The organism is Falsibacillus pallidus (assembly GCF_003350505.1).
Classification (GTDB): Bacteria; Bacillota; Bacilli; order Bacillales; family DSM-25281; genus Falsibacillus; species Falsibacillus pallidus.
Genome location: NZ_QQAY01000003.1, coordinates 1 through 57,671 on the forward strand (window position 1 = coordinate 1; position 57,671 = coordinate 57,671).

The window sequence follows — 57,671 nt, forward strand, 5'->3', positions numbered from 1 at the left end:
CAGACAATGCACTACCTGTCAGCTAGACACTTCCGCCACTGCGGTGTGTCAGGGACTTTCACCCATTAGTCCGATGCGCTGCCAAGCGCACAAAAGCGGAAGCAGCCACTTGGCAGCTTCCACTTTTTTCAACTTGTCTTTTGGAGTAGTTTCTTCTTGGTAGAGAGGCTTTTCAATCCTTCCGGCTGATAGCCAACGATCAATTTCTTCCCATCTGTCAGGATCGGCCTTCTTAAAAGCTTGGGGTCATTTGTAAGCAACTGCAGAATTTCTGAGAGGTGTAAATCATCAACATCCACATCGAGATCCTTGTAAGATTGGCTTCTCGTTGCGAGAAGCTCATCAAGCCCTTCCGTTGTCATCATGAGGAGCTGTTTCAATTCTTCCTCTGTCGGGGGCTCTCTAAAAATATGGCGCTCTGTGAATGGAATCGAATTTGCCTTCAGCCATTTTTTGGCCTTTCGGCAAGAAGTACAGCTTGGATAGGTAAAAAATACGAGTTCATCCATTATCGATTTTCTCCCTTCTGTTTAAATCCTTTAACTTAAACCTATTGTATACCATTTGTATAACTTTTGTACAGATATTTAATTTTGTATTTTTTTGTCACCACATATTTATCCTTACTTTTCCTGAAATACCAATGTATAATAAGATTAACCCTCAGATGAAACCGCTTAAATGAATGCTGAAATGAAAGAAAAATTCATTTTTCATGTTTTTTTCTCACTTAAATGTCACAAACTATTAATGATGAAATATTTACAAATTATTCATTTTTCATTTATAATATTGAATTGATGGATAGAGGGTAAAAAGGAGGGATACATAAATGGATCGCATGTACAGAGTGTTAGGTTTCTGGACTGGAATTTTCACAGTCTTCTTTTACCTTGGAGATATGGATAAAACCGCTCTTATCTTCTTAGGTCAAACAGGATTCTTTATTTTACTTGGCTATTTGAAATTATCCGAACGCATGTATATTTATATTTTTGGTGCATACTTAACTGTTTTCTTTGCGGGGTTTACATACTGGACAACCTTTATGATGACTCCAGGCGGCGGCCACTAAAAATAACGCAAAAAGCGGCTCTCCTTTCTGGAAGGCCGTTTTTATTTTGCTAAATATTACTCATTTCTGTTGTGCAAGAACATGAAACATCCGGGACATCCCGCTGCCTTCCATAAGCTGCATGATCTTTCGATTCCACTTCTTTTCAGCACTGAATGGATCCGGGCTTGTACAACTTTTCAACTCCCCATAGACCCCCTGCTCCATTAAAAATTCATCCTGTCTCTGAAATAGCAACTCCTTAGCTCCTGCATTTAACCCTATCTTCCTCAACACGTGAAATGGCACATTGTATGTAATATCCATTTCCCCCGGGTATTTATAATAGTCGTCTACCAAGTGATGTGACTTGAATCCTCTTAGACTGCCTCTTTTTCCGCAATTCCCATCTAAATCTCCATAGTCAATGGTAAGTAAAATGCCTTTTTCTAATTTCCTCATCAGATCTTTGAATTCCCTCTCCATTGCAATAGAGACTTCGATCCTTTCTCCTTGCTGCGGTTCCAAAGAGTATTCCTGTAGATATTCAGTAATGGGCTCATCCACTCGATTTATTTTGACTTCTTTTATTTCATCCCCATCAAGCCTTAGCATGATTTCCTGCATTTCTTCCCCGCAATTTTCTATTATTCGGACAGGAAAGGCATCGAGCCATTCATTTGAGAAGATGATCCCCTTAAAGGAAGGGATATCTGCAATGCTTGGATACAACTCGATTGAATGAAATTCTACCGTTTCTCGGAACAGTTTTTGGTGAAAATGGCTTTTTTCAATGCCTATATATTTTAAATTTCTGCTGATTTCCTCATCCATTTCACGAAGGAAGTATAAAAATTGACTGGCAAATGCTCCATCACCGCAAGCAATTTCCATGAATCTTAATTCTGCCTCTCCATTTTTCCAATGATCAAGGCAATACCTCGCAATCAGTTTAGCAAAAACGGGCGAAACTTTTGGGCTTGTCAAAAAGTCTCCGCTTCTCCCAATCTTTTTATGCTGATTCATATAGTAGCCATTCACTGGATGATACAAGGCGTACTCCATGAAATCAGCGACAGACAGCATTTTTTTATCTGTAAAAATTTCTTTCAATTTCTTTTTCATTCTAGACACTCCCGCCTGTTAGAATAAAAAAACTGGCGTTCAATTCATTCATGCCAAGCAGAATTTCATTGCACGCCAGTTGTAGTCATTTTATGACTTGTCCCAGAGAGATATTCTTTTTAAAAGCCATTTAAAAAAGGATTTGAATCCATCTCATCCTCAATCAATGTTTCGGGTCCATGTCCAGAAAGAACCAGGGTATTCTCCGGGAGTACCAGAAGCTTATCATGGATGGTCTTAAGCAGAATCTTCTGATCGCCACCAGGAAGGTCCGTTCTTCCAATACTTTGCTGGAAAAGCACATCTCCTGAAAAAATTATGCCGTCCTCCCTTAAATAATAGGAGACGCTTCCAGGCGAATGGCCCGGGGTTTCCAGAACTTCCAAAGAAAACTTGCCAATCGACAGCTCTCCTTCTTTTGCAATGAACTGATCAGCAGGCTTTACCCTCACAGGATCGATCAAATTAAAGAACTGTGATCCGTTCAGTGCTGGATCCATCAGCCATTTCGCTTCTTTTTCGTGGACATACACAGGTATTTTATAATGTTCCCTGATTACATCAACAGCCCCGATATGGTCAAAATGGGCATGCGTCAAAAGAATGGCTTCTGGTTCAAGCCCTCTTTTTCGAAGCCAGCTTATCAATACTTCACCTTCATCACCGGGATCAAAAATCAGGCATTTCTTATCATCATCGGCCAATATGTAGCAATTTGTCTGTATCGGGCCCAATGGTAGTCTACTCCATTTCAATATAAACACCTCCATTTTCATTTTATCAAAAAAGATTCCGTTGATAAAAACAAACTATTGATGTATCCCTTTTCATAAAGTCGAGCAAAATAATAGTGGCAGCAAGCTACGCAGTCTTTAATCTCACATCTATTTTCTAATCCGCTGCAAGAAGTGTCAATTTTAACCGGTAATATATCTCGACAAACCAGGAAAAAAAATATAAAATATGAAGTAATGCAATAATCTTACATATTTGTGCTGATACTAATTCAGAAAGGAGTTTATATAATGGGTCTTGTCATCATTTTTGCTTTGGTAGCCCTTCTTGCTATTTTCGCAAGTGTAAACGCTTTTAGAACTAAGAATATCCTTGGAATCATTTTTGGTTTAGGTGCATTGGGAGTATTCGGCTGGTTCTCTATCATGACCATCCTTAACAATGGATTCCCTGCAATGACGCATTAATCAAAAAAATCGCCCTTTTATGGGCGATTTTTTTGTTCTGAATCACATTTTGCTTTTTACGCTTTCTACTTTATCTTCCATTCTTCTCTTTTTATCCCTTCGGTCATCTATACGGATATTTGTAGCGACCCGTTTCAAGCCTTTGTTAAAGGGAGCTTCATGAATTTTTTGGATGACTTCGAAAAGGACTGGCAGCTCACCTTCTATCAATGTATTCATAGGTGTAAGCTGAAATCTGATTTTCCCTTCTTCTTCATACCGTTTTAAAATATTTTGCAGATCGGCTACATATTCGCTGATACTGGGAGTTTCCGTTCCGATTGGAATGACGGTTACGTCGGCAATAGCCATGATGATTACTTCCTTTCCGGCTCAAGGAGCTCCGTTATTTCTTTTGTTTTTACGTTGATTAATTTTTCCAATTGATAGCCGTATAAACACATCGCGCCATCTGGTGAACATTTTAAAGGTTCATTATCCAATTGGTCAAATAATACGTCAGAAGACTTTTTTTGGAGGTTATAGTCCACGAGTTTATATCCGCCCGCATACTCATCAATCGCACCGCTTTCATGAGGGACAAAGGATAGGAAATCTTCTGTCTCTTCATTAAAATCATAATATGGCACAAGCCAATCTGAATATTGAGTGATGCTGGGAACGGAAAAAGAGAACAGGACATTTCCTTCCGCATCCGTAAATTCGTATAATGCTTCATCTTTCTTTATTTCAGATATCGTCATTAATGAATGGCCTAAGACATTGAACTGAAAGACATTTTCCTTTTCCAACGTTGCCTGCGGCAGGGTTTGCAATGAATATTTAATGATAGGGGCGTCAAGTGATTGTTCATCTTTCTGCCAATCCTGTGCCAATAGTATGTCCTTGCCGAACCATTTTAATAGCGGTTGGCCTGAATCAATCGGCTGAAGTTTCTTTTGTTTCCAATCCAATATGTAGACCTGGAAATTCCACTCTTCGTCAAAAGCTGTAACAGTAAGCTTCTCACTATCCCAATTGTTCCAGTCATAGCCTAATTCAAAAGAATCAATATCGACAGAATATAGATGCTCCCCTTGTAAATCCAAAAATACCAGTTTTGCCTGATAAGTGAACGGCGCGGTGTGAACCATAATCATTTTATTATCAGGTGATGTCAGAACATCAACAATAGGCGCTGCATCAGAATATAATAAAGTACTTGTTCCTTTGAATAAATCATAAAGAAAGAGCTGGGATTGATCGCCATGCTGTGAAAGATAAAGAAGCTTGCGATTATCAAGCCATCCCACAAATCTTTGAAATTGCGCTTCATTTATTTGCAGCATTACAGGTTTCTTGTTCTTGATTTCTTGTTCAGGAGGTGAGGCATGTTGATTCGGGGTAGATGGAGAAACAGCCTTTTGGTCTGGGAGCGGCGTTTTCGGTTTTTGACTAGGCTGATCTTCACAGCCGCTGATAAGGGAAACCAAAGAAATGATCATTATCAGTGAGAGAAAAAAAGTATTCCAATATTCTTTTACAATTCGTTCAATCCCACTTTTCTTCATATCTCCGGCCCCCCTTCATTGCTTCCCCATAAATTAGTACGTTTTTTAGTGTAAAATGTTTCAATTATTTCAAATTATAGACCCTTTGTCATGTTTCCGAAATAAAAAATGCCTAAATAGGCTTAAAGCACTATCAGGCTGGTCAAAAAGATGCCGAACACATCACGATAAATTTCTTCAAACTGTGAAAGGGGCAATGGATTGATTCCCTTTCCTAATTCAATGGTAAAGCCTGGTTTGCGGAACTTCTTGATATACCAGTCTTTAAATCCAGCAAAACTATCGATGTCCTTTACGGATTGATATCCGCTTGCTTTTGCAAATGCTTCCGCAATTAACTCTGATTCTGGAGGCTCCATCCCTTCATACCCCCAATAAAATTCCTTTCCTTGTGTATGGAAGGCGAGCAGCAGATCAAATCGAGAATCTTCAGCAAGCCTGGCCATTGAAGAGGATTCTGGTTCACATAATGGTTCCCTCCCGCCGTAATCCCTTGGAGAAGGAGCTGATACCCCTTTTTGTTTCTGTTCTTTCCACTTCGCGGGAAACTGTTTATTCAGATCAACTCCTCGGATATTAGCCTTCCAACCCGTGAAGTCCCCGCTTTTGCTATTCAACTCATGGAGCAATTCAAATTGCTCGGGAGGCGGCCCGTTCAATACAAGGTCCACACCATCAGGGTTGACCATTGGGACTATGGAAAGGGTTGTGCTTTCATATATTTGCAACGGATTCACTTTATTGAGGGTTCTTCCTGTGGTCAATGCAGCTAGATATTCATTAAGGAACTTCATGATGGCACATGTAGTAATCCATTCGTTCCCATGAAATGATCCATTCCAGTGAATTTTTTTTGGTCCGTGCCCAATCCTTAACTCAATGATGGGCTTTTTCAATACTGATTTTCCAATGATCCTTTTCTCCATGAAAGGATAGGCTTTAAGAAGTATTTCAATATCTTTTTTCAGTGCTGAAAAATCATATCGGATTTTTGGATTAATTATAGGTTCTTCTATTCTGATTGGGTCAAAATTGCTTCCATCTATGGCGTCAGTGTAGCCAGGAATCCTGACGTAATCATCCTTTTTAAATATGGATGCCATTTGACCGGGGTTTGAATGCTGCAATAATATGTGAGGAAGATTGTAAAACTGGCTGTAGTACCTTAAGGACGACCCTTCTTTTGCCCTGATTTCCATACACATCCTCCTTCATAATTTCTCCTAATAACCTATGTGAGGCAATCGGGAACATGACTGGACAAAACGAAAAAAGGGAGGGTTGAATTCCCTCCTGTCTACTTTTATTAATTTGATGAATGATAAAAGCGGAGCAAGTCGCCGTATATAATTTGATCTGAATAATCCAACTGAGTCTTGGCAGATTCTTTATATGGATCACAGAGAACTGGATCCACCTGCAGCTCCGTATTTTTTTCGTAGCAATGTGAATTGGCATATATCAGCTTGTCTGTAATAAAGCTTCCATTCCTTAGAACGACGAAGTCCTCATGTTCTTTTGAAAATATATCAGTCCCGAATTCCATATCATTTTTTTCCGGAAGTCCCAGGAGATGCAGAAGAGTTGGCCTGATATCGATTTGACCGCTTACTTTGGATATGATTTTCCCCCTCCCCATATCCGTCACGCCAGGAATAATGAGGAAGAGTGGGACTCTTTGAAGTTGAATGGTCTTAAACGGCGTGATTTCCTCCCCTAAAAATTGTGCCATGGCTGCATTGTGATTTTCAGAAATTCCATAGTGATCGCCGTATAAAAGGATAATCGAATTCTCATAAAGACCTTTTTCCTTCAAATAGGCAAAGAATTGCTTCAATGCTTCGTCAGTGTAGCGCACCGTTGTAAAGTAGCGATTTACCGTTCCATCATTTGAAGTAAATTCATCGATGTACCGGTCCTCAGGATCCAGCTTGAATGGATGATGATTCGTAAGGGTGATCAATTTTGTATAAAATGGCTGGGGCATTTTCTGCATCATTTCTGTACTCTGTGCAAAAAACGGGATATCCTTCATACCCCATCCGACGGTTTCTCCGTCCCTGATTTTATAATCCACACTGGAGTAATAGCGGTTGTAGTCTAAAGACTTATACATCAGGTCCCTATTCCAGAAGCTTTTATTATTTGCATGCATTGCTGCTGTATAATAGCCGTTCTGTCCAAGCCTTTTGGCCAGTGATTCGTATTGATTTCCGGAGTGGGTAAAGAAAACCGCCCCTCTTCCTAATGGAAATAAAGAATTCTCAATTAAAAACTCCGCATCCGAAGTCTTCCCTTGTCCTGTCTGATGATAAAAATGATCAAAATAATAGCTGTCCTTAATAAGGCTGTTTAGAAACGGTGTAACTTCTTTTCCATTTATTTTTGAATGGATGACAAATCCCTGCATGGATTCCATTGAGACGATGATCAAGTTGCGTCCTTTGGCAATGCCGAATAATTCGGGATCAGGCTCTGTCTTATTGGCCATCACATAATTCTGGATATCAGCGAGTTTGCTTCCATCTGCCATTGCTCGCTGTGCAGACGACTTCGATTGGAGAAACAGGTCATAGAGGTGATAATTATACGTGCCAATATTTTTTACAAGCATTTCCCTGTCAAATGATCTTGTCAACAACTGCGGCCGCTCAATTTCAGCAAGACTTAAATTAACCAGGGCCAATATTCCCGCGAATAAATAATAGCCTTTCCGTTTTACTTTGCTGACAAAATTGAATTTGAGCCAATTTGGTTTTAAGTTGAGAATCGCACAAAGAATTACTACATCCATAAAATAGGCAATATCTGTCCAATGAAGCAGTTCACCCATACTGCTTCCTAATTCCCCGAAGTTATTCGTTTGAAATAATACAGGAAGGGTCAAAAAATCATTAAAAAACCGATAAAAGCCTATGTTGGCATATAAAATGAACGTTAAAATACCGCTCATTCCAATGATATAGATTTTCTGGTTTTTCTCTTTTTCCATAAATAACGCCAAACTGAAGATGATCAATAAAAATGAGAGGGGATTGATCAACAAAATGAATTCCTGCAAAGGATCATCTATTTTCATATTGAAACTCGTTTTATAGGCAATATAAGTTTTTATCCACATTAATACTGCACCAATGATGACAAATGGCATCGGACTATTCTTCTTATTCATCGTGACTCTCCCTTGCTAATAACTAATTTCACAGCTAGTGTGATTAGTTTTAGCAAGAATGACCATTTTTACATTATCAAAAATTGTCAAAAAGAAAAATAAAAAACCGGCGTTATGCCGGTTTTCGCAGTATAAATCATTTTAAAGTTTTGACAAGCCAAGCAGCCCCGATGACGCCCGCATCATTTCCTAAAGAAGCGATGGCCAATGATGTTGAAGCGGCAACAGTCGGGAAGGCAAATTTTTTGAAGTATCCTTTTACGTGATCCAATAGGATATCCCCTGCTTTGGATACCCCTCCACCAATGACGATATTCTCAGGATTCATCGCATTGCCCAGGTTTGCCAATGCAAGCCCAAGATAAAATCCAAGCTGATCCACTACTTTTAAAGCGAGCTCATCATTGTCTTTCGCAGCATCGAATATATCTTTTGAAGTTATATTTTCAGAAGATGAAATTTTTTCTCTGAGAACCGAAGGAAGATCGGTGGAATTCATGGCTTCTTTTGCAAGTCGGACGACACCTGTTGCAGATGCAACGGTTTCTAGACAACCGGTTTTCCCGCAATTGCACGGAGCTCCATTTTCAGGTACAACCGTAATGTGTCCGATCTCTCCGCCTGCGCCTTTCACTCCATGTACAATTTGGCCATTGGCGATGATGCCGCCGCCCACACCGGTGCCAAGAGTCACGCAGATCGTATCCTTTGATCCGTTGCCTGCCCCTTTCCACATTTCACCAAGTGCTGCACAGTTTGCATCATTATCAATGATGGCAGGAAGGTTAGTTTCGACTTCAAGCAGATCCTTTAGAGGATAGTTGCTCTCCCATCCTAAGTTAACGGCTTCATAGATGATGCCCTTTGACATATCGACAGGCCCTGGGGCACCCATTCCGACACCCGCCAATTTTTCTTTAGGCTGGTCAAGCTCTTCTAATTTCTCATCGATCGATTTGGCAATATTGATAATGATATTTTTGCCTTTATTATTCGTATCTGTCGGGATTTCCCATTTATGAAGGATCTCCCCGTATGTATTCAAGAAAGCAAACTTTGTAGTGGTTCCACCAAGGTCCACTCCTACTAGCCATTTTTCCATCATTTCACTCACCACTATTTCTGTTTTTTTAGTTGTTTTTCTTTCAAGGCTTCCTGCCTGATGACGATCAATGCATTCTGAAACTCTTTGACATCAATCAATTTCCCTTGATAAAGTTCTTTAAATTCTTCTTCCATCAGTTCCAGGTCTACGAGGCGGTCACCCATATAAATGATGATTCCGAATCTTTTTAAAAACTGCTGCAGATCATAATATGATTTCAATTTAAATGCTTTGCCTCCATATCTGTTCTATAGAAAAGTATAAATTATTTTCAGCAAAAACGAAAGCGCTGCCTTTTATAAATAGAACAAACACCGCTGTTGATTTCCTTTCCATAAGAATGAAAAACAGCTCCCCTGCTTGCGGGAGCTGCCAAATGTTAGATTATCGATCCGGATCTTTCGGATGGAGGAAGCGCGGCCTCCGATTTTTTAATGGAATAGGAGACCGAAGCAAAACATCCCTGAACGCCCTCATATTAAATGGAATGAACGGCCACATATAGGGGACGCCGAATGATTTCAGTCTCGTCAGCATAATGATCCAAAGGAATGTGGCAATGACGAACCCTTTCATGCCAAATAAAGCGGTGCATACCAGCAAATAGATCCTCACCAGGCGATTCGCAAGACTCAATTCATAACTTGGCGTTGCAAAGGTGCCGATTGCCGCTACTGCCATATAAAGAATTACATCATTGATGAAAATCCCCACTTCAACGGCCACCTGTCCGATCATCAATGCTGCCACAAGCCCCAATGCGGTACCAAGGGAAGTCGGCGTATGTATGGCCGCCATCCTAAGTATATCAATTCCTAATTCAATCAGGATAAGTTGAAGCAGCAATGGGACTGGTCCGGAGCCATCCGGGCCGATAGAGAAGAATTCAATGGGCAATAGCTCTGGCTGGATAGTGAATAAATACCATAAAGGAAGAAGGAAAATTGAGGCCCATACTGCCAGAAATCTGACTAGCCTAAGGTAGGCACCGACTAGTGGTTTATTGCGGTATTCTTCTATATGTTGAAGGTGATGCCAATAAGTCGTAGGCGTGATCAAAACACTGGGGGACCCATCCACGATGATGCACACATGTCCTTCATACAAATGGGCTGCAGCCGTATCCGGCCTTTCTGTGTATCGGACCATTGGATATGGGTTCCAATGCCTGCCGGAAACGAACTCTTCGATCGTCTTTTCTGCCATTGGCAATCCATCTGTATCAATTTTTGATAAGGAATTTTTTATTTTTTCCACAAGCTCCGGATCTGCAATATCCTCCAAATAGCAAACCACCACATCCGTTTTTGACCGTCTTCCGATCTGCAAATATTCCATCCTGAGAGTCCTGTCCCGTATCCGTCTTCTGGTCAAGGCCGTATTAAACACCAAGGTTTCAACATAGCCATCCCTTGATCCCCTTACCACCCGTTCAAGATCCGGCTCTTGCGGACCCCTGACAGGATAGGTGCGGGCATCAATCAGTATCGCTTTGTCGATGCCATCAACGAAAAGTGCAGTAGGACCTGCAAGCACCGTATCGACGACTTGATTCAAATCATCTTTTTCTTCTACTTCAACATACGGTATGTACCGCTTCAACAGCATATCCAACGGGTCATTTTCAAGCTGCCCTTCATCGAGTCCTGCGAGAAGCTTCATGAGATAGTGGAGGATATCGTCTTTCACGAAACCATCCACGAGGAACATGACCATCCTTCTCCCCGCATAGGATAGGTCGAGCTGGATGACGTCAAAGCTTTTATCTACCGCCATCGCGTTTTTCATATATTCAATGTTTTCATCGATAGATGATGAAACTAGCTTTTTTTCCATTTGATACAATATGCGCACTCCCTTACAACCATACTAGCTTCCATCATGGTCAAAGAGGCAGAAAAAAATACTAGAGAGACGTCATATACAGCATGCTTGAATCATATACTTGTCCTAATCATAGGAAAGGAGCGGCTGCAGTGAAAAATAAAAACCTCCAGATATTTATGGCATTCCTTCTATTTATTGTGATTGGCTATTCTATTTTTGCTTCAGCTAATCCTGATGCAAAGGAAAGCATCACCTATTTCCCCATCGATAAGGAAGCCATTTTCCTGAAAGCCTCTAATTCAATCACAATTAAAGAAAATGTGAATCAAGGCTCCTATTCGGCACAGTGGAAAATGGAATCAGAACTGAATCAACGTGCATATTTAAGGCAGGACATAGGTTTTCTATACAGCAACGGAATCCTGGCGGCAAAAATGAATAAATGGGGTCAGAATGTTTCTTTCCTGAAGAATGAAAGCACCTATACATCAAATGAAAGCAGCCTCCTGCAAAGTGTGGGGCTTCATTATGCGGAGATCCATGGTAAAGGAAATGGAGAAATCACAAGTGCTCAAAGGATGTCTCAGGATCAAATATATGCCATCCAATCAAAATGGAGCCGCCCTTCTTCATTTCGCGTCCCTTCGAGCAATGAAGAGAAGCAGTGGAAGAACATAATCGATCAATTGATACAGCAAAAAGTTGACTATTGGGAAGGAAAAACGTTGGAAAAACTTCCGTTGCAGAAACAAAACAATTATATTTTCTTATTGACTGAAATTCCTTCCTACAACGATAAACCACTTCCTGGCTTTACGAAAAGCCAATCGGATACTATCATCGGAAATCTATGGGAAGGACTCTATAAAAACTATTTCCTTGGAATCAAATTAAAAAACGGCACTATCGAGGATCCCCTCGGAAGCACCGTTCCTATTATATTCTTGGATAAAAACCGGCGGGAGCTTCTGGTTGCCTTCTTAACCAAGTCGGGTGAATCCATTGAATTGAAGCAAAAAATCCCAGCCTATTAATTGGATGAACCGGATAATGATTCAAGTTGATCCAATAAGGTTTTATATTTTTTATCATCTGAATACTGCAGCGCCTTTTCAACTTCTTTTTTGGCTTGATCATAGTCTCCTTCATCATAGTAAAGAAGCGCGAGATTGTAATGTGCCTCATGAAAAGATGGCTCAAGCTTCACTGCCTTCTGGAGGTGTTCTTTTGCAGAAGGATATGCTTCCTCTTTCATTTCGGCAAATGATAGGAAGAAGTAAGTAAGCGCATTTCCCTCATGGCTGCTGAGATAGTCTTCCAAGAGGTTTTGTGCATCTGAATAGTTCTTATCCTGGATATATTCCTGAGCAAGGATATTCACTGAATCAGGACCCTGGTTTGCTGCACTGTATCGATAGCCGTAAAACAGGAATCCAGCAGCAGCTGCCAAGGAGATCAGCAAGAAAAGCAGCTGCTTCCTTAGCTTTTTTTGCTTAGGGAAATGCACGGCACCCGTCGCTAAGAACCCACCAATTAATCCTCCGATATGGCCTGCATTATCAATTCCAGAAGATGTGAATCCGAATACTAGATTGATGGCGATGACAACAAGTACGTTTGTCCCCATTGTACGAAAGAACAGATTCGGATACACAGAACCAAAATAGAGAAGCGCCCCAAAACAGCCAAAAATGGCGCCGCTCGCTCCTGCGGATAAATGATCGGAAAAAACGAAGCTTGCCACTGACCCGGAAAAACCCGCAAATAAGTAAATCCAAAGGAAACGAAGTCTGCCATATATCTTTTCGACAGCTGGCCCCAAGAAATAAAGGGCCAGCGAGTTCATCAATAAATGAAGAAGTCCTATATGCAGGAAGATCGGTGCAAAGAATCTCCACCATTCCCCTTGAAGGATCAATGGATTGTATTTGGCCCCAAACTTAATAAGCGTCTCTGAGTTCGTACTGCCTCCACTGATTTCCAACAGCAGGAACATGATGACTTGGATCCCTAAAAAGATATAGGTGAAAAAAGGCTTCCCGAATTCAAAAAGACCACGTTCTGTTTCTTCCCTTTTTGCAGAAGTCTGGATGACGGATTGCTGAAGCCCTTCAACGGTCGCTTCATCCTCTGAACTCTCATTGATAGAAATAGGTGAAGGCGGCTGCAATAATGAGTTCAATTGGTGAACTCCATTTTGCCAATCATTCATTAGAATCATAATAGAAGTTACTTCGACCTTTTGATCTAAAGAAGTAAAAGGTTTTTCCAGCCTGAATTGATACTCATCAACAGGAGGGAAATCTGAAATATAGACATTCTGAACTTTAACATTTCTCTTATGAAAGGCCGTCCTGATGTTCTCGCCATTCCTTGCCGTCCACTCAATTTCCTGCTGGAGCCTGTTGCTCCAATCTACATCGTGATTTGTCAGCCTGATGACGGGTGCATGTTTTTGAGAGACATTCTCCATCCAAATTTCATTCTGATTGCTTGATATCTTCAATAATCGGTAATTATTTTTTTCAACCAATTCATTAGCGATTTTCCAAAAAAGCCACTCTCTCTTAACGTCCAACCCATTCACTACTTTCCACCCATTTTCATACAGCCTGGGCGTTTTTTCTTTTACTATACAAAACAGGACAAAGAGGTGTAAAGCGATAGGGTGATAGAAAAGCGGAGCCGGCTGTTCAGAGGCGCAGAGGTTGGACTGAAGCACCACGAGATAAAGGAAACACGTTGAGCGACAGCGAACCGATGTTGACTTATCGTAAGTGTGCTGAAGGAAACCTCCCAGCCTCTAGCCGGCGGAGCTGGACAAAGAAAAGCGGATGCGCCCTGATCAGCCCCGACCAGCATAAGACGGAACTCGAAGGAAATCCTGATTTCCGTAGAGGTGCGGCTTATGACTCGAGGGGCTGGGCGCTGAAGCTGGACAAAGAAAAGCGGAAGCGCCCTGGTCAGCCCCTGGAGCTACAGAACATCACTCTGAATTTGTTATACTTCTTAGCCATAAAAAAAAGACCTGTATCTTCTACAGGTCTACAGGAAAGTGCTTTGAATCATCTTTGAACGGAATCCCGGGATATTCATAGCAAATTTCACAATCATTTTGCGCAGAATAAAATTTCCCAGCATTACGTTCATTACACGATACCTGTATCGATAAGCTACCACAAACAACAAAATCGGAATCGTCCATTTCCAAAGTCCATTAGACATTTTCATCCCTCCTGACGTTATTTTGCAGCAATATGGGAGAAATATCCGATAGACTTCAATTTTTATCAAAAATAAATGAACAAAATCAGCAGGCCCGCCAGAAGTGGGGAGATAAAATTCACCGTTTCATTAGTCACAAACTTCCACCCTTTTACTTTTTGGGTAGTTCTGCTGCAATGAATGGTTTTTTCAGTTTTCAATTTACATTTCCTACATTGATATTCCACTTGCAGGAATGCTCCGAAAACAGTATCAGCCACGCTTCCCAAAAATCCCGATAATGTAATCCAAATCAAAGCATAAGCCCCTATCCCCCAAAACAAGACAAGGCTGATCACCGCAATGAATGCTGCTCCAGCCAGAGCTGCTAGGGTTCCAAGCATTGACACTGCACCAGATGTCCCCTTTTGGACAAAACGGAATGAGCGGATGGAGTATGGCTTGCCTCTGCTTAAAACCCCGAGTTCGGATGCCCACGTATCTGCATTGGCTGCAGCAAGGCAGGCGCAGAAGCAAATCAGCCATACCTCTTGTGGTTCAGCGATATTGGCCATGCAAAATATCGCTGCAGGTCCTCCGTTTGCAGCCACTTGCTGCCAATCTCTCCGGGAACCTTTAGCTGCTATCTCTTCCACCTGACTTTTTTCAGAAGCCTTGAAGCGGGATAAGAGACTGGATGAAAGAAAAAAGGCTCCCAATATAAGCAAGCCTCTCAGGCCGAATGAAACAGCGATGATTTCACCGCAAATAAAAGCTGCTGCACCACCTGAATATGAAAGGCTTTTGGTTTTTATTCCAGCTGTGCAAATGATGAAGATGAAAATGGATAATAGTATTACTTCAATCACGACAATCAATGACTTCTCTTTCCACTATGATTTTTTGAACTGGTATATCAAAACTTTCGACAGGGAGTGACTCAACGATTTGTTCTTTGAATGCCAGTGAAACAGTCGATCCTTCAAAATCGGATAAATACCGGTCAAAATAGCCTCCGCCAAACCCAATGCGGAAACCATTTTTTTGGTAGGCGAGCCCGGGCACTATCATTAAGTCGATGCCCCCTTTTTGAATGGCAGTTGTACATTCTTTAGGCTCATATAGTCCAAAGAAGACACGTTCTAAATCGGTGAAAGCCGTTAAATGCTTAAAAACCATTTCCTTATTTTCCGGCAGGCATTTTGGTACTGCTGCCCTCTTTCCTTCATCCCAGGCACGTTTAATGATGCTCCATGTATCAAGTTCCGGAGAATTCGATACGGTAATCCCAATTGTGTGGGCATTTTTCCATTCTGGTGTGCTGAACAGTGTGCTTGCTGTTAAGTAGGAGTTTTGTGCATGTTCAAGAAATGTAAGTGCATCAAGCTTCTTTTTGATTTCTTTTCGCAATTCTTTCTTATCCATTTGTCTGATCCCCTTTAAACAGAAAAATATGTAATAAAAAAAGCAGTGGGAAGATCCCAGCTGCTTACTTTGTTTCGCGGTGTAATGTAACACGCTTTTCTCTTGGGCAATATTTTTTAAGCTCAAGACGATCAGGGTTGTTACGCTTGTTTTTTGTAGAAATATAGTTACGCTCGCTGCAATCAGTGCAAGCCAAAGTGATATTTACACGCATGATTTTCCCTCCAAACTCTAAATTGCATTCTTCTACTATTCGTACGACTTTTATATAATATCACTTTTTTATTTTAAATGCTAGTCCGATTTTAAGACCTTCACTGATTTTTAATAAATCATCGATTTCTTCTCCCATTAACGACCAAATTGCACCTTCAATCCTTGTAAAACCTTGGCATGAATAATCAAAACACAAAACACTCGCTGCTTCTCCTTTCACAATCGGCTGGTAGGCAGCAGGATGCGTAAATAATTCAGGCAGGCTTCTTTCTTTCATCCACGAAAAAGTACTTTGTCTCGTAAATCCATTATCCATTTTTCCATCCACCAGGTATACAAAGCCTTCAAGGAAATGGACGCTGTGGGAATGCAGCGGAGGAAGCAGCGCTACATGGTCCTTTTCGCAATCAATGGGTTCGTTTATAATAAGGAGTTTTCCTTTTTTTAGTTCCGATGTGTTGTTTTCAATCGAAATGTCAAGCATCCTTCCATCTGGGGAAAAGGATTCATTCATACATATATTCATTCCAGTGATATCGGATAGCTCAGCTTCCTCATAAATATGACCGGATTCTGCTTCCATTAAATAGACTCTCATGTTTAGCTGGTGTGAACACGCAGCTGCTCTTGCCGTCGTCATACCATGCCCCTCCTTTGCGCTTGAATTTTATTTCACTTGTACAGGATCCTGTACCCGAAGCTTCAACCATAAATCTTTATAAACATCAATCGTCTGGTTACAGATTCGATCCCAGCCAAATAGAGATTCTGCCATTTTATAGGCATTTTCTGCTAATTTCTTTGCAAAAGCAGGCGACTGAATCACTTCTGTAATGGCTGCAGCCAATTCTTTGCTGTCATCCGGTTCCACTAACTGGCCGGACACACCGTTTTGAACAATTCCCTTTAGCCCGCCGGTATTAGTCACAATCAAGGGGGATTTTGCGGCCATCGCCTCAAGCGCCACAATCCCAAACGGCTCATATAAACTCGGAAAAACCGAAACTGAAGCCATTTGAAAGAGTCGATTTTTTTCTTCTTCGGAAATGAACCCAGGAAACTGAACAAAATCCTCCAGGCCGCGGTTTGCGCCCATCTGTCTGTAATGCGCTAATAAAGGTCCCTTTCCTGCAAGGATAAAACAAATGGTAGAGCGTTCATCTGCCATTTTTTCTGCAGCTTCTATCACTGTCTGGAATCCTTTTTCTCCCACCATCCTGCCAATGGAAAAGACTAGTTTCCTTCCATTGATCCATGATTCTAAACCGCAGGTGCCTTGAGGGACAGTCTTTAAAGAAGAAATCTTGATGCCATTTGGAATCATATGCGACTCAAGAAGGTCGAATTGTTCCCTTACTTCTGCTTTCATATAGTCGCTGCAGACAATCACTTCATCAGAGAGGTGAATCAATTCTTTCTCTTTTTCATGTATAAATGACTGGATTTCATTATAGATGCCGTTATTTCTTCCATTTTCTGTGGAATGAATGGTGGTGACAAGTGGAAGGCGAAAATGTTTTTTTAAATATCCGGCTGCAGAAGAAACGAGCCAGTCATGGGCATGGATAACCTGCACGGATTCTTCTTTGATAATCTTACAAGCTGTTTGTATCATTTCAATATTCAAGCCAGCCACCCAATCTATGAATTCCGGTTCATTTTCATGGATTGGACAAACCCGGTAAATATGAAGACCATCAATATTTTCAAATTCAGGGAGGCCGCGTGATCCTGCTGTCAATATGATAACTTTTATTCCTTTATTACTCATGCCCGCTGCGAGCTCGGCAACATGCTTGGATAGGCCGCCTACAATATTCGGCGGATATTCCCAAGACAGCAGAAGAGCCGTAAAAGAGTCAGGCTGCCCGTCTACCTGTTTTGAATCATGCCATGCTGCCTCTTTCTCAGAGCGATGAATCTTCATCAAATCCAGCAATTCTTCATCTGACAGAATGGCAGTGCCGCTCTCCATGCCCAGATAAGTAAATCCAGGGACCCCTATTGGCCATTCTGTCTCTTTCAGCATCATTTCAGAAAATGGACCGGTATAATCTAGCTGAAATAGCTCTGTATGTTCATTAGATATTTTCTGATTTTCTTTAATCCCAATGATTTTCAATCCTTGAGGAGTTTGGATAATAGATGGCTGAGAATCCCTTTTCGGCTCTGCCATTTGAATCCCCATTTTTCCTGCGAAAACATATTGTATATCATTTTCTATTAATTGTTGTTCGATGCCTGGCATAAATGCACATTTCGGCAGCCAAAACCCATTCGGTTCATAATGAAAAAATTCTTTCCAAAGAGACTTTGATTGGCGAATTTGTTCTTGAATGGAGATCCTGGACTTATAATGTGTAAACGGGATTTTCTTAATAGCCGTCGGCACGCCGATTGCTTTACCGCTATCTATAAAACTCTTAATGGCTTCAACTATATTCCTCTTGTGATGAATCCACTGTGAATAAATCTCTCCCATTTCATGTTTGGAACAATGGCTTGTCTCTTTGAATGATCTCAACATCCATTCTTCCGCATTCTTTCGGAAATCTTCCTCTTCAAACAGCTGTAAGTCTTTAGGATTGATCACCAAAAATATCGATTGCATTTCACTTTTTTCAATCTCCTGCAGGGTCATTAAATAGGAAGCTGCCAATGAGCCTGCGTACTCTCTCTTATCAGAGATATTTATTGAAAGAAAATTGTCATCTGTCTGTTTAAAAAAGATGATACTCACTTCTGATTCAGCTTTCATTGCTGCCACCCCCATTTCTCCCGCTTTGATTCATTTGGCCGCTGTAATAAGAATAGGTGCTTACATTTGAACCCCATGCCGGTTCGGCTGTTAACCTGTTTCTTTCCGTACCTGCATCATTTGAAAGAACGGAGATGGATTCAGACTTGAGAAGAGGGAGGAAGCGGCTGATGCTTTCAATTAAAAGACCCAGCTCGATATAGCACGTATTTCCAGGGGTTAGCTCACTCAGAAACCAATGGTCTGCGTTTGGAGGAATCATGATTTCTTGAATGGATTCTGAGTTTACTCCATCGTAATAAACACGCATGACAAGAGCTGTTCCAACTTTTTCCCGCCCATAATAGTCAATCACTGCACCAGTTACTCTCTCATCAAAATGCCAATAGCAGAGTACCCTTGTCCCGGAAGAATAAAGGACATGCAGATAATTTCCGGGAGATGCAGGGATCCTGCTCATACTCCTCACCTTTCCGATCCTCATTTTCCTTGCCGAATCGTTCTCCTCTTTTTGAGATTCAGAAGCTTTTTGATACTTCACCCAGCTATACTGGACTTTCCCCACTGTCATATTCAATTCTTTTGCTATTTTCCGAAAGGAGAGTCCCTGTTCTCTTAATTGTTTAATCTCAGCTATCATTTCATCACCCTACTTGTCAGAACATTTTAAATTATTTTGTCTTTTAATCGTACCACCATCGTCAAAAGGCTACAATGAACGCAAATTGTCGTAAAATGTTCGATATGGATACACCGCTGAATAATAAAGAGAAAAAAATTTCTTTGTACCCTTCCCCCCCTCTAATCGACATTTCTCACTTCTTTTCCAAAGAGTTAAATCGACAAAAACATCTTCTATTCTCTTCCTGTACAGGAAATATAGAGATTTTTGCCGAGCTATGCTATAAATAAAAGAGGAAATATTTACAGAGGGGACTTCAAATGGAAAATATTTTAATAGGGCTGTTTATCATTGCAGGTCTCTTGTTTATCCTTTCTTTTTTTCAAAAGGACAAAGTGAAAATGGTAGAAAAAGAGGTAGAGGAACTTTCTTTGAACTTTTATCAGGAAACGTATCAGTTAAAGAATCGAATGAAAGTACTTGAAGAAGAGATTTTAGTAGAGGGAAACGCCATAGAGTTCAAACCTGTTAGACAGCGGCCAGGAAAAAACAGCACCAAAGTTAATGAAATCCTTAAAAATCAAGTTCTTGCCCTCCATAAACAAGGTCTGGATATAGAACAAATCTCAAAACAATCCTCACTTTCACTGGCGGAAATCAAGGAAATCATCAAATAAAAGCCAATTCATGGCCAATCGTTAGGAGTTTAATAAGGAATGGACAAGAGGACAACGCGCTCCTTTGCAGCAGGCATCATTTTTGCCATTCTTGCGATCTTTATTATAATGAAATTTTTCCCTTCTGCTATAGCGACAGAAGGAAAGATATCATTGAAAGAAAGTGATTCGTGGGTGAAAAAAGACACCTATGACACACTGCTGAAGGAGAATTCTGAATTAAAGACAGAACTTAAAGCATTAAAGAACGGCAGCAAAGAGAGTAAGAAAGACGCTGCAAAAGTCATTACGAAATATCGGCTGGTCATTCACAGCGGCATGACCACATCAGACATCAGTTCTGAAATCGAGAAGGCCGGAATCGTCAAAAATGGGGATGAATTGAATGACTACCTGATCGTCCATAAATATGGACAGATCCTGCAAATCGGGGAATACGACCTCACAAGTGACATGGATTTTGAACAGATCGCTAAGATCATTACGAAAACATAAGAAAAGAACGCCATATGAAATGGCGTTCTTTTTCTTATTGTCCAGCGTCTAGAGCTTGGGAGGTGCTTCCGCTTTTCTATTGTCCAGCTCTGCCGGCTAAAGGCTATGAGACTTCGCTCAGCACACTTACGATAAGTCATCATCGATTCGCTAAAGCTCATCGTGATTCCTTTATCTCGTGGTGCTACGCTCCAGTCTCTACGCCTTTAAGCAAGCTGGCTCCACTTTTCTTTATGCATTTAAGTCAAATCGTTTTCCAGTAACGAGGAAAATGACATTTTCAGATATATTCGTCGCATGGTCTGCTACTCGTTCAATGTAGCGGCACGTAAATGCGAGCTGAGTGATTTGATTGATGGCAGTTGGATGTTCAGGGATGTATCCCATCAATTCCTGGATGAGTTCACCATACATTGCATCAACTGCATCATCTTTTTCTGCTGTATCCCTTGCGAGGGTGACATCCTCAGAATAGAATGAAGCAAGTGAAGCAGACAGCATATCTAACGCCATTTCTGCCATTTTTGGAATGTCTACGATTTTTTTAATATGCTTTTCTGTCCCGATATGAAGAGTAGATTTGGCGATATTTACAGCCATATCCCCTATTCTCTCTACCTCGGATGAAACTTTGATAGCCACAATGATCTTTCTTAAATCCGAAGCAACAGGCGATTCTTTAGCAATAAGTGCCATTGCTTTAGCATTAACTTCATCATCCATTCGGTCGACGATATTATCCCCTGCTATAATATCTTTGGCTTTTTCAAGGTTTTGAGCCTTCAATGCTTCAATTGAGTCCCGCAAAGCCTTTTGTGAAATATCGGCCATTTCTAAAAGAAGTTCTTTTAGCTGCTTGAGGTTTTGATCGAAATTTGTCCGTACGTTCATTTTCCATCCCATCCTTTATCCGAATCTGCCAGTCACATAATCCTCTGTTCTTTTATCCTCAGGGTTAGAGAAGATTTTCTCTGTATTGTCCATTTCAACGAGTTCTCCCATAAGGAAAAATGCCGTTTTATCTGATACGCGTGACGCCTGCTGCATATTATGAGTGACCATCACAATCGTATATTTCTCTTTCAGTTCAAGTACAAGCTCCTCGATTTTCATTGTAGAAATTGGATCCAATGCTGAAGTCGGTTCATCCATTAGCAAAACTTCAGGTTTCGTTGCAAGAGCACGGGCAATGCATAGCCGCTGCTGCTGACCACCGGATAAACCGAGAGCAGGAGCATTCAGGCGGTCCTTCACTTCATCCCAAAGTGCAACATCTTTCAATGACTTTTCTACAATTTCATCCAAGACGCCTTTTTTCTTTGTTCCATGGATCTTTGGTCCATAGGTTACATTATCGTAAATCGACTGGGGAAATGGATTTCCTTTTTGGAATACCATTCCGACATTTTTCCTTAATTCTACCAGATCGACCTTATTGGATAAAATATTTTTACCATCAAATAGGATTTCACCGGACATTTTCACATTGGGAACCATTTGTATCATTAAATTTAATGTTTTAATGAAAGTCGATTTCCCACAGCCTGATGGTCCGATGATTGCCGTCACTTCGTTTTCATTGACATCAAATTGTATATTTTTCAACGCCTGGTTGTTTCCATACCATAGGTTTAAATCATTTACATTAAATACCTGTCTTTGCGAGATAGCTGAAATCATTCTTATTCCCCCTTAACCAAATCGACCGGAAATGTATTCTTCTGTTCTTTTTACCGATGGATTTGTGAATATGGTTTCTGTATCGTCATATTCAATCAGGTCTCCATTATAGAAAAATGCAGTCTTATCGGATATACGGGAAGCCTGGCCCATGTTATGCGTTACAATGACGATTGAATAATCTTTCTTCAAATCCTGGATGAGCTCCTCCACTTTTGCATTCGAAATCGGATCGAGTGCAGAAGATGGTTCATCCAAGAGCATGACGGATGGTTTCATGGCTATCGTCCTTGCAATACACAGCCTTTGCTGCTGGCCTCCTGAGAGGGATAAGGCAGACGTGTGCAACCGATCTTTGACTTCATCCCACAGAGCTGCTTTTGTCAAACTTTCCTCGACCGCATTATCAAGGAGGCTTTTCTTGCGGATTCCGTAAAATTTCAAAGCATGCGTGATATTTTCGTAAATCGACTTTGGAAACGGATTCGGCTTCTGGAATACCATCCCGATTTCTTTCCTGAGTGCAACCACATCTATTTTTTCATCTAATAAATTTACATCATCATATAAAATTTTACCTTCGCTGCGGGCAATAGGAATAAGGTCATTCATACGATTAATGCTTCGTAAAAATGTGGACTTCCCACATCCTGAAGGGCCAATCAATGCGGTCACGGCATTTTTTTGAATGTCTAATGAGATAGAATTCACAGCTCTCTTTTCACCATAAAAAATACTTAGATCCTCAACCTTCAAAATGCTTTCTTGCAGACTATTTTTTCGATTATTTACTTCGGATTTTATCTCCGTCATCAGAGTGGACATTTTTATCACACCTGTTCTTATTTATTTGCTGTCATTTTTTTATGAATAATGCTTCCGATCCAACGTGCTGACAAGTTGAAAATCAGTACAGCGATAATCAGTACCGCAGATGCACCTGCCGAAATTTCTTTTGCATCAGGAATCAATCCTTGTGTATTCACTGCCCAAATATGAACAGCCAATGTTTCTGCCGGCCTGAAAATATTCAATGGCGAAATTGGCGAGAATGGATTCCAATCCATGTAGTTCAATCTTGGTGTTGAAAGACCTGCTGTGAAAAGTAAGGCTGCAGCTTCTCCAAATACCCGCCCTGATGCCAGAATGGCTCCTGTCAAAATGGAAGGAAACGCAGAAGGAAGCAATACTTTCTTAATCGTATGCCAATGTGTGATTCCAAGCGCAAGGCTTGCCTCTTTTAAATCATTAGGAAGATTCCTGATGGCGTCTTCGCTCACACGCACCATGACAGGAAGATTGAATACAGTAAGGGCTAACGCTCCTCCGATAATTGTATATCCCCAGCCTGTTAAATTAACAAACATCAATAAACCAAACATCCCGATGACAATGGATGGGAGTGAAGCAAGGACTTCAATGCATGAGCGAATCGTATTTGTCACTCTCCCCGGTTTTGCATATTCAGCCATATAAATTCCTCCGCCTAAACCAAGCGGAACGGTAATGATCATTGTGATGACTAAAATATAAATCGAGTTGAATAACTGATCACGAATCCCGCCTCCTGCGCGGATGGAGCTTGAAGGCGATGTGATGAAACTCCATGATATATGTGAAACTCCGTTGACTAATATATATCCGAATAAACTTGCCAGGATGGTAATGATAATGACTGCAATGAGTCCGAATACCCCTGTGGCAATGCGATCTGCAACTTTGCTGTTCATTATAATTTCCTCCTTGACGCCAGGTAGCGAATGAGCAGAATGAAGCCAAATGACATGATCAACAGAATCAAGCCCATGGACCATAGCGTGTTATTCTCAACACTTCCATATGTGGTATTACCCATATTTAGAGTGATGATTGTCGTTAACGTTGCTGCTGTATCCAAGATACTCGTTGGGAGATCGCGTGAATTTCCGATGACCATTTGAACAGCCAATGCTTCTCCAAACGCTCTTGCCATCCCAAGGACAATGGCGGTCAACAATGATGGAAGTGCAGCTGGAATCAATACTTTTTTGATTGTCTGCCATCTTGTAGCGCCTAAGGCAAGGGATCCTTCTCTAAGGTTTTTAGGCAATGTTGCCATGGCATCTGTAGCAATCGTCGTGACTGTCGGAAGGATCATGACGGAAAGGACGATGGTGCCGGACAAGAGTCCAAATCCTAAACCTCCAATATGGCTGCGAACAAATGGCACTAATACTGTAAGTCCTATGAATCCATAAACGACTGAAGGAATACCGACTAAAAGCTCTACTATTGGCTGCAGTATTTTTCTTCCCCAGGAAGGTGCGATTTCAGTCATGAATATCGCTGCGCCAATTCCGAGAGGAGCTGCAATGATTGCTGACAGGACAGTGACAGCAAAGGATCCAACAATAAACGTTAGAGCACCATATTCGGGATTCTCTTTCAAAGGATTCCAATCGGAACTGGTTAAGAATTCAATTGGATTTACACCATTTTTAAAAAATGCCTGCAATCCTTTTGTGCCTAAGAAAATCGTGATGGCAATCGTTGCTGCAATCATGATGACAGCACATAGGGTCACTAGCATTCTTCCTCTGAATTCCCCGTTCATTTTCGTCTTACTCGATTTTAGTAATCGTTTAGAAGCAGGAACCGTTTTTTCCATTATTATTACACCCCTAATACAACATTAGATTCTGAATAGGGACTACAACAAACTCCCTCCCTATTACAATGATCTGAAATAAACTCATGCATAAACATAGATGGAGGGTAAATGCTTGCAGCATTTACCCACACCTTTTTTATCAACTTTTGTCAATGATTATTTGTTGCTCATTTTCCCTTCAGCATCACGTTCTACCTTCATTTTAGAAGCAGGAATGTAGCCTTGGTCTGGAACTAAGCTTTCTTGCACATCTTTGCTCATCATATAATCGATGAATGCTTTGGCAAGACCGTCAGCTTTTCCTTTAGTGTAAGAATGCTCGTATGCCCAGATTGGGAATTTACCGTTTTGAACATTTTCATCAGTCGGTTCTACACCATCAATGGATAGTGGAGTTGCTTGGTCACCTTTTAGGTAAGAGAAAGCAAGATATCCGATTGCACCGTCAGTTTCGTTGATAATCTTTAATACTGTATTGTTTGCATCTTCAGTGATTCCTTCTGCAGGAGTCGCTCCATCCAATGCGTATTTAACGAATGTAGCACGAGTACCGGATGAATCAGGACGGTTTACAAGAACGATTTTTTGATCTTTTCCGCCAAGATCTTTCCAGTTAGTGATTTTTCCTGTGAATACTTTGATTAGATCTTCTTTTGAAATATTTTTAATGCCTACTTTAGGGTTGACTGCTGCAGTCATACCAACAACTGCTACTTTATGATCTTCCAATTTGTCAGCTGGAATTCCATCCTTCTCTTCAGCAAATACATCAGAGTTTCCGATTTGTACAGATCCTTCTGCTACTTGAGAAAGTCCTGTTCCAGATCCGCCGGCATTTACTTGAACATCAACACTTGGATTATCATTCATGAATTCTTCAGCTGCTGCTGCAACCAATGGCTGCATAGCAGAAGAACCGGAAATCACTAATGAACCTGATAATTCTTTTCCGTCTTTACCGCCTGATGCTCCATCTTTAGCTCCGCCGCATGCTGCTGCAAAAACTGCTACCATTGCAACGGTTAAAATCAATCCGAGTTTTTTAAGGTTTTTCATTCCTTTATTCCCCCTAAGGCTGTGGTTGTTTTGTCCTACATGACTAAGATTAAACGACGACTATTAACTTGGTTTTAACTGAATGTTAAGCTTTTGTAAATTCGACAAAAACTTAATCCTGCTTATTTTTTCCCATAATAAAAAAACATCCGGCATTTGCCGGATGTCAATTAGTCGAATCGTTTTGCGGGGCACCACTGTCATTCTCTTTTCTTGCTTTCGCTTGCCCTTTTTCAACTTCATCAATATTTTCTACCTTTTGAATGGAGGTTGCTTTATCCAATCCTTTTTCCTGACGCTCTTTTTTAATATCAAAATAAGCATCAAGAATCTTTTTGCCGATATTCGTATTGGTCCTCGGGTTTTTTGGATCATCTTGATATGCCCATGGAACCACTACAGAGAAGGCGACTTCAGGATGGTCATTCGGTGCATATCCTGCAAGTGTCAAGTTCCACGTCATCGGAACATCTTTTCCTGCTTTAACAAAATCCTGGCGTTTTGGTCCATCATACAAGCCTTCCGCCGTTCCTGTTTTGGCAGCTGGCTTATAGTTTGTCGGATGGGAAGAAACAGTTCCTGCGTAAAAAGCAGAATAAGCTGTACCGCCCTGTTCCTGTGCCACTAATCTAAATCCTTCTTTGACACGGTCGATCCAGCTTGGCTTCATATCAAGCCTGTTAAGAACCTTAGGCTCAACTTCTTCAACGATTGGACCCATTTCACCGGATTTTTCAACCGGTTCCCTGATTTCCTTCACAATATGGGGCTGCATTCTATAGCCGCCATTTGCAATGGTAGAGATATATTGCGCCAATTGTAAAGGAGTATAAGTATCGAACTGGCCGATGGCAAAGTCAAGAAGAAGTCCAGGTGCCTGTGTATATCCTTCATAGCCTACCTGTTCTCCCGGGAGATCGATTCCCGTTCTCGAACCCAGTCCAAATTGTTTAAAGCTGTTTCTCATCGTGTCAAAGGCATCCATATTGATATGAAGAGGCTCATTTGGCCTATAGACGCCTCCCCCGATTTTAATCGCTGTTTTGAACATGTACACGTTGGATGAAAATTTCAGTGCCTGCAGATCATTGATCAAACCGAAGTTCTTATAGGAGCTTTTCTCTTTCGTTCCTTTAATTAATAATGGTTCATCGAAAATTTTCTGCCCAGGCTCCAATGCACCTGTTCTGTAGCCTGTCAAAACAGTCGCTCCTTTGACAGCGGATCCCATGGCATAGGATGTCGTGAAATTCCCAAGAGAAAAGTCATTCAGAACTGGCTTTTTCGTCTTTTCATCTATTTCATATTGTTTTCCGGCCATGGCCAATATTTCACCTGTATACGGATCCATCATGGTGACAAATGCCCGATCAAGCAGCTCATGTCCCGGGGTTGATTTTGCCTTCATCAATTCTTCTTCAATGATTTGCTCCACACGTTTTTGAAGTTCGATATCGATGGATAAAACTAGATCCTTCCCTCTTTGGCCTTCTGTAATCGTCTCGGTGTCAATCACATTTCCTTCTTTATCCGTGACATTCTTCACTTTGGCTTTTGTTCCTTGGAGGACATCTTCATACTGCTGTTCGATATAGCTCGTCCCAACCCTGTCATTACGGCTGTATCCCCGGGCTACATAGTAATCAGCAAGCTCTCTCGGAAGTCCTTGGTCTGAATTTGACACTTTCCCAAGTATTGATTTCAAAGTTGTCCCATAAGCATAGTAGCGGTCCCAGTCCGTCGTTATATCAACTCCCGGCAGAGAACTCAAATGTTCACTTACTACCGCGAACTCTTTAGGTGTCACACCTTTATTTTTGATGATTTGAGGAACCAGGTTATATCCGCTGATCATTTCCCTGTAGATGGCAAGAATCTCCAAATCATCTTTAGAAAGGGATTTTAATTCTTTTTCCGTTATTCGATCGAGCTGGAGCTGATAAAGCTCCTTATCATCGATTTGTTTATTCTGATATTTTTGACGCTCTGCAGCTGTGATTTTCTTCTCTGCCTGTTTAGGATGTTTAAGAATCCAATAATCCTTTTTTTCCCTTTCTGTCACTTTATCTGCAGGCTTATCAATAATCTTGGCCAATTTTTTCGCAACATCTAATTCTTCTTCCTGTGTCGTCGATTGTGTCCTCGTATATGTAATAGCATTTAATGGGGTATTATCGACAACAGCCTTCCCATTTGTATCGAATATCTTTCCTCTCGGTACAGATGTATCGACAGTTACATCTTCTGTCCGTTGGATTTCTCGTTTAAAGTCTTCACCAAACACAATCTGGACAACACCCAGTCTTAAGATCAATGCGGAAAACAGCAAAAAGACAACAAAAAACAACACATTCATCCGAAAAGGAACATGTGTCTTTTTCTTCTTTTTCGTTTTTTTCAATCTATACAATCCTTCCTTCGTTAAAGATACAAGGGTCTTCTCCTCATTGTAAAAGAAACATGGAGGTTTTTCTATAGTCGAAAGGTTCTTTTACTCTGCATATATCTAGCAAATTAGGTATTTTCCATCCATTTTTAAAAAGGCGGCCATCATCCAAAGCTATCATTACTGGCAATGTCCGCCAAGAATTGCATTAAGTCCTGGGAGAAGGAAGTGGTTCATCAAGATGAATTCTCCTTATAAACAAATAGATGCAAGCATGCCCCGCCCCAAGAACGGCAAGGAGAATCGGGATGCTCTTTGCTTCATCAAATTGCGTGACAGCAATAATGAACATTAAAATGGATGTAATTCTTCCTCCATTTAAAAACAGTTCCCTGACTACGATATACTCGATCCGCATTTCAGCTGCTTTCCACCCTCTGCCGATGACGTCGTAAGTAGTTGAAATATAAGGTACGAGCAGCATCGGATAAGCAATCGCAATCGTTCCTGCATATAAAAGAAGCCTTGGGTAGGTCACATCGAAAATGATGAGGAAAATCGCTCCATACAAGATCAGCCCGCCTAGCATAATTGCCCGTTTCCTGTATTGCTTTTTGATGATTCGGGATGCAGCATAATAAGCAATGAAGGAAACCCCGGAATTAATCAATCCAAAAGTACCAAGGGCAAATTCACTTTTTGTCGTAATGAAAACAAAGACTGAGATGATAAATAAGAAGGTACCTTCCCGCAGTCCTTGGAAAAAGTGGGCACTCGTAATCAAACTCCAATTTTTATTGTATTTTCTTTCTTCCAGGATTCTCTTGAACAAGTATTTACCTTCTGATGGGCGTCTTCTTAGTGAAAAACTCAAGACCACCGCCAGCGAAAAAAGAAACAAGGATATGCCAAAAACAATTGTATACCCCTTATAAGATATAAACCTTGATATGATCGCCCCAGCGAGTACAGGTCCGATCATCCCTCCAGCGGAAGTCAATGTCCCTAAAAACCCATTAAAGAAATCCCTTGTTTCCGGTTCTGTTATCTCAAAAGTCAAGACATTGAATGCAAGCCAGTAAAACCCATATCCAACACCTAAAAGGGCCCCAAGCACAAATAAATAATGAGCCGCATGCTCGCCTACCAAAAGCACTACGATGTAAAATATGGCCAAAAAAATGACTCCGATCCTCAGTACGATCACCCGATCAATCTTCTTGGCCCATCTCCCCGCCAAGATAAAAGTCAGGGGCTGAAAAATGACGATGCTTAAATTATATATCCCTAAATCCACAAACTCTCCAGTCTGCTTCCACAAATATATATTCACAAATGTATTTGATAAAGAAATACTCAAGGAGTAAATGCCGCCTATCAAAATAAGCAGCGTCAAATCCTTGGTCAATTCCACTTCACCGGTCCATCTAAATTTTTTACTCATAAAAAAACTCCCCTTTTTCTTCAAACTTAGGGTTTGAAAGAACAAGGTCCCTTATTCAATGACAGGAGAATTGACAAAAATAGGGAACTACCAAAAGTGCAAGCGCCTTGATCAGCCCCGACCAGCGTAAGACGGAACTCGAAGGAAATCCTGATTTCCGTAGAGGTGCGGCTTATGACCTCGAGGGGCTAGGCGCTGGAGCTGGACGTATATTAACTTCCTTCAAATTTAAACACAAGGTAAGCAACATTTTTTTAGTTCCTAAACGATAAAAAAGCTGCCCGCCAATTGCTTGACGGACAGCCGTTATTCATTTAATGGAATTACTTCGCTGCTGCGAAACGCTTGTTCACTTCATCCCAATTAACAACATTCCAGAATGCTGAGATGTAGTCAGGACGACGGTTTTGGTAGTTCAAGTAGTAAGCATGCTCCCAAACGTCCAAACCTAATACAGGAGTTTTGCCTTCCATCAATGGAGAGTCTTGGTTAGGTGTGCTAGTCACTTCCAACTCGCCATTGTTCACAACAAGCCAAGCCCAGCCAGAACCGAAACGGCCAGCTGCTGCAGCTGCAAATTCTTCTTGGAATTTGTCGTAGCTGCCGAATTTGCTGTTGATAGCTTCAGCAATCTCACCAGTTGGAGCGCCTCCGCCATTTGGAGAAAGGATCGTCCAGAATAATGAATGGTTTGCATGTCCGCCTCCGTTGTTGCGAACAGCAGTGCGTGCGCTTTCAGGAACAGCATCAAGGTTGGAAACAAGGTCCTCGATAGATTTGCTTAATAGCTCATCATGTCCATTTAATGCATCATTCAATTTTGTTACATAAGTATTGTGATGCTTTGTGTGGTGAATGTTCATTGTTTCTTTGTCAATGTGAGGCTCTAATGCGTCATAAGCATAAGGTAATTGCGGTAGTTCGTATGCCATGAATAATTCCTCCCTTTATGTAGTCGTATTTTTTATCCGAATAAACATTCGGCTGTTTCATCATAAGATTACCAAAGTTGGATGAAACGTTCAAATAAAATGCACAGCCGAAGTCATTTTTAGTTTGCTAAAAAAAGAATCCATTATTCATTAGCTTACTTGGAAGAAGAAATAAATAATCATGACAGCTTGGATAATTCCTTTTGTGAAAACACTGCTGATAAAACCAATCAAAGAGCCAAGGCCGATTTTCAAGGATTGTTTAAATGAAGTCTTATTGACAATCAATTCCCCAAGGACAGCACCAATAAAAGGTCCTATGATGATACCGGCAACCGGAATCACAAACGGGCCTGCTATCATCCCGATCGTACTGCCCCAAATCCCTGCTTTTGTCCCTCCGTATTTTTTTATGCCGATCATATTTGCCAAATAATCCGCTCCAAACAGCAAAATGACAAATAAAATCTGTACGGACCAGAACAGCCATGAAAAATCCTTAAAGGAAAAGAACAAACCGTACAAAATATATCCTCCTAAGATAAACAGGACACTTGGGATGACAGGATAAACCAGTCCAATGAACGATATGATGAACAAAATGATGATGATTCCCCAATAAAACCAATCCATGTATTCAGCCCCTCCTAAAACGATAAACAATTCATTTAATAGCATCATACATGAAAAGCTTCTATTTAGAAAATCCTTGCTAGTTAATCCTTCCAGATAATAAAATAAAATAGAGATTATCAAAGGATGTGTCATATTTGAATATTTTTAAGCAATTCGTCAAAAGCCTTTACTCACCAAAGGATATTGCAAAATTTCGTTTCCAGGGAATCGGGAAAACGATTCTGTACATATTTTTGCTGATGCTCATTTCAGTCATCCCTGTGGCTTATCATTTTACTTCCATGACTCTTGCAGGGCTTGAAGCAGGACAAAATACGTTAACAAAAGATCTGCCTGATTTCAAGATTGACGGAGGACAGCTTCAGTCCGATTCCTCCAAGCCTGTATTTGTAAAAAAAGACGGCATGACCATCGTATTGGATTCAACCGGAACGGTAACAGATCAAGAATTGAAAGAAAAAGAAAATGCTATCGGATTATTACAAACTGAAGCTGTAATTACTGCCAATGGGAAAGTCCAAAAGTATCCGTACTCCACTTTTAACGGACTCCATATCACAAACAAAGATATTTCCAGCTTCTTAAAAAGTTTCAAAGACAATATCTGGATCATCTTGCCGGTCTTGTTCCTTATCTATTATTTATTTGTCAGTGCCGTCGGATTCATTAAGGTTTCCATCTTCGCACTTATCGGAACGGTTCTTGCGGGAATCCAGTCCAAGAAATTGCCATATAGGCAGAGCTATAGAATCACTGCTTACGCCATCACGTTACCGACTGTCTTCTTCGCATTGATGGACCTGTTGAAGACAGCTGTCCCGCTTGGAGCAGTATTAGACTGGGCAGTGATTATGATTATGCTGACCCTTGTCATCAAAGAAATGCCAAAGCCAAAAGTCAAGTAGCCAATGGCGCCATGCAACTTTCAGCATGGCGCTTTTTATATAAATCGCTTCCTCATCCAACTCCATCCGCTCCATCCATAATTCCTGAACCTGAAAACTGCGTAAAGTACTATAGATAGGACTGAAATTAAAAATGTGTAAAGAAACATTTTATGTTCGCTCGTTATCCATGCACCATATACGATCGGTCCCAAGGCGACCCCGAGAAACCGGGCTGTCCCATATAGGCTGACTACAAGTCCCCTTTCTCCATCATCCACACTGGAGGTAATGATTAAATTCAATGATGGGAGGATGAAGCCAAGACCGCTAAATGCCACTGTCAAAAAGAAAAGCAGTGCCGAGAACGAAGGAAATAGAAGGATGCACCCAAACATAAGAAACTGAACGGTTGTTCCCAACAATAAAAATGGACTTTTTTTGTCAGGATTGCTCTTTAATTCATTTCCCGTCCAATAGGAGGTCAATGTCAGCGCCCCTAAAGGAAACATAAATGAAAATCCTTTAAAGAACCCGTCAATATGATAGGTATCCTGAATATGGTATGAAAGGAAATAAAGCAGGCCAAATAATAAAAACAGTCCGATTCCCCCCAATAAAAATAATGGAATAAGGATTGCCGCTTTCCGGATAAAGACACTTTTTAGCTTGCCGGCATATTCCTTCATGCTTTCGAGCTCTTTTCCAGAGGCATGTGTTTTAATGTTTTTTCTTATCCCCCAATAGGAGAGCCCTCCAATGACTGGGAATACCCAAAAGACTGCTCCCCAGGAAATCATCGCTGCGGCTGCACCGATAATGGGGGCTGCGACTTTTCCGACCCCGTTGTAGACTTCAAGGATTCCTAACGATTCCGCTCTTTCCCCACCTGTGAATAAGTCTCCTGCCAAAGCCATCGCCAATGGGGTGGTCCCGGCTGCCCCTGCTCCTTGAATGAATCGCCCAGCCAATAAAACCTGAAGCCCATATCCAGGAAAATAAGCAGATGCGGCACAAATCACACTCCCTGTGATGATGAGCCACAAAGATATGGCAATCATTCTCTTCCTTCCATATCTGTCGGATAAAAAACCTGCAAATGGGATGATGATAGCTGCCGGGAAGCTGAATAAACTCAAAACAAGGCTTCCTTGCCCCGCCGTTAAATTCAATCCGCGTTCAATAGCAGGAAGAATCGGAATCAACATCGAATTACCTAATACCATAAGAAATGGCAGCAGCCCAATAAAAAACGTCAATTTCTTTAATCTGCTCATAATTTAAAATCACCTTTATCTCATTATTGAGGGGGACAAGCATATCTATATAGCAAGTGAAGCACAGGAGGATTATAAGAATGAAGAAACTATTGTCTTTGTTCATTTTCATTATTCTTGTCTATAGTGTTTATTATGATATTAAAATCGGTACTTTACCCACTGTTTCTGCCGTCTCTGTAAATCGGCCGATTCAACAGGCGGACGCTCCTGTGAAAAAAGATCCCAATCAACCGGAAGTAAAAGAAGTGCGGGTGAATGCAGGAGATACTGTACTTACCATCGTCGAACAGCTGCACAACGGCCCCATCCCAGTCTCCATAGACCAGCTCATCAAAGACTTCACTGAATTGAACAACGGCATCAAGCCGGAATCCATTCAAATCGGAAAAGTATATTCTTTTCCTGTCTATCCCTGACCTAAGCTATTTTCGCATCCAATTTCTTGTCAATCACTGCATCTCACTGTTACAATAAGTTCGGAGAAAGATTATGTAAGATTATTTGAAATCAATAAAAGGAGCGAATTACCTTTGGGTGAAATAATACATCGTTCAAAAACGCGTCCCGTCAAGGTTGGTAATTTAACCATTGGCGGAAACAACGAATTAATTATACAAAGTATGACGACAACGAAAACACATGATGTAGAAGCAACAGTTGCCGAAATAAATAGGCTTGAGGAAGCCGGCTGCCAAATTGTCCGTGTAGCCTGCCCGGATGAACGTGCTGCGGATGCAATCGCTGAAATCAAAAAGCGAATCAATATCCCGCTTGTCGTAGACATTCATTTTGATTATAAGCTGGCTCTTAAAGCCATAGAAGGCGGCGCAGATAAAATCCGCATCAATCCCGGAAACATCGGACGCCGAGAAAAAGTAGAGGCTGTTGTAAAAGCAGCAAAAGAAAAAGGAATTCCTATCCGAATCGGTGTAAATGCTGGAAGCCTTGAAAAGAAAATCCTGGAGAAATACGGCTATCCTACAGCAGATGGAATGGTGGAAAGCGCCTTGCATCATATCAAGATCCTCGAAGATCTTGATTTCCATGATATCATCGTTTCAATGAAAGCTTCCGATGTCAACTTGGCTATCGAAGCATATACAAAAGCGGCACAGGCGTTTGACTATCCTCTTCATTTAGGTATTACAGAATCAGGGACGCTTTTTGCAGGAACCGTTAAGAGTGCTGCCGGACTCGGGGCCATCTTAAGCCTTGGGATCGGGAACACACTTCGCATCTCACTCAGTGCAGATCCTGTTGAAGAAGTAAAAGTTGCCCGCGAACTCTTGAAATCATTCGGTTTAGCTTCTAATGCGGCAACATTGATTTCCTGTCCGACATGCGGAAGGATCGAAATCGATTTGATCAGCATCGCAAATGAAGTGGAAGAATACATCCAAAAGATCAAAGCCCCGATTAAAGTGGCTGTTCTTGGATGTGCGGTAAACGGACCAGGTGAAGCCCGTGAAGCAGATATCGGCATCGCCGGTGCAAGAGGCGAAGGCCTCCTCTTCCGTAAAGGTAAGATCGTAAGAAAAGTTCCTGAAGAAACCATGGTTGAAGAACTAAAAAAAGAAATCGATCAAATTGCAGAAGAATACTATAAAAAGCAAGAAGAAGAAGAACAACAGGAAACACAACAAGCATAGAAAAGCGGAGCCGGACATAAAAAAACTGCCACCAAGGCGCATGCAAATTAAAATGCATGCGCTTTTTGGTGTACAGTTAATAGCCCTAATATGAAAAAGCTCCTTGCCTTAGAAAAATGGCAAAACGAACATTCCGATAATAATGGAAACGGCCCCGATTCCGATGGCCCAGCTTCCAATTGCATCTGAACCTTTCCTTCTGGCTATGAATCCAAGGATCACCCCTGCCGCTCCCAATAAAACAGGAAGTACGAATAAAGATATAATCGATAAGGCGAGTCCAGAATAGGCCATTACCCTTCCACCTGAAGACTCATCCCTGTCATCATCATAGTCCAAACCGCGGCGCAGTGAAACTGGAGCAGCTATTTCAGCAGCTGTTTCTTCGCGATAATCAGCATCAAAATCTCTTTTGATGTCTTCTGTATCTTCACCTTCAAGATAGTCGGAGCGATAATCACGGTCCTCATTATCGACATATTCCCCGCCGACTTTCAAATCAGGGTCAATGCTATCTACATGTCGTCGTTCCTCTTCCATGACAAATCCCCTCACTTTCAATTGTAGGAGCCTTCTTATTTTGTTCATGGATCATTGTTTTAGTATGTAAATGTTTAACACACCGTGTATTTTTGGGAATTTTTTATATTATTATTTAAAATATGATACACTTTAAAAGGATTAAATAATGAGGAGTTTTTCAAATGACAAAACGTTTTGGAATAGATATCGACGGTACGGTAACCTCTCCTGAAACACTTATCCCCTACATCAACAAGCAATTTGATTTGCAGTTGACTTTATCGGATATCACAAAATATGAATTGACAGAAGTCCTTGATATTTCGGCTGAGACTTTTTCAGATTGGTTTTCCCGTGCAGAACCAGCAATTTATGCAGAGTCGCCATTGGCTCATGGAGCAAAAGAAACCTTGAAGAAATGGAGCAGGGAATTTGAACTTTATTTCATCTCTGCCAGAGGTTCCCACCTCCTTGATGTAACCAAGTCATGGTTCCATGATAATGATCTTGATTATCATCATATTGAATTGATCGGTTCCCATAATAAAATCAAGACTGCCAAATTTTACGATGTCGATATTTTCTTTGAAGATAAACATGACAATGCAGTTGAAATCCATGAAGAATTGAACATTCCAGTTATTTTGTTTGATACACCTTACAACCAGGATCCCATTCCTTCAGGAGTCATCCGTGTGAAGAACTGGGAAGAAGCTCGAGCGTGGGTTTCCGAGTGGCTAAAATCTGACGTGAAAATTTAATGGAAACCGTAAATATAAAAACCGCCCCGCCGGAGTCAAGCCAGCGAGGCGGTTTTTATATTTGACAATCGGGACATTTCCCGTAAATTTCAAACTTGTGCCCTGAAATTTCAAATCCATCAAGAAGTGGATGAACGTCAGGCATTGGACAGCTTTTTATTTCCTTTGTCTTCCCGCAATCTAAACAGATAAAATGATGGTGGTGATGATCCACTCCGCAAGACAGCCGAAAATGCATTTCACCAGAGAGCTCAGTATCCTCAAGTATCCCCAGTTCCGCAAAGAGTGAAAGGTTTCGATAAATGGTATCAAAGCTCAATCCAGGGAACTCTGTTTTCATCTGCTCCAAGACATCTTTTGCCGTTAAATATTTATCCTTCTTTGAAAAAAGAGTCAGCATGAATTCTCTCTTATCCGTCAGCTTATACCCTTTACCCTTCAATAATTCCATTGCTTCAGGTACCCTCACTTCCAGTCACCTCATTTCTGCTTGATCTGATTCCGATTCTTTTTGACAGCTATACTTATCAATAAAATGATAATCGAAATGACCACAATCGTCCCGCCTGGTGCAAGGTTTAAATAAAACGCACTGAACAGGCCGCCAACGACTGAGATTTCACCAAATAGGATGGAATAAAAGATCGTCTGCTTAAAGCCGTTCGCAATCCTGATGCTCGCCGCAACCGGGAGCGTCATCAAAGAGGAAACAAGCAGAATCCCAACTATTCTCATGGACACAGCAATCACAAGCGCCACCATGACAATGAAGACGAAATGGATAGCCTTTGCAGGGATTCCCGATGCCTTGGCATGCTCTTCATCGAAAGAAAGGAGAAACAATTCCTTGTACAGCAATATAATGGCAGCAGCCACTGCGATGCTGATGCCTGCCACGATCCATAGGTCGCTCCTGCTCACTGCACTTACACTTCCAAACAAATAGCTGAAAAGGTCCGTATTGAACCCGTTGGCAAGTGAAATAAATATAACCCCTATTCCAATCCCGCCGGATAGGATGATTGGAATTGCGAGTTCCTGGTAATGTTTATAAACGCTCCGCAGCCGTTCAATGAATACAGATCCCCCTACCGAAAATACCATCCCCATATAAAGGGGGTTCACATTTGCGAAAAGAGCTGTCTGTTTGCTTAAAAACAGGCTTGCCGCTATTCCAGCAAGCGTTACATGACTAAGGGCATCAGCGATCAAAGAGAGCCTCCTGACCACAATGAATGCACCCAGTAATGGAGCAATGATTCCAATGATCATCCCTGTCAGAAATGCATTCTGTAAAAATTCATAATGAAAAATGGCACTAAACAATTTGTTCACCTTCTGATTAATGGGAATGCTGATGTTCAAGCATTTGAACATCATGCCCATAAAATTGTGATAAATCAGACCTGCTTCTTCTTTCAAATTCATCTGCATCCCCATGGAAATGCAGGTGCTTATTCAGGCATGCAACATGAGTCACTTTGCTGCTGATCGTTCCGATATCATGAGTGACTAACACAAGAGTAATGCCTAAATCGCTGTTAAGGCGGTCAAGCATCTCATAAAAAGATTGAACGTTCTTTGCATCAACGCCGACAGTCGGTTCATCCAATATCAGAATGTCAGGGCTGCTCACAATGGCCCGTGCTATAAAAACACGCTGCTGCTGACCACCTGAAAGCTCGCCGATATTTCTATTAAGATAATCCTGCATACCCACAGATTCCAATGCTTTTATGATTACATTTCGATCTGTTTTACGAAGAAATTTAAATAATCCTATTTTCTTGGTCAATCCACTGGATACCACTTCAAATACCGTCGCCGGGAAACCTGAATTGAAGGAGTTGGCTTTTTGAGAAACAAACCCAATCCGCTCCCACTGCGAAAATTTGGATATCTTTTCCCCAAAGATCTTCACGTCACCGTGTTGAGGCTTCAAAATCCCAAGTAATATTTTCAGCAAGGTGGATTTTCCCGATCCATTCGGTCCTACGAGCCCTAAAAAAGAACCTTCGGGAACCGTAAGATTGATATCTTCAAGAACGAGATCCCTCTCATACCCGAAACTGACATCATTTATTTCAATTACATTGTTTGTCATTTTACTCACATCCTTGAATAAGAATGATTCCGATTTAAAAACCATTTATGAAGTATACAGGAAAGCAGCGCGAATGTAAACAAAAAGGAATGGACGCTGCCCCCTATTGTGAGTGCAGCACCCATTCCTTTTAATGGATGGCAGATTTGAACTTTGCTCCTTTTGTTTCCTGCGTATTCATGATTGTGATGAATGCATCCCTATCAATATCTGCAACCACACCCTTCAGTTTGGTAACTTCCAGCCTTGTGACCACCACATAAATAACATCTTTTTCATTATCGGTGAAGCCGCCTTTGCCTTTAAGCTTCGTGGTTCCACGACCCATGCGGTCAAGGATGGCTTCAGAAACCTCTTCATAATAGTCTGAGACTATTATGACTGCCTTTGTCTCATCAAGCCCCTGTATCACCGTGTCAATCGTTTTAAAGGCAATATAATAGGTCATGACGGAATACATCGCTTCTTCTATGCCGAATACAAAGGCAGCCCATCCGAAAATAAACACATTGAGGAACATTACAAATTCCCCAACCGAAAATGGCAATTTCTTTGTAAGAATGATGCCCAATATTTCCGTTCCGTCCATGGAACCACCGTTTCTGATGACGATTCCTACACCGGCGCCTAATAATAGTCCGCCAAAGACGGTTGCCAAAATGGGTTCAGTAACAAAAGGACTTACATGATGAAGCATTTCTTCTATGACGGCAAGTGAAATGATCGCAAAGACCGATGAAATCATAAACGTCTTCCCAATCTGCTTGTATCCTGAATACATAAATGGCAGGTTGAGGACAACCACTAATGTACCAAAGTTAATGATGGGAAAATCATTCGAAAATAAGAAACTCAATATCAAAGATATACCGATGATCCCGCCATCTATTATCCTGTTGGGGACCAAAAATAATTCAATGGCCGCTGCAGCCATGCCAGATCCGATGATAATAAAGATGAATCTAATGATTAAGTGGCCTAAACTTTCTTTCCTATGTATTTTTTTTACTTTCGTTTCCTCCATTGTTTCTCCTTTCGAACATTTATTAAAAACAGGATCACTCTTTTTATCATATGTAAGAACACCCGTTTTTTTTCGTCACATTTTCTTTCCTTCCGTCATATGTATCTGTAGAGGAGTGATGTGCGATGAAATTGCTGCAAAATGTAGTGAATCACAAGATCAATACAGTTACGCCTGAAGAACTGCTGAAGTACGCTAAACAGTACAATGTCCAGATTAATCAAAATCAAGCTGAGAAAATTGCTAATCATATTAGGGGGAAAAATATTAACATTTTCGATGATGCCCAACGTTCCAAGCTGGTGAGGGATGTAGCCAAAATAGCAGGACCAAGCGTAGCAAAAGAGCTGAATGCCCTTTTTATTCAATTTACCTCTTAATTGAAAGCGGAAGCGCCTTGGTAAGCCCTGACCAGCATAAGACGGAACTCGAAGGAAATCCTGATTTCCGTAGAGTTAGGGCTTATGACTCGAGGGGCTAGGCGCTGGAGCTGGATTTGGATTTGGGTATAGAAAAAAGCTGGGATTCCAGCTTTTTTCTACTTTTATTTTATTATTGAGCAAGGATTTTTTCAAGCAAGTCGCTTTCGAATGCTTGCTTCTTCAGCATTTCTATCTCGAATTTATATGGCGGCTTTTTATTCTTCTTATCTTCCCCGACATAAGGCGTTTCCAGGATTTTAGGTACGTCCTTAAGCTGTGGATGGTGAACGATATAATTTAATGCCTCAAAACCGATATGGCCAAAGCCGATATTGGCATGACGGTCTTTTCTGGCGCCGGTTGGGTTCTTGCTGTCATTTACATGGAGTACTTTAATTCGGTCTAAACCGACAACCTTATCGAATTCGTTCAGTACTCCATCAAAATCATTGACGATATCATAGCCTGCATCGTGTGTGTGGCAAGTATCGAAACAGACAGAAAGCTTTTCGTTCAAATGGACCCCATCAATGATCTGAGCCAATTCCTCAAAGGACCTTCCGCATTCCGAGCCTTTTCCTGCCATGGTTTCAAGGGCAATCTGCACCTCTTGTTCCTTTACAAGCACTTCATTAAGCCCTTCAATGATTCTCTTTATTCCCTCTTCACTTCCAGCACCTACGTGAGCTCCTGGGTGAAGGACAATTTGCTTGGCTCCGAGGGCATGCGTACGTTCAATCTCAGAGCGCAAAAAATTGACGCCAAGTTCAAACGTGTCCGGGTTTGTGGTATTCCCGATATTGATGATATAAGGGGCATGAACCACAATATCCTCTATGCCGTTTTCTTTCATATGCTCTAGTCCAGCTTCTATATTCAAGTCCTCAATTTTTTTCCTTCTTGTATTCTGAGGGGCTCCTGTATAAATCATAAATGTATTCGCTCCGTAGGAAACAGCTTCTTCACTTGCTGCGAGAAGCATTTTCTTTCCGCTCATGGATACATGGGAACCAATTTTAAGCATTGCTAAAACACTCTCCCTATTACTTTTTCTTATTTAAACGGCGCTCTCTCTTCTTCATAGTATCGATTTGGCGCTGCATCTTTTTCTTATACCCCGGCTTGACCTTAGAAGGCTTCTTAATAAGTCCTCTTGCTTTTTTCTCAAAGTCATCCGTTTGTTTCACGCGTTTTTTACGTCTGTTTCGATCCGAGATCTCGACCCATTCTTTTCCTTGAAGATCCAATGTAATGAATTCAATACCCATTTTTTCAAGCTTATTCAATGCATCTTCATCCGTTTGTGAATATATCGTTGCTGCAACTCCTGATAGACCTGCACGCGCAGTCCGGCCTGAACGGTGAACGTAAAAATCAAGATCGCTTGGAAGTTCGTAGTTCACCACATGGCTTACACCTTCAATGTCGATTCCGCGTGCAGCTAGATCGGTTGCGACGATATATTGAAACTCAAGATTGGTGATTTGCTTCATCATCTTCTTCCGGTCCCTTGGGGATAGATCTCCATGAATCCTTCCAACCTTAAGACCTTTCTCAATCAGTGCATCTGCTACATAATCTGCGTTTGCTTTTGTATTTGTAAACACAATTGCTAAATATGAATTGTAAGAGATAAGCATATCGTGGAGGAGATTGATTTTTTTGCGGCTTTTCAAAGGAACAAGGACATGCTGAATTTTTTCTGCAGAAAGCTGTTTAGGCTGTACATGCTGATAGCTTGGATTTTCGAGATATTTTTTCAAAAACGGTTTCAGCTTTTCTGGAATGGTGGCAGAAAAAACAAGCATCTGCAGTTTTTCAGGCATTCTTGAAGCTACTTGATCAACCTCATGAATGAATCCCATGTCCAGCATAAGGTCCGCTTCATCCACGATAAGCATTTCAGCAGAGTGGACAAATAATGCATTTTCTTTCACAAGATCATTGATTCTTCCGGCAGTCCCTACCACAATATGAGGCTGGTTTTTAAGTTTATCGATTGTTCTTTGTTTATCCGTCCCTCCAATAAAACATCTGGCAGTGATGGGTTCTTCGGAAAATTTAGTGATCTTTAAGACTTCTTTATAGATTTGATTGGCCAATTCTCTTGTGGGAGCTGTTATGACCGCCTGTACTTCGTTTCTTTCAGGATCGATTTTCTGTAAAATCGGCAATAGATAAGCATGTGTCTTACCTGTCCCGGTTTGGGATTGGCCGATTGAACTCTCTCCTTTAATGATTGCAGGAATCATTTTTTCCTGTATCTCTGTGGGCTTCTTAAAGCCTAGTTCTTGTATTGCTGTATTAATAAATGGCTTGAAACTAAAATGTTCAAATTGATTATTAGCCATTGTGTCACTCCTTTTTTGTCGAAACGTGATAAAAGTCCATCTTGTAATTATAATAAACATTCATCAAAACTTCCACTTAATATGAGAAATTGCGGTTTTAGCAAAAAAGACTAAGTATTTCCGCATTTTCACCAGACCAATTCCACATAAATGCATATTGTAGTATAGAGAGATTTTGGGCTAATGAAGGGAGGAAAAAGATATGCCGCCAGGACGATTTACACCACCACCCATGTCAATGAACAGACGCTCACAGAACTTTCCTCAAATGGGAATGGGTCCATCACAATTCAGAAGACAGCCTGGAATGATGATGGGGCAGCCCCAGAGAGGAATGTCGCCTTTCGGAGGCGGGTTCCAGGGCAATAGGGGCATTGGGACCAGAGGACCGGGTAGAAACGGCGGGGGCGGTCTTCTATCCAAGTTGTTCCAGAAATCAGGAGGAGCTGCTGCTGCAGGAAACCGGGCAGCTGGAGCAGGAGGGGCCAATGCCTTGACAGGGTTCCAAAGGGCCGGCCAAGGAGGAGGATCCATCCTTAGCAGTTTGACAAACCCGGGAACCATCCAGTCTTTCCTTGGGAATACTCAATCCCTATTGAAAACAGCCGGACAGATCGGACCAATGGTTCAGCAATATGGACCATTAATGAGAAACCTCCCTGCAATGTGGAGATTATACAGAGGATTGAAAAACGCTGATTTTTCAGATGACCAAAGCGAGGATACTTCCACTACAGGCAGTACGAAGGAAGATTCAGCTTCTGAAGAAGACTCAGTTACGGAAAAAGAAAAAACCGACAAGCTGGTTTCAGAAAAGAGAAGAAAGAAAAAGGACCCATCAAACTCAGAAAGTCATAGCGCAGAAAAGCCCGCAAGAGGTTCTTCAAAACCCAAACTATATATTTAAACTGATGGCTGATTCTCTGTTTTGGACAACAGAATCAGCCTTTTTCATTGTAGGTGATTTGCGAGCAAGTCTTTGTATTCTTTACCACTGTCCTTTATAATAAGAGGGAATTGTTTAAGATATTAGGAGGATTATTAATGGATATCATAAAGATAGCTCCTCGTGGATATTGCTATGGTGTTGTAGATGCAATGGTTATCGCCCGCAACGCAGCTTTGGATAAATCACTTCCACGCCCGATATATATACTTGGTATGATCGTTCATAATCAGCATGTTACGAATGCCTTTGAAGACGAAGGCATCATTACATTGGATGGAAAGAACCGAAGAGAAATCATTGAAAAAGTAGATGGCGGCACCGTCATTTTCACTGCCCACGGTGTATCTCCAGAAGTAAGGGAGATTGCTAAGGAAAAAGGACTGGTCACTCTAGATGCTACTTGCCCGGATGTAACAAAGACCCATGACCTGATTCTTCAAAGAGAAGCAGAGGGCTATGATGTTATCTACATCGGCAAAAAAGGCCATCCTGAACCAGAAGGAGCAGTCGGAGTCGCGCCGCATATCGTCCATCTTGTGGAATCAGTCGAAGATGTAAAAAATCTTGATATCCTAAATGAGAAAATCATCGTCACCAACCAGACTACCATGAGCCAGTGGGATGTCGGTGACATTATGGAAGTCGTGCAGCAAAAATATCCTCATGCTGAAAAACACAAGGAAATCTGCCTTGCTACACAAGTAAGGCAGGAAGCTGTTGCAGAGCAGGCAGGAGAAGCAGATCTGCTGATTGTAGTCGGAGACCCTAAGAGCAACAACTCCAACCGATTAGCTCAGGTCTCAGAGGAAATTGCAGGGACTAAAGCCTACCGGGTTTCTGATGTTTCAGAAATCGAACTGGAATGGTTAAAAGGCGTAACGAAAGTAGCTGTCACTGCAGGGGCTTCAACTCCAACTCCGATTGTAAAAGAAGTCATCAACTTCCTGGATGCCTATGATCCAAACGATGAAGCGACATGGAATAAAGAGCATAAAGTGCCTCTCGATAAAATTCTGCCAAAAGTGAAGAAAGCTAAATTACCCACTTCATCATAATTAAGATCAAAAGCGCAAGAGCCTCGATCAGCCCCGACCAGCACCTCTACGGAACTCTACGGAAATCCTGATTTCCGTAGAGGTGCGGCTTATGACTCGAGGGGCTAGGCGCTGGAGCTGGACGTCGACTACCTTGTATGAACTATCCACAAGGTAATATTTTATAATTTCCTAGACAACGAAAAAGCAATGCCGGTCATTTTCTGACCGGCATTGCTTTTTCCTTTCTTATAGAAATTGGAAAGGATCTGTATTAAGTTCAGATGCAATAAATTCAATTTCCCATCCCATCTCTTTAGAAAGGGATTCCATGCGTTTCGCAACGCCTGCTTTCATTACTTTCTCTACATTGTGTCCTGGATCGACAATATTAAGCCCCATCATCATGGCATCATGTGCGGTGTGATAATAGAAATCCCCTGTTACATACACATCCGCCCCATTGAATTTGGCTTGGGTGAAATATTTATTGCCATCTCCCCCCAAAACAGCCACTTTCTTAACTGAGGAAGAAAGATCACCAACTACACGCAAGCCCTGTAGATCGAAGACCTTCTTAACATGCAGAGCAAATTCTTTTAAAGTCATTTCTTTATCCAGACTGCCGACTCTTCCCAATCCAAGCCTTTCACCCTGATTATGCAATGGCAAGATATCATAAGCAGGCTCCTCGTACGGATGTGCTTTCATCATCGCAGAAATGACCTTGCGTTCCATATTCTCCGGAAAAATAGTTTCAATCCTGCACTCATTGACTTCTTCAAGCTTCCCTTTCGTCCCTATATAAGGATCCGTGCCCTCGCCTGGCAAGAATCTTCCGGTACCATTTGAACTGAAACTGCAGCGGCTATACGCCCCAATTGCCCCTGCTCCAGCATTACCAAGAGCATCCCTTACAGCCGCTTCATGTGATTCCGGAACGAAAACAGCCAGTTTCTTAAGCTTTTCTTCAAAAGTGGGCACCATCACTTTTATATCTTTTAATCCCAGTGCATCTGCCAGCAGATCATTTACCCCGCCTTTAGCTACATCTAGATTGGTATGTGCAGCATAGACTGCAATATCGTGTTTAATTAATTTTTCAATGATTCTTCCAGATGCTGAATCTAAAGCTAATTTCTTTAAAGGGCGAAAAATCGGTGGATGGTGTGCAATGATTAAATCCGCTTCCATTCCAATCGCTTCATCTACAACATCTTCCAATACATCAAGTGCAACAAGCACTTTTTTTATCGGTTTGTTCAGATGCCCTACTTGAAGTCCGATCGGATCATCGTCCATTGCATATTTCTTCGGGGAAAAACTTTCAAAAAGCTGGATCACTTCATGTCCGTTCACTTGTTTTCCCATTAATCCAATACCTCCTCAACCAATTGAATTTTCTTGGTTATTTCTTGCTTCCTTTCAGAGGTTTTCTCATTATCTCCAGCGCCCTGGAGCTGATTAAGGATATTTTTCCACTGAGTAACCTCTGCCTGCCATTTTTTTCGGAATGGTGCATTTTGGTCCTTTATTAAAAATGGACCCATTAACAAATCCCTATCCAAATTCAGATATGGTTTATTGGGATTCCCTTGTTCTGCCGCCAAGATTTCATAAACTTTGCCGTCTTCTTCAAGGATTTCTTCTTCTTTCAATTCCCAACCATTCTCAATGAGCCATTCCCTAATGGAAATAGCCCCGATATTGGGTTGGAGGATAAGTTTTTTGACATCAGCCAGCTTTTCTTTACCTTCTTCCAATATGGAGGCGATCAGCGGTCCGCCCATTCCGGCAATCGTGATGCAGTCAACTTCTCCCGGTTCAATAACTTCTAGACCATTCCCTTTACGGACAGAGATCCTTTCTTCCAAACCATTTTGTTTTACTTGCTTTTTCGCAGACTGAAATGGTCCTTCCACTACTTCACCAGCGATAGCAGAAGAAGCGATTCCATTCAGAATGCAATAGCAAGGCAGGTAAGCATGATCAGAACCGATATCGGCAAGGACAGATCCCTTTGGTATATAAGAAGCGACTCTTTCAAGGCGCAGCGATAATTTTTCACTATTCATTTTTTCACCACATTTATGTATTTATTAAATCTATTAGTATTGTACCGTTATTCTCATAAGAAAAAAAGTTTCTGACAGCTTTGTTCGCTCTAAATATGGTTGATTCCAGCTGGATAAAAAGGACAAGAAAAAGGCTGCCTCGAAATCTGGTCAATAATGACCCTCGAAACAGCTTCTTTCAATTGAAATTATTTGATTTTGCTTACCCATGCTGCCATTTGGTCGGCATTTTCTGGTTGAACTAGGCCAGGAGGCATTTTTCCCTGTCCTTGAGTGATGATTTTTTTGATTTCAGCTTTTGATTTCTTTTCTCCTACGCCTTTTAAGCTAGGTCCGAAACCGCCTTCATAGTTTTGGCCATGGCAAGAAGCACATGTTTTTTGGAAATATGCTTTAGGATCAAATTCCCCAGAGCTTGCCTGTTCAGTCTTTTCTCCACCTTTTTTCTCTTTGGCTACCTCGTCGCTGTCGCCAAGACCTTTTACAGATAGGAAAAAGATAAGACCAATTCCAAATACCATGATTAGTATGAATGGAACTACTGGATTACGATTCATGATTCAACCTCCCTTATGTAAGAACCTTGCGAATACCGCTACTACTATTGTGTACAAACACCTATTATTTTACTTTAAAATATTTGGAAGGGAAAGCCCTATCATGCAAGTTTTATCAATTTTCTTATTTTAGACAAAAAACTCCATCATCTCTGATGAAGTTTCTCTTTTCCAATCAGCAGCCAATGGATCTCGCAATGACCATCCTTTGAACTTCTGAGGTGCCTTCTCCTATTTCAAGAAGCTTCGCATCCCTTAAATAACGCTCAACGTGATATTCTTTCATATAACCATAGCCGCCGTGAATTTGGACAGCCTGGCTTGCAATTTCCATACAGACTTCCGATGCGTAAAGCTTGCACATGGATGCCTCTTTTGAAAATGGCCTTCCTTGATCTTTCAGCCATGCGGCTTTATATACCATATTCCGAGCCAATTCAATTTTCATTGCCATATCTGCCAGTTTAAATTGAATTGCTTGAAAATCGGTCAATGAACGCCCAAATTGCTTTCTTTCCTTTGCATATTGAAGGGCTTTCTCATAAGCTGCCTGTGCAATACCCACTCCCATTGCACCGATGCCTATTCTTCCGCCATCAAGTGTAATCAGGAATTGCTGAAAGCCATATCCCTTTTTCCCAAGAATATTTTCCTTCGGGACCCGGACATTATCAAGAACCAATTCAGTCGTATTGGATGAATGAAGTCCTAATTTTTCATAATTGTCAATGACCGAGAAGCCTTCTGCATCAGTTGGCACAATCAATGCAGTTATTTCTTTTTTTCCTTCGTTCTTGCCTGTAATGGCTGTCAACGCAAGATGCTTCGCATAGCTGGCATTGGTGATGAAGCATTTGTTCCCGTTTATGACATAATCTTCGCCATCCTCGACGGCAGTGGTCATGGTGCCCCCTGCATCTGAACCGGCGTTAGGTTCTGTTAGACCAAAAGCACCGAGCGATTCCCCCGTGCAGATCGGAGTGAGGTACTCTTCTTTTTGCTCATGGGTGCCAAAAAGATTTATAGGTGCACCGCCGAGTGATATATGAGCTGAATAGGTGATTCCTGTTGAACCGCATGCACGGCTCAATTCCTCAGTGACAATTGCAAAGCTGACAGTATCGGCACCTGCTCCGCCATATTCTTCAGGAAATGGCAGACCAAGCATCCCCATATCCCCTAATTGTTGAAAAATTTCTTTTGGGAACTGCTTTGTACGATCCCGCTCCAATGCTGATGGAGCTACAACCTCATCGGCGAAATCCCTTATAGTTTTTTGAATCATTTTTTGTTCAGTTGTCAAATCAAAATTCATGTTCATCCCCCTCTGTATGCAAACACCATGGATACGCTTACATTTACATTATAAAGGGTTAACAAGAATATTCTCAACTTTTAAAAACTTTTAAAAATACTGAAACTATACAAAAATAGAAATTAATAAAATAACTACACCTAAGACACCTGATACAAGAAAAGAAATATTTCGCAGACCCTTCCCAGCAATCAGCCACCCTGCACAGTTTAAAAACAGCGTAGTATAAAGCCAATATGGGTCATTGTGAAAAATTTCCGAAACAATATCCACAGTAGCCAGCAAGATTTCGACGGCTGCTGCAGCAAATATCAGTAATCTCGATTTACCTTTATTAATATAATAAATTCCACTGACAAAAAGCAAAACGACAAAAAATGTCAAAATCGCTGTTTGCAAAAGGATTGACAATTCAGTAAAATAAATGACAAATACAGAAGCTGCTAAAATGATTAGTAGGAACAAGTAAAAAACTGCCTGCTTCCATGCTGTCTTTTTCTTAAATCCACGATGTGATCCTTCCTCGTTCATAGGAGCAGATTGATTTCCTTCAGAATAGAGAGCAAGCAAAAAATCACAATAGTGTGAGGGAAGCATGTTATTCTTTTTCCAAAAATCAATTTCATTCATGATGATTTCTTTTCGTTTTGAGTCCATTCGCACCACATCCTGAGTAGACATTTCGCCATTGCTTAGTAGAAATCCTTTTTTTAAAAGAAAAAACCCCTATAAAATAGGGGCTGAAATGAAAATTCTATTCTAAAAAGTCTTTTAAACGTTTGCTTCTGCTTGGATGACGCAGTTTACGAAGAGCTTTAGCTTCGATTTGTCGGATACGTTCGCGCGTAACCCCAAATACTTTACCGACTTCTTCGAGTGTTCTTGTACGTCCATCATCAAGGCCGAAACGGAGTCTCAAGACATTCTCTTCACGGTCAGTCAAAGTATCCAGCACATCTTCAAGCTGTTCCTTCAGCAATTCATATGCTGCATGTTCAGAAGGCGATGTTGCATCCTGGTCTTCAATAAAGTCGCCCAAATGGGAATCGTCTTCTTCACCGATTGGTGTTTCTAAGGAAACCGGTTCTTGTGCTATTTTCAATATTTCTCTAACTTTTTCAGGAGTAAGATCCATTTCTTCTCCAATTTCTTCTGGAGATGGCTCCCTGCCTAAATCCTGTAGAAGTTGGCGCTGAACGCGGATCAACTTATTGATGGTTTCAACCATATGAACAGGAATACGAATTGTCCTTGCCTGGTCAGCGATGGCTCTTGTAATAGCCTGACGGATCCACCATGTCGCATAGGTACTGAATTTATACCCTTTGCGGTAATCAAACTTTTCTACCGCTTTGATAAGACCCATATTTCCTTCCTGAATCAAATCAAGGAAGAGCATTCCACGTCCTACATAACGTTTCGCTATGCTGACTACTAGACGCAAGTTGGCTTCTGCCAATCTTCTCTTAGCCTCTTCATCGCCATCTTCGATTCGTTTCGCCAGTGAAATCTCTTCTTCAGCAGATAAAAGGTCAACGCGGCCGATTTCTTTCAAGTACATTCTCACAGGGTCATTGATTTTGACACCTGGAGGTACACTCAAATCATTCAGGTCAAACTCTTCTTCATCATCAGAATTTTTGCCGACTGGAATATCCTCATCGTCATCGCCGTTTTCACCTTGGAGTTCTACACCTTGATCTCCTAGGTTTTCGTAGAATTCATCCATTTGATCTGAATCCACTTCAAAATTAGCCATTTTTTCTGCTATTTCATCATATGTTAAAAATCCACGTTTTTTCCCAAACTCGACAAGTTTTTCTTTCACTTGGTCTAAAGTTAGTTCAGTATCTACTTCTTTGGAACGAGCTGATTTTTCAGCCATATGTTCCCCTCCTTCCAACTTTTCCAAACAGAGAAGCGATTTATAAAGACTTTCTGAGCTGGATTATCTCCATTGCGATAGCCGCTGCCCGCTTATAGTCTTTTTGACGTTCCGCTTCTTTTTCTTCATTAATCTTTTCTTTTATCTTTAACATCTTTTGATGTTTAAACACTTGGTTAATATAATCTTCAAGCTCCTGAATGCTTATTTCAGGATTGATGGACATCATTTCAATTTCGGTGATGGTCCTCCTGAGCTTCTCATCGGGCAAGTAGGAGATGAAAAGGCTGGAATCAGGCTGGTTGCCCTGCTCATAATATCCTAATAAATAAGTAATGATTGCTTGATGTTCATCAATATTCAGGGGGGTATTTCCCAGCATATCCTTTACCTTAAAGGCAGTATCAGCATTTTTCAACATGTGAGCGATAAGCCTTTTCTCAGCCGCCAGATGGGCAGGCATTAATTTATTGCTGGTTGGAATGACTGCAGGTCTTTTCACCATTGCCTGCGGTCCATTGTTTTTTTCATTTTTCTTTCTTGAGAAGAATATCTGCTGCTGCTGCTGTTTCAGAGCTTCAAGTGATAAAGAAAACTCGTCGGCCAGCTGACGCAGATAATGATCCCTCTCCACTGCTTTATCTAAAGCAGAAATTTCATTTAGTAACATTTCGATGTATTGAAGCCGTTCTCCTTCATTGGAAAGATTTTTCCCGAGCCTGTAATAAAACATTTTGAACGACATAAAAGTCATGCAATTCCCTAATACATCATTGCGGAACTTTTCTCCGCCATACTTTTTGATGTGGTCATCGGGATCCATTTTATCAGGCATTTGGGCGACTTCTATGTTGAAACCATTATTCGCAAGAAGGTTAGATGCCCTGAATGCAGCCTCTATTCCTGCAGAATCGGAATCGTAGCACACGGTAACAGTATCAGTGATTCTCTTTAATATCCGAATATGCTCATCCGTGAGGGATGTGCCCATCGTCGCGATTCCATTTGCGACTCCTGCACGGTCCGATGCAATGACATCTGCAAATCCTTCAAACAGCACCGCTTTTTGCAATTTTCTGATGGGAGCGCGGGCATGATGAAAATTATAAAGCGTTTTGCTTTTATTGAATAGAACTGTTTCAGGGCTATTCAGATATTTCGGTTCATCCTGACCAAACGCTCGACCGGAGAATGCAATCGTATTCCCTTTATGATCCCACAAAGGAAACATGATCCTGTTTCTGAATCGGTCAAAATACTCCTCGCTGGAATCCCTTTTTATGATCAGCCCGGCTTTCTCCATTAATGACAAAGAGTATCCTCTTTTTTGAAGAAACTTGACTGAAAAATCCCAGTTAGGCAAGGACCAGCCAATTTGATACTTTTCAATACTTTCTTTTGTAAAACCTCTATTAAGCAAGTATTCCAAAGCTTCCTGACCCTCTTTTGTGTTCAGGAGCAAATGATGGTAAAATTTCCTTAAAAGCTCATGAGCTTCTATCATCTGCTGCTGATCAGGGGGCAGCTTGCGCTGTTCTTTGTGTGCCTCAAGATTGATTTCAAAAGGAATATTGCCTTTTTCAGCCGCCATGGCAATGGCTTCCTGGAAGGAAACACCTTCTATATCCATTAGAAATGAAAAAGCATTTCCTCCAGTTCCGCAGCCAAAGCAATGAAAAATTTGCTTTTCGGGAGACACTGAGAAGGAAGGAGAATTCTCTCCATGAAAGGGGCATAAGCCGAAATAGTTCCTTCCCTGTTTCTTCAATTGGACATATTCACTAATGACATCAACAATATCAACAGATTGCTTTATTTGATTTATTGTTTCTTCAGGAATTCTTCCTGCCACGAAAACATCACCATCTGTTTTTATTCTTTCGATAATAAATCTGAATCTCCTGCCAGATTCGACAAAATCTTGGTAAGACTGTCTTTAAATCTGGCCCTATCGTCATCGCGAAAAGGTTTGGGGCCTTTTCCGTATTTCCCCTGCCTTCGTGCTTTAGCAGCTGCGAAACGGTAATTCAAGGCTGTTTCAATAGATTCTTCCTTGAATTCTATTCCTCTTGGAGATACAACATAAACCCCTTTTGGCAGGAGCATGCTTGCCAATCCGATGTCCTGGGTGACGACTACATTATTAAGCTTCGCATGATTGAGTATGAATAAGTCGGCAGATTCTTTATCAGAATCTACATAAAACCATTCTCCCCAGACCGGTTCATTCATCTTGTGTGCGATCGAAGCAACGAAATAAGTCTTAAAATGATATTCGTTTGCGATTTCGACAATTTCTGACTTCACCGGACATGCATCAGCATCCACAAATATAGCTGCTTTTTCTGCTTGTAACCTAACTATTCTACATCCCTCCGGAGAATCCTTCTTCTCAAGAGAAGTTTCCAAAATTTCGAAAACTCCATTATTTGTCGATTTTTTTTAATCATGCGAACTTGACATATCACCTTAAATAGTTTATTCCCTAAATCTATACTCTAAACCTATTTTCAATATTTTTATCACAATTTTTTATTATAGTATAAAAGGACAAGTTTGACCATTCTTTTTTCCTGGATTTTTAAATCTTTCTTTCGAACTGTTAAGCACCGCTGTTTATTTCCGTTCAAGACTCCGGTTTAAGATTCCCAGAATAAAAAAAGCACACAATCTGGTTGATTATGCGCTATTTGATATTTTGAATGTGGTTAATGATGATATTCGCCGTTTCTTCTACAGCTTTATTTGTGACATCAATGACTGTGCAGCCAATTTTTCCTGCAACTTTATCAAAATAAACGAGTTCTTGTCTGATCCGTTCCAAGTTGGCATAGCTTGCTTTATCATTTAAACCGAGGGAAATGAGCCGTTCTTTTCTGATTTCATTCAGTTTTTCCGGACTGATTTTTAATCCGATGCACTTTTCAGGAGGGACTTGGAACAGTTCCTCCGGCGGATCCACTTCCGGGACAAGCGGTACATTTGCCACTTTAAGTCGCTTGTGAGCCAAATACTGTGAAAGCGGAGTTTTGGATGTCCTGGAGACGCCCACTAATATGATATCAGCCCTTAATATCCCTCTTGGATCTCTTCCGTCATCATATTTAACTGCAAATTCAATAGCTTCTACTTTTTTAAAATAATCATCATCGAGCTTCCTGACCAATCCGGGTTCATTCAAGGGCTTCTTTCCGCATAGCTCCCCGAATTTATCCATCAGCGGCCCAATGATATCGATGGCAAACAACCCTTCTTCTTCTGAACGCTTGTTCATATAATTTCGAATCTCGGGCTTTACCAGAGTGAATGCTATCATGCCATGATTCAATTTCGCAAGCGAAATCACCTCATCGACATGTGATAAGTCCTCAATATACGGAATTCTTTTAATTACCGCGCTCGAACCATTAAATTGACTGATGGCTGCCTTTGTTACCAGTTCCGCCGTTTCCCCTACAGAGTCAGACACGACATAGATGATTGGTTGAGACATATCCATTCACCTTCCTATTCTTACGACACAAGTCAAGTATTAAAGATCTTCCGCTGCAAGGGCAACAAAAGCCTTTGTAATATTCGTTTTCGTTATCCTGCCGAACACTTCGAATCCTTTTTCTGTTTCTTTGACGACAGGCAAAGCATCTATTTGTTTATCAATTAATTTCTTTGCTACATCAATGAGCAGATCGTCTTTTTCGCACGTTGTGATATTAGGCATTCTTGTCATAATGATATTCACGGGAATGGAAGTAAGTTCTTGCTTCCCTATACTTGCCCTCAACAAATCTTTGCGTGAAAGCACTCCTACCAGATGTGATCCTGCATCCACTACGAATAATGTTCCTACATCTTCAAGGAACATGGTTACTATCGCATCATAGACTGAAACATTTTCATTCACTACCACTGGAATGGACTGGTAATCCTTAACGTATATCTTCTTCAGATTTTCCGTTAAGAGCTGAGTCCCTGTTTTTCCTGAATAAAAATAACCGACGCGCGGACGTGCATCAAGATAACCGGCCATTGTCAGGATGGCTAAATCCGGCCTTAATGTAGCGCGGGTAAGGTTCAGCCTGTCTGCAATATGCTCCCCAGTAATTGGGCCATTGTCTTTTACAATCTGCAATATCAGCTCTTGCCTTTTGTTAAGTTCTATTTTCCTCACCACCAAATGAACAGAAGGAGAAGACCGGAATGCAGATGAACCTTTTCCGGTTTCCCTAAATGAAAGTGTTATACTTTAATATTAAATATTATATACTATTTTTCAAAAATGAAAAGAATAATCCTCAGAATTTTATAAAAATGCATTAATAATAATAAAAGGCCTTCCCCCTCTCTTTCATTAATTCATTCAAGAAAGGGGATGGCCTGCTCGATAAATATTAATTTTATTTTACGATAATCTCATTGAATCCAGCAAATGATTGGATTCGTTCAGCCAGTATTTTCATTTGAGACAATCGATTTTGCTTGATCTCATCATTTTCAGCCATTACCATCGTATTTTCAAAATACCGCTCAATAAACGGCTTTAAAGAGGAAAGGTTACGGTAGCTTGTACGTGGATCCATCTTTTCAGAATCCTTTTCAAGCTTCAAAAATTCACTATATAATGCTTTTTCCTGTTCATTTTCAAATAACTCAGGGTTGATGGAACCCTGCTCCCCAGCTTTCTTGGCAATATTCATGACCCTGCTGAGGGATTCCACAATCTCCTTGAAGTTCTCTGACTCTTTCTCTTGCTCCAGGATTTCTGCACGTTCCAAAAGAGACGGAATAGAAGTGATCCGGCTGTTCAGAACAGCTTCAATCAAGTCGTAGCGAACTCCTTTTTCTTGCAATACATGCTTAATTCTAAGTCTAAAGAATGATACAATCTCTTCTTGGATTTCTGCTTCTTCCTTAGAACCTATTCCATCCGCCTTGACCAAGTTAATGACTTCACCGATCAATTCATTCAGGGATACATTCCATTTCTTTTCAGCTAATATCTGAACGATACCCGATGCCTGGCGTCTTAACGCATATGGATCCTGAGATCCGGTAGGGATAAGGCCTATTGCAAAACAAGAAACGATCGTATCCATTTTATCCGCGATGCTGACCGCTGCACCGGCATTCGATTCTGGCGCGTTGTCTGAAGCGTTCCTTGGCTGATAATGTTCATTGATGGCTTTAGCCACTTCTTGAGGTTCGCCTTTTTGCAAGGCATATTTTTCACCCATGAATCCTTGAAGTTCAGGGAACTCATAGACCATATGTGAAACTAAATCGAATTTGCTGATTTCTGCAGCACGATCTGCAAAAGCGGTTTCCTCCTTAGATAGAGGCACAAGTCCGGAAAGAAGCTTTGTGATCTTCCTTACTCTTTCCACCTTTTCTGCAAGGGTTCCGATTTCCTCATGGTAGACAATCGATTTTAATTTTTGCAATGCGTGGTCAATGGACATTTTTTGATCTTCTTTGTAGAAGAAATCAGCGTCAGCCAATCTTGCCCTCAATACTTTTTCATTCCCTCTTGCTACGGTTTCCAGATGACGGTGGTCACCGTTTCTGACAGTGACAAAGTATGGCAGGAGATTGCCTTGATTATCTTTTACAGGGAAGTATCTTTGGTGTTCTTTCATAGATGTAATTAAAACTTCATCAGGGATATCCAGGAATTCTTCATTAAAGGAACCAAATAAAACGGTTGGATACTCTACAAGATTATTGACTTCCTCAAGCAGGGTTTCATCAACCGGGATATTCCATCCTTGTTCTTCCTCGAGCTTTTCCAGTTGATCTCTGATGGCATTTTTCCTGTCCACCGGATTTGCAATGACATATTGGGAAAGAAGCAGTTTTTCATAATCAGCCGGCTCAGTTATTTCCACCTTTCCACCGAGGAAACGGTGACCTGTTGTCTCATTTCCCGCAGGTACAGAAGCAATGCTGAAAGGAATGACTTCATCTCCGAATAATGCAGCAATCCATTTGATCGGTCGAATGAAGCGCATGTCCTCATCTGCCCATTTCATATTTTTAGGGAATGATAAACTTGTGACCACTTTCTCAATTTGCGGAAGAAGATCGAATGTTTTTTGTCCCTTAATAAATTTTTTGACGTAGACATATTCTGTGCCGTTCAGTTCCTTGAAGTAGATGTCATCGGCAGACATCCCTTGTCCTCTGGCAAATCCCATTGCCGCCTTAGACCATTCTCCGTTTTCATCCAAAGCGATTTTCCTGGCCGGTCCTTTTGCTTCCTCGTTGACGTCAGGCTGCGCTTCCATCACATCTTTGATATAAACAGACAACCTTCTAGGAGTTGAAAAAGCAGCAACCTCCCCATGTTCGATAGAATTTCCTTTGAGCCATACAGCCAATTTTTCTTTTAGGCTATTCATGGCATCTGTTACAAATCGGGCCGGCATCTCTTCCAATCCGATTTCTAAAAGCAAATCTTTTTTACTCATGGATGTTATCCTCCTCTTTTTTCAAAATCGGGAAGCCGAGTTTCTCTCTTTCTTCATAGAACGTGCGGGCAATTTCCCTTGCCATGCTTCTCATACGGCCTATATACCCCGTTCTTTCCGTAACGGAAATGGCACCTTTTGCGTCAAGAAGGTTGAAAACATGCGAACATTTCAGTACATAATCGTAAGCTGGATGGACAAGGCCTTCAGCCATCTGCTTTTTTGCTTCTTCTTCATAGACACCGAATAAATGGAAGAGCATTTCCTGGTTGGATTTTTCAAATGTATATTTGGAGTGTTCATACTCAGGCTGGTAAAAAATATCCCTGACTGTGAAGCCAGTCGTCCATTCAAGATCAAACACATTTTCCTTATCCTGGATATAGGAAGCGAGACGTTCAATTCCGTAAGTGATTTCAACTGAAACCGGTTTACACTCCAATCCGCCTACTTGCTGGAAGTATGTGAACTGGGTGATTTCCATTCCATCAAGCCATACTTCCCATCCAAGACCAGCACAGCCAAGTGATGGATTTTCCCAGTTGTCTTCTACAAAACGGATGTCATGCTGGAGCGGATCTATTCCAAGAGCTTTGAGTGATTCAAGATACAGTTCCTGAATATTATCAGGGGATGGTTTCATGATTACTTGAAACTGATGATGCTGATACAACCGATTTGGATTTTCTCCATATCTTCCGTCTGCCGGACGACGGGATGGCTCTACATAAGCAACATTCCATGGCTCAGGTCCAATTGCCCTTAAAAATGTATAAGGACTCATTGTCCCTGCCCCTTTTTCTACGTCATAGGCCTGCATAAGGACACAGCCCTGCTCTGACCAATGATTCTGCAAAGTTAAAATCATATTTTGAATATTCATTGCCATAAAAAGCACCTCCATAAATTTATGTATCTTTGGACAAATGAATCTGCATGTGGAGGAGAACACAAAAAAACTCCCGCCCTATGCAAAGAAAATGCATAGGGACGAGAGTTAACCCGCGGTTCCACCCTATTTGCCGCAATAAGTGCGGCCACCTCATAAAAGCTGCTCCGGACTGCCCTTCCCTTGTGCTTCATCATCCGGCTTCCACAATCCCGGATTCGCTGACATGAAGGAGACAAGGTACTCCTTTCCTTCAACACAACTATAATTATTATTCGTATAGAGATAAA

Annotated in this window: 60 protein-coding genes; 12 read left to right on the forward strand and 48 right to left on the reverse strand. The window is 41.2% G+C overall.

Annotated features, from left to right (window positions below; translation table 11 throughout):
* Window positions 1-128: 128 nt before the first annotated feature.
* Window positions 129-509 carry a Spx/MgsR family RNA polymerase-binding regulatory protein gene (locus tag DFR59_RS06550; protein ID WP_114744844.1) on the reverse strand — a complete coding sequence of 127 codons (381 nt, stop codon included), beginning with the start codon at window positions 507-509 and terminating at the stop codon, window positions 129-131.
* Window positions 510-832: 323 nt separating this feature from the next.
* On the opposite strand from DFR59_RS06550, the gene DFR59_RS06555 reads away from it, so the two are divergent.
* On the forward strand, window positions 833-1,075 hold the full coding sequence (locus DFR59_RS06555) for a DUF2626 domain-containing protein (RefSeq protein WP_114744845.1): 243 nt from the start codon (window positions 833-835) through the stop codon (window positions 1,073-1,075).
* A 60-nt stretch (window positions 1,076-1,135) separates the two neighbouring features.
* Here the strand turns inward: DFR59_RS06555 and DFR59_RS06560 are convergent, their stop codons facing one another.
* Both DFR59_RS06560 and DFR59_RS06565 read right to left on the reverse strand, forming a co-directional pair.
* Window positions 1,136-2,179 carry an SAM-dependent methyltransferase gene (locus tag DFR59_RS06560; RefSeq protein WP_114744846.1) on the reverse strand — a complete coding sequence of 348 codons (1,044 nt, stop codon included), beginning with the start codon at window positions 2,177-2,179 and terminating at the stop codon, window positions 1,136-1,138.
* A gap of 119 nt (window positions 2,180-2,298) precedes the next feature.
* Window positions 2,299-2,934 (reverse strand): MBL fold metallo-hydrolase, encoded by a 636-nt coding sequence (locus DFR59_RS06565; protein WP_114744847.1) that lies wholly within the window; start codon window positions 2,932-2,934, stop codon window positions 2,299-2,301.
* A gap of 270 nt (window positions 2,935-3,204) precedes the next feature.
* Here DFR59_RS06565 and DFR59_RS06570 point away from each other — a divergent pair, with 270 nt between their 5' ends.
* On the forward strand, window positions 3,205-3,381 hold the full coding sequence (locus DFR59_RS06570; protein ID WP_114744848.1) for a DUF2759 domain-containing protein: 177 nt from the start codon (window positions 3,205-3,207) through the stop codon (window positions 3,379-3,381).
* Window positions 3,382-3,423: 42 nt separating this feature from the next.
* Here DFR59_RS06570 and DFR59_RS06575 read toward each other — a convergent pair whose 3' ends face one another.
* The 7 genes from DFR59_RS06575 to DFR59_RS06605 form a co-directional block, all read right to left on the reverse strand.
* On the reverse strand, window positions 3,424-3,732 hold the full coding sequence (locus DFR59_RS06575) for an MTH1187 family thiamine-binding protein (protein WP_114744849.1): 309 nt from the start codon (window positions 3,730-3,732) through the stop codon (window positions 3,424-3,426).
* Between the two features lie 5 nt (window positions 3,733-3,737).
* Window positions 3,738-4,931 (reverse strand): YqgU-like beta propeller domain-containing protein, encoded by a 1,194-nt coding sequence (locus tag DFR59_RS06580; RefSeq protein ID WP_114744850.1) that lies wholly within the window; start codon window positions 4,929-4,931, stop codon window positions 3,738-3,740.
* Window positions 4,932-5,053: 122 nt separating this feature from the next.
* Complete coding sequence (locus DFR59_RS06585) at window positions 5,054-6,130, reverse strand: M14 family metallopeptidase (RefSeq protein WP_114744851.1); 1,077 nt, start codon at window positions 6,128-6,130, stop codon at window positions 5,054-5,056.
* 107 nt (window positions 6,131-6,237) lie between these two features.
* Window positions 6,238-8,103: an LTA synthase family protein gene (locus DFR59_RS06590; protein ID WP_114744852.1), complete on the reverse strand. Its 1,866-nt coding sequence runs from the start codon at window positions 8,101-8,103 to the stop codon at window positions 6,238-6,240.
* A gap of 136 nt (window positions 8,104-8,239) precedes the next feature.
* Window positions 8,240-9,208, reverse strand: a complete 969-nt coding sequence (locus tag DFR59_RS06595; RefSeq protein WP_114744853.1) for an ROK family glucokinase — start codon at window positions 9,206-9,208, stop codon at window positions 8,240-8,242.
* An 11-nt stretch (window positions 9,209-9,219) separates the two neighbouring features.
* The gene (locus DFR59_RS06600) at window positions 9,220-9,429 is read right to left on the reverse strand and encodes a YqgQ family protein (protein WP_114744854.1); all 210 of its coding nucleotides are present in this window, start codon (window positions 9,427-9,429) and stop codon (window positions 9,220-9,222) included.
* Between the two features lie 163 nt (window positions 9,430-9,592).
* Window positions 9,593-11,044, reverse strand: coding sequence for a spore germination protein (locus tag DFR59_RS06605; protein ID WP_245948417.1), 1,452 nt, complete (start codon window positions 11,042-11,044; stop codon window positions 9,593-9,595).
* A gap of 140 nt (window positions 11,045-11,184) precedes the next feature.
* Here DFR59_RS06605 and DFR59_RS06610 point away from each other — a divergent pair, with 140 nt between their 5' ends.
* Complete coding sequence (locus DFR59_RS06610) at window positions 11,185-12,069, forward strand: hypothetical protein (protein WP_114744856.1); 885 nt, start codon at window positions 11,185-11,187, stop codon at window positions 12,067-12,069.
* Here DFR59_RS06610 and DFR59_RS06615 read toward each other — a convergent pair.
* The 8 genes from DFR59_RS06615 to DFR59_RS06655 all read right to left on the reverse strand — a co-directional run bounded on the left by DFR59_RS06615 (window position 12,066) and on the right by DFR59_RS06655 (window position 19,278).
* Window positions 12,066-13,622 (reverse strand): rhomboid family protein, encoded by a 1,557-nt coding sequence (locus DFR59_RS06615; protein ID WP_245948403.1) that lies wholly within the window; start codon window positions 13,620-13,622, stop codon window positions 12,066-12,068. The genes DFR59_RS06610 and DFR59_RS06615 overlap by 4 nt on opposite strands.
* A gap of 458 nt (window positions 13,623-14,080) precedes the next feature.
* Entirely contained in the window at window positions 14,081-14,260 is a 180-nt protein-coding gene (locus tag DFR59_RS06625) for a hypothetical protein (RefSeq protein WP_114744858.1), read from the reverse strand.
* A gap of 65 nt (window positions 14,261-14,325) precedes the next feature.
* The gene (locus DFR59_RS06630) at window positions 14,326-15,108 is read right to left on the reverse strand and encodes a DUF92 domain-containing protein (RefSeq protein WP_245948418.1); all 783 of its coding nucleotides are present in this window, start codon (window positions 15,106-15,108) and stop codon (window positions 14,326-14,328) included.
* Window positions 15,101-15,664, reverse strand: coding sequence for a 5-formyltetrahydrofolate cyclo-ligase (locus DFR59_RS06635; protein WP_114744860.1), 564 nt, complete (start codon window positions 15,662-15,664; stop codon window positions 15,101-15,103). Before DFR59_RS06635 ends, DFR59_RS06630 begins: the two co-directional genes overlap by 8 nt.
* 64 nt (window positions 15,665-15,728) lie before the next feature.
* A complete protein-coding gene (gene rpmG, locus DFR59_RS06640) occupies window positions 15,729-15,878 on the reverse strand; it encodes a 50S ribosomal protein L33 (protein WP_114744861.1) in 150 nt (49 codons plus the stop codon).
* 60 nt (window positions 15,879-15,938) lie between these two features.
* Window positions 15,939-16,520, reverse strand: a complete 582-nt coding sequence (locus DFR59_RS06645) for a hypothetical protein (RefSeq protein ID WP_114744862.1) — start codon at window positions 16,518-16,520, stop codon at window positions 15,939-15,941.
* Between the two features lie 27 nt (window positions 16,521-16,547).
* Entirely contained in the window at window positions 16,548-18,638 is a 2,091-nt protein-coding gene (locus tag DFR59_RS06650; RefSeq protein WP_158538343.1) for a glycosyltransferase family 4 protein, read from the reverse strand.
* The gene (locus tag DFR59_RS06655) at window positions 18,628-19,278 is read right to left on the reverse strand and encodes a DUF4912 domain-containing protein (protein ID WP_114744864.1); all 651 of its coding nucleotides are present in this window, start codon (window positions 19,276-19,278) and stop codon (window positions 18,628-18,630) included. Before DFR59_RS06655 ends, DFR59_RS06650 begins: the two co-directional genes overlap by 11 nt.
* A gap of 302 nt (window positions 19,279-19,580) precedes the next feature.
* Here DFR59_RS06655 and DFR59_RS06660 point away from each other — a divergent pair, with 302 nt between their 5' ends.
* On the forward strand, window positions 19,581-19,937 hold the full coding sequence (locus tag DFR59_RS06660) for a hypothetical protein (protein WP_114744865.1): 357 nt from the start codon (window positions 19,581-19,583) through the stop codon (window positions 19,935-19,937).
* Window positions 19,938-19,976: 39 nt separating this feature from the next.
* Window positions 19,977-20,432, forward strand: a complete 456-nt coding sequence (locus tag DFR59_RS06665) for a hypothetical protein (protein WP_114744866.1) — start codon at window positions 19,977-19,979, stop codon at window positions 20,430-20,432.
* Between the two features lie 231 nt (window positions 20,433-20,663).
* Here the strand turns inward: DFR59_RS06665 and phoU are convergent, their stop codons facing one another.
* The 10 genes from phoU to DFR59_RS06715 form a co-directional block, all read right to left on the reverse strand.
* Window positions 20,664-21,323, reverse strand: a complete 660-nt coding sequence (gene phoU, locus DFR59_RS06670) for a phosphate signaling complex protein PhoU (protein WP_114744867.1) — start codon at window positions 21,321-21,323, stop codon at window positions 20,664-20,666.
* A 15-nt stretch (window positions 21,324-21,338) separates the two neighbouring features.
* Window positions 21,339-22,112, reverse strand: coding sequence for a phosphate ABC transporter ATP-binding protein PstB (gene pstB / locus DFR59_RS06675; RefSeq protein WP_114744868.1), 774 nt, complete (start codon window positions 22,110-22,112; stop codon window positions 21,339-21,341).
* A gap of 12 nt (window positions 22,113-22,124) precedes the next feature.
* Window positions 22,125-22,925, reverse strand: coding sequence for a phosphate ABC transporter ATP-binding protein PstB (pstB, locus tag DFR59_RS06680; RefSeq protein ID WP_245948419.1), 801 nt, complete (start codon window positions 22,923-22,925; stop codon window positions 22,125-22,127).
* 29 nt (window positions 22,926-22,954) lie between these two features.
* Window positions 22,955-23,842 carry a phosphate ABC transporter permease PstA gene (gene pstA / locus DFR59_RS06685; RefSeq protein ID WP_114744870.1) on the reverse strand — a complete coding sequence of 296 codons (888 nt, stop codon included), beginning with the start codon at window positions 23,840-23,842 and terminating at the stop codon, window positions 22,955-22,957.
* A complete protein-coding gene (gene pstC, locus DFR59_RS06690; RefSeq protein WP_425454703.1) occupies window positions 23,842-24,705 on the reverse strand; it encodes a phosphate ABC transporter permease subunit PstC in 864 nt (287 codons plus the stop codon). Before pstC ends, pstA begins: the two co-directional genes overlap by 1 nt.
* 213 nt (window positions 24,706-24,918) lie before the next feature.
* Complete coding sequence (locus tag DFR59_RS06695) at window positions 24,919-25,818, reverse strand: phosphate ABC transporter substrate-binding protein (protein ID WP_114744872.1); 900 nt, start codon at window positions 25,816-25,818, stop codon at window positions 24,919-24,921.
* Between the two features lie 166 nt (window positions 25,819-25,984).
* Entirely contained in the window at window positions 25,985-28,174 is a 2,190-nt protein-coding gene (locus tag DFR59_RS06700; RefSeq protein ID WP_114745249.1) for a peptidoglycan D,D-transpeptidase FtsI family protein, read from the reverse strand.
* 238 nt (window positions 28,175-28,412) lie between these two features.
* Complete coding sequence (locus DFR59_RS06705) at window positions 28,413-29,648, reverse strand: MFS transporter (protein ID WP_114744873.1); 1,236 nt, start codon at window positions 29,646-29,648, stop codon at window positions 28,413-28,415.
* Window positions 29,649-29,971: 323 nt separating this feature from the next.
* Window positions 29,972-30,580, reverse strand: coding sequence for a superoxide dismutase SodA (gene sodA / locus DFR59_RS06710; RefSeq protein ID WP_114744874.1), 609 nt, complete (start codon window positions 30,578-30,580; stop codon window positions 29,972-29,974).
* 150 nt (window positions 30,581-30,730) lie between these two features.
* Entirely contained in the window at window positions 30,731-31,213 is a 483-nt protein-coding gene (locus DFR59_RS06715; RefSeq protein WP_114744875.1) for a DUF456 domain-containing protein, read from the reverse strand.
* 128 nt (window positions 31,214-31,341) lie between these two features.
* On the opposite strand from DFR59_RS06715, the gene DFR59_RS06720 reads away from it, so the two are divergent.
* Window positions 31,342-32,121, forward strand: a complete 780-nt coding sequence (locus DFR59_RS06720) for a DUF1189 domain-containing protein (protein WP_245948404.1) — start codon at window positions 31,342-31,344, stop codon at window positions 32,119-32,121.
* A 35-nt stretch (window positions 32,122-32,156) separates the two neighbouring features.
* On the opposite strand, the gene DFR59_RS06725 is transcribed toward DFR59_RS06720, so the two are convergent.
* Window positions 32,157-33,377, reverse strand: coding sequence for an MFS transporter (locus DFR59_RS06725; protein ID WP_114744877.1), 1,221 nt, complete (start codon window positions 33,375-33,377; stop codon window positions 32,157-32,159).
* Window positions 33,378-33,457: 80 nt separating this feature from the next.
* Here DFR59_RS06725 and DFR59_RS06730 point away from each other — a divergent pair, with 80 nt between their 5' ends.
* A complete protein-coding gene (locus DFR59_RS06730; RefSeq protein ID WP_114744878.1) occupies window positions 33,458-33,796 on the forward strand; it encodes a hypothetical protein in 339 nt (112 codons plus the stop codon).
* Window positions 33,797-33,910: 114 nt separating this feature from the next.
* Window positions 33,911-35,029, forward strand: a complete 1,119-nt coding sequence (ispG, locus tag DFR59_RS06735; protein ID WP_114744879.1) for a flavodoxin-dependent (E)-4-hydroxy-3-methylbut-2-enyl-diphosphate synthase — start codon at window positions 33,911-33,913, stop codon at window positions 35,027-35,029.
* Between the two features lie 108 nt (window positions 35,030-35,137).
* Here the strand turns inward: ispG and DFR59_RS06740 are convergent, their stop codons facing one another.
* Window positions 35,138-35,569 carry a DUF4190 domain-containing protein gene (locus DFR59_RS06740; RefSeq protein ID WP_245948405.1) on the reverse strand — a complete coding sequence of 144 codons (432 nt, stop codon included), beginning with the start codon at window positions 35,567-35,569 and terminating at the stop codon, window positions 35,138-35,140.
* A 164-nt stretch (window positions 35,570-35,733) separates the two neighbouring features.
* Between DFR59_RS06740 and DFR59_RS06745 the strand changes: the two genes are divergently transcribed.
* Complete coding sequence (locus tag DFR59_RS06745; RefSeq protein WP_114744880.1) at window positions 35,734-36,312, forward strand: hypothetical protein; 579 nt, start codon at window positions 35,734-35,736, stop codon at window positions 36,310-36,312.
* 55 nt (window positions 36,313-36,367) lie between these two features.
* Here DFR59_RS06745 and DFR59_RS06750 read toward each other — a convergent pair whose 3' ends face one another.
* The 4 genes from DFR59_RS06750 to DFR59_RS06765 form a co-directional block, all read right to left on the reverse strand.
* Entirely contained in the window at window positions 36,368-36,781 is a 414-nt protein-coding gene (locus DFR59_RS06750) for a Fur family transcriptional regulator (protein WP_114744881.1), read from the reverse strand.
* Window positions 36,782-36,792: 11 nt separating this feature from the next.
* Window positions 36,793-37,638 carry a metal ABC transporter permease gene (locus DFR59_RS06755; RefSeq protein ID WP_281269346.1) on the reverse strand — a complete coding sequence of 282 codons (846 nt, stop codon included), beginning with the start codon at window positions 37,636-37,638 and terminating at the stop codon, window positions 36,793-36,795.
* Window positions 37,639-37,654: 16 nt separating this feature from the next.
* Entirely contained in the window at window positions 37,655-38,416 is a 762-nt protein-coding gene (locus DFR59_RS06760; protein ID WP_114744882.1) for a metal ABC transporter ATP-binding protein, read from the reverse strand.
* Window positions 38,417-38,546: 130 nt separating this feature from the next.
* The gene (locus DFR59_RS06765; protein ID WP_114744883.1) at window positions 38,547-39,440 is read right to left on the reverse strand and encodes a YitT family protein; all 894 of its coding nucleotides are present in this window, start codon (window positions 39,438-39,440) and stop codon (window positions 38,547-38,549) included.
* Window positions 39,441-39,565: 125 nt separating this feature from the next.
* Between DFR59_RS06765 and DFR59_RS06770 the strand changes: the two genes are divergently transcribed.
* Window positions 39,566-39,820 carry a DUF2624 domain-containing protein gene (locus tag DFR59_RS06770; protein ID WP_114744884.1) on the forward strand — a complete coding sequence of 85 codons (255 nt, stop codon included), beginning with the start codon at window positions 39,566-39,568 and terminating at the stop codon, window positions 39,818-39,820.
* A 172-nt stretch (window positions 39,821-39,992) separates the two neighbouring features.
* On the opposite strand, the gene DFR59_RS06775 is transcribed toward DFR59_RS06770, so the two are convergent.
* Window positions 39,993-40,886 (reverse strand): deoxyribonuclease IV, encoded by an 894-nt coding sequence (locus DFR59_RS06775; protein ID WP_114744885.1) that lies wholly within the window; start codon window positions 40,884-40,886, stop codon window positions 39,993-39,995.
* A 19-nt stretch (window positions 40,887-40,905) separates the two neighbouring features.
* Entirely contained in the window at window positions 40,906-42,213 is a 1,308-nt protein-coding gene (locus DFR59_RS06780) for a DEAD/DEAH box helicase (protein WP_114744886.1), read from the reverse strand.
* A 202-nt stretch (window positions 42,214-42,415) separates the two neighbouring features.
* Between DFR59_RS06780 and vrrA the strand changes: the two genes are divergently transcribed.
* Together vrrA and DFR59_RS06790 are read left to right on the forward strand one after the other, a co-directional pair.
* Window positions 42,416-43,120, forward strand: coding sequence for a VrrA/YqfQ family protein (vrrA, locus tag DFR59_RS06785; protein WP_114744887.1), 705 nt, complete (start codon window positions 42,416-42,418; stop codon window positions 43,118-43,120).
* 137 nt (window positions 43,121-43,257) lie between these two features.
* Entirely contained in the window at window positions 43,258-44,217 is a 960-nt protein-coding gene (locus DFR59_RS06790; RefSeq protein WP_114744888.1) for a 4-hydroxy-3-methylbut-2-enyl diphosphate reductase, read from the forward strand.
* A gap of 228 nt (window positions 44,218-44,445) precedes the next feature.
* Here DFR59_RS06790 and DFR59_RS06795 read toward each other — a convergent pair whose 3' ends face one another.
* From DFR59_RS06795 to glyQ, 12 genes are all read right to left on the reverse strand, one after another.
* Window positions 44,446-45,567, reverse strand: a complete 1,122-nt coding sequence (locus DFR59_RS06795) for a Nif3-like dinuclear metal center hexameric protein (protein WP_114744889.1) — start codon at window positions 45,565-45,567, stop codon at window positions 44,446-44,448.
* Window positions 45,567-46,271: a tRNA (adenine(22)-N(1))-methyltransferase gene (locus DFR59_RS06800; protein ID WP_114744890.1), complete on the reverse strand. Its 705-nt coding sequence runs from the start codon at window positions 46,269-46,271 to the stop codon at window positions 45,567-45,569. The genes DFR59_RS06795 and DFR59_RS06800 overlap by 1 nt, the downstream gene beginning before the upstream one ends.
* A 188-nt stretch (window positions 46,272-46,459) precedes the next feature.
* Entirely contained in the window at window positions 46,460-46,828 is a 369-nt protein-coding gene (gene cccA, locus DFR59_RS06805) for a cytochrome c550 (RefSeq protein WP_114744891.1), read from the reverse strand.
* A 175-nt stretch (window positions 46,829-47,003) separates the two neighbouring features.
* Window positions 47,004-48,143 carry an acyl-CoA dehydrogenase gene (locus tag DFR59_RS06810; protein ID WP_114744892.1) on the reverse strand — a complete coding sequence of 380 codons (1,140 nt, stop codon included), beginning with the start codon at window positions 48,141-48,143 and terminating at the stop codon, window positions 47,004-47,006.
* A gap of 105 nt (window positions 48,144-48,248) precedes the next feature.
* Window positions 48,249-48,800, reverse strand: coding sequence for a hypothetical protein (locus DFR59_RS06815; RefSeq protein ID WP_114744893.1), 552 nt, complete (start codon window positions 48,798-48,800; stop codon window positions 48,249-48,251).
* A 97-nt stretch (window positions 48,801-48,897) separates the two neighbouring features.
* On the reverse strand, window positions 48,898-50,028 hold the full coding sequence (gene rpoD, locus DFR59_RS06820) for an RNA polymerase sigma factor RpoD (RefSeq protein WP_114744894.1): 1,131 nt from the start codon (window positions 50,026-50,028) through the stop codon (window positions 48,898-48,900).
* Between the two features lie 40 nt (window positions 50,029-50,068).
* On the reverse strand, window positions 50,069-51,880 hold the full coding sequence (gene dnaG / locus DFR59_RS06825) for a DNA primase (protein ID WP_114744895.1): 1,812 nt from the start codon (window positions 51,878-51,880) through the stop codon (window positions 50,069-50,071).
* A gap of 20 nt (window positions 51,881-51,900) precedes the next feature.
* Window positions 51,901-52,356 carry a YaiI/YqxD family protein gene (locus DFR59_RS06830; protein WP_114745252.1) on the reverse strand — a complete coding sequence of 152 codons (456 nt, stop codon included), beginning with the start codon at window positions 52,354-52,356 and terminating at the stop codon, window positions 51,901-51,903.
* Window positions 52,357-52,714: 358 nt separating this feature from the next.
* Window positions 52,715-53,521 carry a pyruvate, water dikinase regulatory protein gene (locus DFR59_RS06835; RefSeq protein WP_114744896.1) on the reverse strand — a complete coding sequence of 269 codons (807 nt, stop codon included), beginning with the start codon at window positions 53,519-53,521 and terminating at the stop codon, window positions 52,715-52,717.
* A 39-nt stretch (window positions 53,522-53,560) separates the two neighbouring features.
* Complete coding sequence (gene ccpN, locus DFR59_RS06840) at window positions 53,561-54,199, reverse strand: transcriptional regulator CcpN (RefSeq protein WP_114745253.1); 639 nt, start codon at window positions 54,197-54,199, stop codon at window positions 53,561-53,563.
* Window positions 54,200-54,422: 223 nt separating this feature from the next.
* Window positions 54,423-56,492 carry a glycine--tRNA ligase subunit beta gene (gene glyS / locus DFR59_RS06845; protein WP_114744897.1) on the reverse strand — a complete coding sequence of 690 codons (2,070 nt, stop codon included), beginning with the start codon at window positions 56,490-56,492 and terminating at the stop codon, window positions 54,423-54,425.
* Entirely contained in the window at window positions 56,485-57,375 is an 891-nt protein-coding gene (glyQ, locus tag DFR59_RS06850) for a glycine--tRNA ligase subunit alpha (protein ID WP_114745254.1), read from the reverse strand. The genes glyS and glyQ overlap by 8 nt, the downstream gene beginning before the upstream one ends.
* Between the last annotated feature and the right edge of the window lie 296 nt (window positions 57,376-57,671).

Coding starts and splice junctions, on each gene's coding strand:
- pstB (WP_114744868.1), bottom strand. CDS start 22,112: ATGATTTCAGCTATCTCGCAAAGACAGGTATTTAATGTAAATGATTTA.
- glyS (WP_114744897.1), bottom strand. CDS start 56,492: ATGAGTAAAAAAGATTTGCTTTTAGAAATCGGATTGGAAGAGATGCCG.
- DFR59_RS06715 (WP_114744875.1), bottom strand. CDS start 31,213: ATGGATTGGTTTTATTGGGGAATCATCATCATTTTGTTCATCATATCG.
- rpoD (WP_114744894.1), bottom strand. CDS start 50,028: ATGGCTGAAAAATCAGCTCGTTCCAAAGAAGTAGATACTGAACTAACT.
- DFR59_RS06625 (WP_114744858.1), bottom strand. CDS start 14,260: ATGTCTAATGGACTTTGGAAATGGACGATTCCGATTTTGTTGTTTGTG.
- DFR59_RS06605 (WP_245948417.1), bottom strand. CDS start 11,044: ATGGAAAAAAAGCTAGTTTCATCATCTATCGATGAAAACATTGAATAT.
- DFR59_RS06810 (WP_114744892.1), bottom strand. CDS start 48,143: ATGAATTTTGATTTGACAACTGAACAAAAAATGATTCAAAAAACTATA.
- DFR59_RS06730 (WP_114744878.1), top strand. CDS start 33,458: ATGAAGAAACTATTGTCTTTGTTCATTTTCATTATTCTTGTCTATAGT.
- DFR59_RS06760 (WP_114744882.1), bottom strand. CDS start 38,416: ATGACAAACAATGTAATTGAAATAAATGATGTCAGTTTCGGGTATGAG.
- DFR59_RS06835 (WP_114744896.1), bottom strand. CDS start 53,521: ATGTCTCAACCAATCATCTATGTCGTGTCTGACTCTGTAGGGGAAACG.
- cccA (WP_114744891.1), bottom strand. CDS start 46,828: ATGAATCGTAATCCAGTAGTTCCATTCATACTAATCATGGTATTTGGA.
- glyQ (WP_114745254.1), bottom strand. CDS start 57,375: ATGAATATTCAAAATATGATTTTAACTTTGCAGAATCATTGGTCAGAG.
- DFR59_RS06585 (WP_114744851.1), bottom strand. CDS start 6,130: ATGGAAATCAGGGCAAAAGAAGGGTCGTCCTTAAGGTACTACAGCCAG.
- rpmG (WP_114744861.1), bottom strand. CDS start 15,878: ATGCGTGTAAATATCACTTTGGCTTGCACTGATTGCAGCGAGCGTAAC.
- DFR59_RS06790 (WP_114744888.1), top strand. CDS start 43,258: ATGGATATCATAAAGATAGCTCCTCGTGGATATTGCTATGGTGTTGTA.
- DFR59_RS06655 (WP_114744864.1), bottom strand. CDS start 19,278: ATGATAGCTGAGATTAAACAATTAAGAGAACAGGGACTCTCCTTTCGG.
- DFR59_RS06560 (WP_114744846.1), bottom strand. CDS start 2,179: ATGAAAAAGAAATTGAAAGAAATTTTTACAGATAAAAAAATGCTGTCT.
- DFR59_RS06780 (WP_114744886.1), bottom strand. CDS start 42,213: ATGGCTAATAATCAATTTGAACATTTTAGTTTCAAGCCATTTATTAAT.
- DFR59_RS06705 (WP_114744873.1), bottom strand. CDS start 29,648: ATGAGTAAAAAATTTAGATGGACCGGTGAAGTGGAATTGACCAAGGAT.
- phoU (WP_114744867.1), bottom strand. CDS start 21,323: ATGAACGTACGGACAAATTTCGATCAAAACCTCAAGCAGCTAAAAGAA.
- DFR59_RS06590 (WP_114744852.1), bottom strand. CDS start 8,103: ATGAATAAGAAGAATAGTCCGATGCCATTTGTCATCATTGGTGCAGTA.
- DFR59_RS06570 (WP_114744848.1), top strand. CDS start 3,205: ATGGGTCTTGTCATCATTTTTGCTTTGGTAGCCCTTCTTGCTATTTTC.
- DFR59_RS06795 (WP_114744889.1), bottom strand. CDS start 45,567: ATGGGAAAACAAGTGAACGGACATGAAGTGATCCAGCTTTTTGAAAGT.
- DFR59_RS06775 (WP_114744885.1), bottom strand. CDS start 40,886: ATGCTTAAAATTGGTTCCCATGTATCCATGAGCGGAAAGAAAATGCTT.
- DFR59_RS06660 (WP_114744865.1), top strand. CDS start 19,581: ATGGAAAATATTTTAATAGGGCTGTTTATCATTGCAGGTCTCTTGTTT.
- vrrA (WP_114744887.1), top strand. CDS start 42,416: ATGCCGCCAGGACGATTTACACCACCACCCATGTCAATGAACAGACGC.
- DFR59_RS06555 (WP_114744845.1), top strand. CDS start 833: ATGGATCGCATGTACAGAGTGTTAGGTTTCTGGACTGGAATTTTCACA.
- DFR59_RS06765 (WP_114744883.1), bottom strand. CDS start 39,440: ATGGAGGAAACGAAAGTAAAAAAAATACATAGGAAAGAAAGTTTAGGC.
- DFR59_RS06575 (WP_114744849.1), bottom strand. CDS start 3,732: ATGGCTATTGCCGACGTAACCGTCATTCCAATCGGAACGGAAACTCCC.
- DFR59_RS06650 (WP_158538343.1), bottom strand. CDS start 18,638: ATGAAAGCTGAATCAGAAGTGAGTATCATCTTTTTTAAACAGACAGAT.
- DFR59_RS06700 (WP_114745249.1), bottom strand. CDS start 28,174: ATGAATGTGTTGTTTTTTGTTGTCTTTTTGCTGTTTTCCGCATTGATC.
- sodA (WP_114744874.1), bottom strand. CDS start 30,580: ATGGCATACGAACTACCGCAATTACCTTATGCTTATGACGCATTAGAG.
- DFR59_RS06595 (WP_114744853.1), bottom strand. CDS start 9,208: ATGATGGAAAAATGGCTAGTAGGAGTGGACCTTGGTGGAACCACTACA.
- DFR59_RS06740 (WP_245948405.1), bottom strand. CDS start 35,569: ATGGAAGAGGAACGACGACATGTAGATAGCATTGACCCTGATTTGAAA.
- DFR59_RS06645 (WP_114744862.1), bottom strand. CDS start 16,520: ATGACGACGGCAAGAGCAGCTGCGTGTTCACACCAGCTAAACATGAGA.
- DFR59_RS06800 (WP_114744890.1), bottom strand. CDS start 46,271: ATGAATAGTGAAAAATTATCGCTGCGCCTTGAAAGAGTCGCTTCTTAT.
- DFR59_RS06815 (WP_114744893.1), bottom strand. CDS start 48,800: ATGGACTCAAAACGAAAAGAAATCATCATGAATGAAATTGATTTTTGG.
- DFR59_RS06665 (WP_114744866.1), top strand. CDS start 19,977: ATGGACAAGAGGACAACGCGCTCCTTTGCAGCAGGCATCATTTTTGCC.
- pstA (WP_114744870.1), bottom strand. CDS start 23,842: ATGAACAGCAAAGTTGCAGATCGCATTGCCACAGGGGTATTCGGACTC.
- DFR59_RS06770 (WP_114744884.1), top strand. CDS start 39,566: ATGAAATTGCTGCAAAATGTAGTGAATCACAAGATCAATACAGTTACG.
- DFR59_RS06550 (WP_114744844.1), bottom strand. CDS start 509: ATGGATGAACTCGTATTTTTTACCTATCCAAGCTGTACTTCTTGCCGA.
- DFR59_RS06635 (WP_114744860.1), bottom strand. CDS start 15,664: ATGGATAAGAAAGAATTGCGAAAAGAAATCAAAAAGAAGCTTGATGCA.
- DFR59_RS06580 (WP_114744850.1), bottom strand. CDS start 4,931: ATGAAGAAAAGTGGGATTGAACGAATTGTAAAAGAATATTGGAATACT.
- DFR59_RS06725 (WP_114744877.1), bottom strand. CDS start 33,377: ATGAGCAGATTAAAGAAATTGACGTTTTTTATTGGGCTGCTGCCATTT.
- DFR59_RS06695 (WP_114744872.1), bottom strand. CDS start 25,818: ATGAAAAACCTTAAAAAACTCGGATTGATTTTAACCGTTGCAATGGTA.
- pstB (WP_245948419.1), bottom strand. CDS start 22,925: ATGACGGAGATAAAATCCGAAGTAAATAATCGAAAAAATAGTCTGCAA.
- DFR59_RS06745 (WP_114744880.1), top strand. CDS start 35,734: ATGACAAAACGTTTTGGAATAGATATCGACGGTACGGTAACCTCTCCT.
- pstC (WP_425454703.1), bottom strand. CDS start 24,705: ATGAACGGGGAATTCAGAGGAAGAATGCTAGTGACCCTATGTGCTGTC.